General features: G+C 60.4%; 42 protein-coding genes and 3 pseudogenes (1 of these 45 only partly in view). 15 read left to right on the forward strand and 30 right to left on the reverse strand.

Annotated features, from left to right (window positions below):
• The 3 genes from ACEPAJ_RS03025 to ACEPAJ_RS03035 all read right to left on the reverse strand — a co-directional run.
• Window positions 1-1,611: the 5' portion of a PAS domain S-box protein gene (locus ACEPAJ_RS03025; RefSeq protein WP_425913484.1), read on the reverse strand. The gene continues 183 nt to the left of window position 1, outside the view; only the first 1,611 of its 1,794 coding nucleotides appear in the window; it begins with the start codon at window positions 1,609-1,611; its stop codon lies off the left edge, out of view.
• Window positions 1,612-1,812: 201 nt separating this feature from the next.
• Window positions 1,813-2,829, reverse strand: coding sequence for a zinc-binding alcohol dehydrogenase family protein (locus tag ACEPAJ_RS03030; RefSeq protein ID WP_425913486.1), 1,017 nt, complete (start codon window positions 2,827-2,829; stop codon window positions 1,813-1,815).
• Window positions 2,830-2,839: 10 nt separating this feature from the next.
• Window positions 2,840-3,133: a putative quinol monooxygenase gene (locus tag ACEPAJ_RS03035; RefSeq protein WP_425913487.1), complete on the reverse strand. Its 294-nt coding sequence runs from the start codon at window positions 3,131-3,133 to the stop codon at window positions 2,840-2,842.
• A gap of 103 nt (window positions 3,134-3,236) precedes the next feature.
• On the opposite strand from ACEPAJ_RS03035, the gene ACEPAJ_RS03040 reads away from it, so the two are divergent.
• The 8 genes from ACEPAJ_RS03040 (at window position 3,237) to ACEPAJ_RS03075 (ending at window position 10,332) form a co-directional block, all read left to right on the forward strand.
• Window positions 3,237-4,154, forward strand: a complete 918-nt coding sequence (locus ACEPAJ_RS03040) for a LysR family transcriptional regulator (protein ID WP_425913488.1) — start codon at window positions 3,237-3,239, stop codon at window positions 4,152-4,154.
• Window positions 4,155-4,236: 82 nt separating this feature from the next.
• Complete coding sequence (locus ACEPAJ_RS03045; protein ID WP_425913489.1) at window positions 4,237-4,623, forward strand: DUF2946 domain-containing protein; 387 nt, start codon at window positions 4,237-4,239, stop codon at window positions 4,621-4,623.
• An 87-nt stretch (window positions 4,624-4,710) separates the two neighbouring features.
• Window positions 4,711-6,084, forward strand: a complete 1,374-nt coding sequence (locus ACEPAJ_RS03050; RefSeq protein WP_425913490.1) for a PepSY-associated TM helix domain-containing protein — start codon at window positions 4,711-4,713, stop codon at window positions 6,082-6,084.
• Between the two features lie 94 nt (window positions 6,085-6,178).
• A complete protein-coding gene (locus ACEPAJ_RS03055) occupies window positions 6,179-6,661 on the forward strand; it encodes a copper chaperone PCu(A)C (protein WP_425913491.1) in 483 nt (160 codons plus the stop codon).
• A 107-nt stretch (window positions 6,662-6,768) separates the two neighbouring features.
• Window positions 6,769-7,140, forward strand: a complete 372-nt coding sequence (locus ACEPAJ_RS03060) for a DUF2946 domain-containing protein (RefSeq protein WP_425913492.1) — start codon at window positions 6,769-6,771, stop codon at window positions 7,138-7,140.
• Between the two features lie 82 nt (window positions 7,141-7,222).
• Entirely contained in the window at window positions 7,223-9,334 is a 2,112-nt protein-coding gene (locus tag ACEPAJ_RS03065; protein ID WP_425913494.1) for a TonB-dependent copper receptor, read from the forward strand.
• Window positions 9,335-9,532: 198 nt separating this feature from the next.
• Window positions 9,533-9,799: a PepSY domain-containing protein gene (locus ACEPAJ_RS03070; protein WP_274086329.1), complete on the forward strand. Its 267-nt coding sequence runs from the start codon at window positions 9,533-9,535 to the stop codon at window positions 9,797-9,799.
• A complete protein-coding gene (locus ACEPAJ_RS03075; RefSeq protein WP_425913495.1) occupies window positions 9,799-10,332 on the forward strand; it encodes a cytochrome b/b6 domain-containing protein in 534 nt (177 codons plus the stop codon). Before ACEPAJ_RS03070 ends, ACEPAJ_RS03075 begins: the two co-directional genes overlap by 1 nt.
• 75 nt (window positions 10,333-10,407) lie before the next feature.
• On the opposite strand, the gene ACEPAJ_RS03080 is transcribed toward ACEPAJ_RS03075, so the two are convergent.
• From ACEPAJ_RS03080 to ACEPAJ_RS03125, 10 genes are all read right to left on the reverse strand, one after another.
• Window positions 10,408-11,355, reverse strand: coding sequence for an adenosine deaminase (locus ACEPAJ_RS03080; RefSeq protein ID WP_425913497.1), 948 nt, complete (start codon window positions 11,353-11,355; stop codon window positions 10,408-10,410).
• A gap of 323 nt (window positions 11,356-11,678) precedes the next feature.
• Window positions 11,679-12,668 carry a 2-oxoglutarate and iron-dependent oxygenase domain-containing protein gene (locus ACEPAJ_RS03085; RefSeq protein ID WP_425913498.1) on the reverse strand — a complete coding sequence of 330 codons (990 nt, stop codon included), beginning with the start codon at window positions 12,666-12,668 and terminating at the stop codon, window positions 11,679-11,681.
• A 292-nt stretch (window positions 12,669-12,960) separates the two neighbouring features.
• Window positions 12,961-14,046: a BMP family ABC transporter substrate-binding protein gene (locus ACEPAJ_RS03090; RefSeq protein WP_425913499.1), complete on the reverse strand. Its 1,086-nt coding sequence runs from the start codon at window positions 14,044-14,046 to the stop codon at window positions 12,961-12,963.
• Between the two features lie 195 nt (window positions 14,047-14,241).
• A complete protein-coding gene (locus ACEPAJ_RS03095; RefSeq protein WP_425913500.1) occupies window positions 14,242-15,168 on the reverse strand; it encodes an ABC transporter permease in 927 nt (308 codons plus the stop codon).
• Window positions 15,169-15,291: 123 nt separating this feature from the next.
• A complete protein-coding gene (locus tag ACEPAJ_RS03100) occupies window positions 15,292-16,389 on the reverse strand; it encodes an ABC transporter permease (RefSeq protein ID WP_425913501.1) in 1,098 nt (365 codons plus the stop codon).
• Between the two features lie 11 nt (window positions 16,390-16,400).
• A complete protein-coding gene (locus ACEPAJ_RS03105) occupies window positions 16,401-17,975 on the reverse strand; it encodes an ABC transporter ATP-binding protein (protein WP_425913503.1) in 1,575 nt (524 codons plus the stop codon).
• A 288-nt stretch (window positions 17,976-18,263) separates the two neighbouring features.
• A complete protein-coding gene (locus tag ACEPAJ_RS03110; RefSeq protein WP_425913504.1) occupies window positions 18,264-18,722 on the reverse strand; it encodes an REP-associated tyrosine transposase in 459 nt (152 codons plus the stop codon).
• A gap of 178 nt (window positions 18,723-18,900) precedes the next feature.
• Window positions 18,901-19,485: an IMPACT family protein gene (locus ACEPAJ_RS03115; protein ID WP_425913505.1), complete on the reverse strand. Its 585-nt coding sequence runs from the start codon at window positions 19,483-19,485 to the stop codon at window positions 18,901-18,903.
• Entirely contained in the window at window positions 19,485-20,156 is a 672-nt protein-coding gene (locus ACEPAJ_RS03120) for a TetR/AcrR family transcriptional regulator (RefSeq protein WP_274086319.1), read from the reverse strand. Before ACEPAJ_RS03120 ends, ACEPAJ_RS03115 begins: the two co-directional genes overlap by 1 nt.
• Before the next feature lie 144 nt (window positions 20,157-20,300).
• Window positions 20,301-21,218 carry a LysR family transcriptional regulator gene (locus ACEPAJ_RS03125; protein WP_322950315.1) on the reverse strand — a complete coding sequence of 306 codons (918 nt, stop codon included), beginning with the start codon at window positions 21,216-21,218 and terminating at the stop codon, window positions 20,301-20,303.
• Window positions 21,219-21,364: 146 nt separating this feature from the next.
• Here ACEPAJ_RS03125 and ACEPAJ_RS03130 point away from each other — a divergent pair, with 146 nt between their 5' ends.
• The 3 genes and pseudogenes from ACEPAJ_RS03130 to ACEPAJ_RS03140 all read left to right on the forward strand — a co-directional run bounded on the left by ACEPAJ_RS03130 (window position 21,365) and on the right by ACEPAJ_RS03140 (window position 25,381).
• Complete coding sequence (locus tag ACEPAJ_RS03130) at window positions 21,365-22,711, forward strand: aspartate aminotransferase family protein (protein ID WP_274086317.1); 1,347 nt, start codon at window positions 21,365-21,367, stop codon at window positions 22,709-22,711.
• A gap of 177 nt (window positions 22,712-22,888) precedes the next feature.
• A pseudogene (locus ACEPAJ_RS03135) lies at window positions 22,889-24,351 on the forward strand (CoA-acylating methylmalonate-semialdehyde dehydrogenase).
• Window positions 24,352-24,610: 259 nt separating this feature from the next.
• Window positions 24,611-25,381 (forward strand): gamma-glutamyl-gamma-aminobutyrate hydrolase family protein, encoded by a 771-nt coding sequence (locus ACEPAJ_RS03140; protein WP_425913506.1) that lies wholly within the window; start codon window positions 24,611-24,613, stop codon window positions 25,379-25,381.
• 102 nt (window positions 25,382-25,483) lie between these two features.
• On the opposite strand, the gene ACEPAJ_RS03145 is transcribed toward ACEPAJ_RS03140, so the two are convergent.
• Window positions 25,484-26,566, reverse strand: coding sequence for a type I restriction endonuclease (locus ACEPAJ_RS03145; protein ID WP_425913508.1), 1,083 nt, complete (start codon window positions 26,564-26,566; stop codon window positions 25,484-25,486).
• Window positions 26,567-26,647: 81 nt separating this feature from the next.
• Window positions 26,648-27,196 (reverse strand): annotated as a pseudogene (locus ACEPAJ_RS03150) (REP-associated tyrosine transposase).
• Window positions 27,197-27,506: 310 nt separating this feature from the next.
• Between ACEPAJ_RS03150 and ACEPAJ_RS03155 the strand changes: the two are divergent.
• On the forward strand, window positions 27,507-27,710 hold the full coding sequence (locus ACEPAJ_RS03155) for a hypothetical protein (protein ID WP_425913553.1): 204 nt from the start codon (window positions 27,507-27,509) through the stop codon (window positions 27,708-27,710).
• 183 nt (window positions 27,711-27,893) lie between these two features.
• Here the strand turns inward: ACEPAJ_RS03155 and ACEPAJ_RS03160 are convergent, their stop codons facing one another.
• The 4 genes from ACEPAJ_RS03160 to ACEPAJ_RS03175 form a co-directional block, all read right to left on the reverse strand.
• Complete coding sequence (locus tag ACEPAJ_RS03160) at window positions 27,894-28,469, reverse strand: HD domain-containing protein (RefSeq protein ID WP_425913509.1); 576 nt, start codon at window positions 28,467-28,469, stop codon at window positions 27,894-27,896.
• Window positions 28,470-28,787: 318 nt separating this feature from the next.
• A complete protein-coding gene (locus ACEPAJ_RS03165) occupies window positions 28,788-29,006 on the reverse strand; it encodes a hypothetical protein (protein WP_425913510.1) in 219 nt (72 codons plus the stop codon).
• A gap of 149 nt (window positions 29,007-29,155) precedes the next feature.
• Window positions 29,156-29,737 (reverse strand): DUF1415 domain-containing protein, encoded by a 582-nt coding sequence (locus ACEPAJ_RS03170; RefSeq protein WP_425913511.1) that lies wholly within the window; start codon window positions 29,735-29,737, stop codon window positions 29,156-29,158.
• Window positions 29,738-29,820: 83 nt separating this feature from the next.
• The gene (locus ACEPAJ_RS03175; RefSeq protein ID WP_425913513.1) at window positions 29,821-30,546 is read right to left on the reverse strand and encodes an endonuclease; all 726 of its coding nucleotides are present in this window, start codon (window positions 30,544-30,546) and stop codon (window positions 29,821-29,823) included.
• A gap of 296 nt (window positions 30,547-30,842) precedes the next feature.
• Between ACEPAJ_RS03175 and ACEPAJ_RS03180 the strand changes: the two genes are divergently transcribed.
• On the forward strand, window positions 30,843-31,586 hold the full coding sequence (locus ACEPAJ_RS03180; protein ID WP_425913515.1) for a hypothetical protein: 744 nt from the start codon (window positions 30,843-30,845) through the stop codon (window positions 31,584-31,586).
• Between the two features lie 32 nt (window positions 31,587-31,618).
• Here ACEPAJ_RS03180 and ACEPAJ_RS03185 read toward each other — a convergent pair whose 3' ends face one another.
• The 6 genes from ACEPAJ_RS03185 to ACEPAJ_RS03210 all read right to left on the reverse strand — a co-directional run bounded on the left by ACEPAJ_RS03185 (window position 31,619) and on the right by ACEPAJ_RS03210 (window position 35,120).
• The gene (locus ACEPAJ_RS03185) at window positions 31,619-31,810 is read right to left on the reverse strand and encodes a hypothetical protein (RefSeq protein ID WP_425913517.1); all 192 of its coding nucleotides are present in this window, start codon (window positions 31,808-31,810) and stop codon (window positions 31,619-31,621) included.
• A 30-nt stretch (window positions 31,811-31,840) separates the two neighbouring features.
• The gene (locus tag ACEPAJ_RS03190) at window positions 31,841-32,563 is read right to left on the reverse strand and encodes a substrate-binding periplasmic protein (RefSeq protein ID WP_425913518.1); all 723 of its coding nucleotides are present in this window, start codon (window positions 32,561-32,563) and stop codon (window positions 31,841-31,843) included.
• Between the two features lie 152 nt (window positions 32,564-32,715).
• Window positions 32,716-33,057: a zinc ribbon domain-containing protein YjdM gene (locus tag ACEPAJ_RS03195; protein ID WP_425913520.1), complete on the reverse strand. Its 342-nt coding sequence runs from the start codon at window positions 33,055-33,057 to the stop codon at window positions 32,716-32,718.
• 66 nt (window positions 33,058-33,123) lie between these two features.
• Entirely contained in the window at window positions 33,124-33,618 is a 495-nt protein-coding gene (locus ACEPAJ_RS03200) for an LEA type 2 family protein (RefSeq protein ID WP_425913522.1), read from the reverse strand.
• Window positions 33,619-33,767: 149 nt separating this feature from the next.
• A complete protein-coding gene (locus ACEPAJ_RS03205; protein WP_425913524.1) occupies window positions 33,768-34,562 on the reverse strand; it encodes an outer membrane protein OmpK in 795 nt (264 codons plus the stop codon).
• Between the two features lie 276 nt (window positions 34,563-34,838).
• The gene (locus tag ACEPAJ_RS03210; RefSeq protein WP_274086302.1) at window positions 34,839-35,120 is read right to left on the reverse strand and encodes a hypothetical protein; all 282 of its coding nucleotides are present in this window, start codon (window positions 35,118-35,120) and stop codon (window positions 34,839-34,841) included.
• Between the two features lie 489 nt (window positions 35,121-35,609).
• On the opposite strand from ACEPAJ_RS03210, the pseudogene putA reads away from it, so the two are divergent.
• A pseudogene (putA, locus tag ACEPAJ_RS03215) lies at window positions 35,610-39,550 on the forward strand (trifunctional transcriptional regulator/proline dehydrogenase/L-glutamate gamma-semialdehyde dehydrogenase).
• A 456-nt stretch (window positions 39,551-40,006) separates the two neighbouring features.
• Here the strand turns inward: putA and ACEPAJ_RS03220 are convergent.
• A complete protein-coding gene (locus ACEPAJ_RS03220) occupies window positions 40,007-41,974 on the reverse strand; it encodes an alkyl/aryl-sulfatase (protein WP_425913526.1) in 1,968 nt (655 codons plus the stop codon).
• A gap of 92 nt (window positions 41,975-42,066) precedes the next feature.
• On the opposite strand from ACEPAJ_RS03220, the gene ACEPAJ_RS03225 reads away from it, so the two are divergent.
• Window positions 42,067-43,014 carry a LysR family transcriptional regulator gene (locus tag ACEPAJ_RS03225; protein WP_425913527.1) on the forward strand — a complete coding sequence of 316 codons (948 nt, stop codon included), beginning with the start codon at window positions 42,067-42,069 and terminating at the stop codon, window positions 43,012-43,014.
• Window positions 43,015-43,075: 61 nt separating this feature from the next.
• Here the strand turns inward: ACEPAJ_RS03225 and ACEPAJ_RS03230 are convergent, their stop codons facing one another.
• The 4 genes from ACEPAJ_RS03230 to ACEPAJ_RS03245 all read right to left on the reverse strand — a co-directional run.
• On the reverse strand, window positions 43,076-43,669 hold the full coding sequence (locus ACEPAJ_RS03230) for a DUF4157 domain-containing protein (RefSeq protein WP_425913552.1): 594 nt from the start codon (window positions 43,667-43,669) through the stop codon (window positions 43,076-43,078).
• Window positions 43,670-43,828: 159 nt separating this feature from the next.
• A complete protein-coding gene (gene phnE / locus ACEPAJ_RS03235) occupies window positions 43,829-44,596 on the reverse strand; it encodes a phosphonate ABC transporter, permease protein PhnE (protein ID WP_425913528.1) in 768 nt (255 codons plus the stop codon).
• Window positions 44,593-45,420, reverse strand: a complete 828-nt coding sequence (locus ACEPAJ_RS03240; protein WP_425913529.1) for a PhnE/PtxC family ABC transporter permease — start codon at window positions 45,418-45,420, stop codon at window positions 44,593-44,595. The genes phnE and ACEPAJ_RS03240 overlap by 4 nt, the downstream gene beginning before the upstream one ends.
• The coding region (locus ACEPAJ_RS03245; RefSeq protein WP_425913530.1) for a phosphonate ABC transporter ATP-binding protein at window positions 45,414-46,178 on the reverse strand (765 nt) is incomplete at its 5' end. The genes ACEPAJ_RS03240 and ACEPAJ_RS03245, both read right to left, overlap by 7 nt.

Raw genomic sequence — 46,178 nt, forward strand, 5'->3', positions numbered from 1 at the left:
CACTGCGACGGCCCGGTAATCGCGCCAGTAGGGGTGCTGGTTGAGGTCTTCGGCAATGACTAGTTCACCACTCACGGCGGCGTGTCCGCATGAGCCCACTTCCAGCCCCGCCTTAATCCCTTCGATGGCTTGGCAATACGCTTTCGGCAGGCTGGGTGCTGCGCCAACGTGGAGGCGCTGTTGCTCATCGAGCAGCATGATCGATACACGCATTTGTGGTTGCAGGTTTTCCAGGCGCTGGGTGATGCCCGCGAGAATACTGTGCAGCGGGTGCAACCCCAGCAGCTCATCGAGTACTGCATTGCGCGCCTGTTGCAGTTGCTGAGTCTGATGGCGCTCATGGACGTCACGCAGGCTGCCGTGTAGGCCTTGCTCCAGCTCACTGAAATTGAACTGCAACTCAACCCGGCGAGCCGGGCCGCTGCGGGTCAGTAGCTGACATTCCAGGCGCAGATTATCCAGTTTGCCGCCGAGTAACTCATGCAGCCTATGGCTGAGCGGGGGCTGGCCCAACTCGGGCATAAAGTGCTGCAGCGGGCTGCCAAGGCTTTCGTGAATGGGGTAGCCGCTGATTTGCTCCCAAGCGGGGTTGAGAAAAGTCAGCTGAGCGGCGGCATCAGTGATGAAAATCGCATCGCCTAGGTGCTCGACCAGCGAGCGGTAGCGGTGGTCACTGGCTTGCAGTTCGCTGTCGGTCTTCTTATGTTCGGTGAGGTCGATGTCAACGCAGTACAGCTCGAGTTGATCAAGGCTGTTGCGCAGCATTAAGTGGCTGGAATAGACCCATACCAGGCTGCCGTCTTTGCGTTGTAGCTGCACCTCTGCCGCAGGAATCTGTGGCCCGCCGAGTTGCCATAGGTTAATCGCGCTGGCCACCTTGCTACGCGCCGGTGGCGGTACGATCAGCTCTTCCAAACGACGGCCCATTACCTCATGCACGGCATAGCCGTAGAGCTGGCTACTGGCCTGGTTCCAGTAAATCACGCGGCGTTCACGGTCGTAGCCTTGCACCGCAATGCGAGGCGTTTGCTCGAACAATTGGCGAAAGCGTTGCTCGCTTTCTCGCAGGGCGCTTTCGTCGCGTTTCTGCAGGCTGATGTCCTGAAGGGTGCCCAAGATTCGGCTGTGTTCGTCGACCTCCCCGCGCAGCATCAGCCACGTGGTTTGCGACTGTTGTGGTTTTAACAGCCGGGCGCTGACGAGCATCGGGCTGTGGTCATCGATCAAGGCCTGCAAGGCGCGTTTTACGTGAGTGCGTTCGGCTGGGTGCAGGCAGTTGAGTAGTTGTTCAAGGCTGCATGTGTGGTCGTCGTGGTCACGACCGAGCAGGTTCCGCGCCTCTTCACTGAGCTGGAAGTCATGGCTGTATTCCCAGCTGCCGAGTGAGGCACTGCGTTGAGTCCGTTTTAGCAGGCGGCTGCTCTGGGTGAGGGCATCAAGCAGAAGACGCTGCGCGCGCCGATCACGGTAGCTGACAAAAAAGATCAGGCTCGTGCTGAGCATGACAAACAACACGCTTTTAACAATGTTCAGGCTGCCCAATAGCTCGCTGCTGCTAATAAATTTTGGCAGCAGATAATTGCTGCCGAAAATCCACAGGGAGCTGAACAATAAATATACGCCGGCTAGGCGCAGAGGGCCTTTCAGATCGGGTCGCATCCCTTGCCGCCAGTGCGTTAGCCAGGTTAGTAATCGGATGGTTTTTTGCCAGCGCTGCGCGCGAGGCCGTCACCTGATTCTAGCTGAGACTCAGTGAAATGTCGGACGCTATAAAGGCTGACCGGCTCGCACGTACCGCGAGCCGGGCTCTTCCTAGAACCCTTCGAGAACAATCTTGCCCTTGGCCGTGCCGCTTTCTAGCAGAGTATGGGCGCGGCGCAGATTGGCCGCGTTGATGCTGCCGAAGTGTTCGCCGAGGGTAGTGTGCAGGGTGCCGGCATCCACCAGTTCGGCAACCCGTTGCAGCAGGCGATGTTGTTCGATCATGTCCGCCGTCTCAAACAGCGAACGGGTAAACATCAGCTCCCAATGTAGCGACAGGCTTTTGCGCTTGAGCTGCATGATGTCCAGTGGCTGCTCGGGGTCATCGATCAGCGCCAGACGGCCTTGCGGGGCGAGGGCTTCGACCAGTTGCGCATAGTGCTGATCGGTCTGGGTCAGGCTGGCCACATGGGTGACCTGATTGATACCGATGCGTTTCAGCTCTTCACTCAGCGGCTGGCGATGGTCGATCACGTGGTGTGCGCCCAGATCGCGAACCCAGGCTTGGGTCTCGGGGCGGGAGGCGGTGGCGATCACCGTCAGGCCAGTGAGTTGACGTGCCAGCTGCACCAGGATCGAACCCACGCCGCCGGCTGCACCGACGATCAGCAGGCTCTGGCCCAAGTCTGCGCTGCCTTGGCTGACCTGCAGGCGTTCAAACAACAACTCCCAGGCAGTGATTGCGGTCAGTGGCAGTGCGGCGGCTTCGGCAAACGCCAGCTTTGCTGGCATACGCCCGACGATGCGCTCATCCACCACATGTAGCTCGCTATTGGCCCCGGCGCGGTTGATCGCCCCAGCGTAATACACCTGGTCACCAGGCTGGAACAGGCTGACATCGCTGCCCACGGCCTTGACGATACCGCTGGCGTCCCAGCCCAGCACCTTGGCAGCGCCGTCTTCAGGGGCGACGTTGCGGCGGATCTTGGTGTCTACCGGGTTGACCGAAATGGCCTTGACCTCGACCAGCAGGTCGCGCGGGCCGGGCGTCGGCGCAGGCAGTTCGACATCCTGCAGGGCGTCGGCGTGGTCGGCGGGCAGAGACTGGTAATAGGCGACAGCTTTCATAGAGCGCTCCTTAGAGAATGCGTTGCATCAGTTGATGATCGACCTGTTCCAGCAGGCTGCCGCAGGTTTCGCCGAAGTGCAGAAAGTGTGCGGTCTGCTGGTGCGCGCTCAGGGCGGCGGCGTCCTGCCACTGCTCAATCATGATGAAACGGTTGGGCAGCTCCTGATGGCGGTGCAGGTTGTATTGCAGGCAACCTGCTTCGGCCTGGCTGGGCGGCACCAATTGGCGCAGGCCTGCTTCAACAGCCTCGGCCTGGCCGGGGCGGGCAGTGATGGTGGCAATCAGGGTCAGTGGCGTGGTCATGGTGGACTCCGGTTAAGTGCTGGCCATGCTCGGTTATTTGATTGACGAGAAAAACAGCCTGCTACTAGAGTCTCTTTCAATATTTTTTTGATAATGAGCTGCCATGCTGCGTTTTGATGATCTGCAGTTGTTTGTCACCACCGCTGATCTGGGCAATCTCTCGGCGGCAGCGCGACGCCTGGATATTTCCCCGGCAGTGGCCAGCGCCGCGCTCAAGCGTCTGGAACAGCAACTGGAGGCGCGCCTGTTCAGCCGCTCCACCCGCAGCCTGCGGCTGACGCCCGAAGGTGAGTTATTTCTCGGCCATGCGCGGTTGGCCCTGCAGAGCCTGGATAACGGCCGCCAGCAGTTGGCTGGCAGCAAGGTCGGCATCAGTGGGCCGTTGCAGCTGTCTGCGCCATCGGACTTCGGCCGCAATACGCTGTTGCCCTGGCTGGATGAGTTTCAGCAGGCGCATCCTCAGGTGCAATTGCGTCTGCTGCTGGGTGATCGTGTGGCGGATCTGTTTCGCGAGCCGGTGGACATTGCCCTGCGCTATGGCGCACCAGAGGATTCCAGCCTGGTCGCCTTACCCGTTGCCGCCGCGAACCGCCGTGTACTCTGCGCCGCACCGCAGTACCTGCAGCTGCATGGCGCGCCGCAATCGGTGGAGGACCTGGCCGAGCACAACTGTCTGCTTTATATGCTCGGCGGGCGGCTACATGACCGCTGGCGTTTCAGTGACGGCAAGCGCGAGCAGGGCATTAGCGTCAAAGGCGACCGGGTCAGTGATGATGCCGATGTGGTGCGGCGTTGGGCGGTCAGTGGTGCCGGGCTGGTGTACAAATCCTGGCTGGATGTGGCCGGCGACGTGCGTGCTGGTCGACTCCAGGTACTGCTGCCCGAGCTGCGCGGCGAGCCAACACCGCTCAACCTGATCTGCGCGCACCGTGCGCAACTGAGCAAGCCGGTGTTGCTGCTGCGGGAGTTCGTGCAGCTAAGGTGTACAGCGTTGTTGGCGGATGCCCCGTGGCCGAACTAAGATTGCCGTCAGCGCGCTGCGGCAATCCATCGCAGTGCGGCTGTGTCACATGCGCCCCAGAGCAATGCTAGAGTCGCGCCCCATGAAAATGACCCGTACTGACCGTCGCCTGCTGGCCTGGATGCTGTATTTCAGCGTTCTGTTCAGTGCGTTCGCCTGCAGTATTGGTCACGGGCAGATGGCCGGACTTCAGCTCAGTGGATTGAGCAGCCAGTACTGCTCTTTTGAGGGCAACTTCGGTGCCGGTGCCGATCTGCAAGGCTCCGGTGTGGTGGCGCCCAATTCGGCAACCGGCTCCGGTTGCTCCCTGAGTTCCACCTTCAGCGCGATCATCCTGGCAGCGTTTTTCGGTTTGCTAGGTTTGCTGGCACCCAGCCGCGCACCACTGCTGACGTTCTTCTTTACCCCGCGACCTGTTCGCTATCTCTGGCCTTCGGCCAACCCCCGCGCTTCTCCGTTAACTCTGTAGCGACCGGGCATCACGTCCCGGCTGTCGTCGTTGTGCTGCATGTTGCCTCATGCAGTAACGCTATTGATGAGCTATCGGAGTTGATCCATGAGCCAACGTGCTCCTTCTTTTTATAACCTGGCCTGGCGCTGGCATTTCTATGCCGGGCTGTTCGTGATCCCATTTCTGATCCTGCTGTCGGTCACCGGGATCATCTACCTGTTCAAGCCGCAGCTGGATCAGCTGATGTATGCCGAGCTGCTGCAGGTGACGCCTGCCGAGCAAGCGATCTCGGCCGATCAGCAACTGGCACTGGTGCGCCAGGCGTATCCCGAGGCCAGTATCAGTCAGTACCTGCCGCCGCTGAACACCGAGCGTAGCGCGCAGTTTGTGCTGGAGGTCGATGGCCAGAGCCTCAATGTGTTTGTTGACCCTTACAGCGCCAGAATTCTCGGCAGCCAGGATGCGCAGCTCAACTTGCAGGCCATCGCCCGTCAGCTACATGGCGACCTGATGATCGGCGCCCTGGGCGACCGCCTGATTGAATTGGCCGCCGGTTGGGGCATCGTGTTGGTGCTCTCCGGTCTGTACCTGTGGTGGCCGCGCGGGCGTTCTGGGGCGGGTGTGTTGTGGCCACGCCTGAGTGCCCGTGGGCGGCTACTGTGGCGTGATCTGCATGCGGTCACCGGGTTCTGGGGTTCGCTGCTGCTGTTGTTCATGCTGCTCACCGGGATGACCTGGACCGGCTTCTGGGGCGCGCAGTTTGCCGGCGCCTGGAACCACTTCCCGGCGGCGATGTGGGACGACGTACCGCAGTCCGGCAAGCTTACCGGCAGCCTTAACAACAGCAGCCAGCAGACCGTTGCCTGGGCAGTGGAAACCACGCCGCTGCCGGCTTCTGATCCACATGCCGCGCATAACGGCCATGCTGCCTATGAGGCACCAACCGCCCCGGCCAATCTGCTGCAGTACGTGGTCGATACCGCTTTCGAGCGCGGCGTGCAACCGGGTTACAGCATCACTCTGCCGAAAGGTGAGACTGGGGTGTACAGCATCGCGCTATTTGCCGCTGACCCACGTAACGACGCCACCCTGCACATCGATCAATACAGCGGTGCGGTGCTCGCCGATGTGCGCTGGAAGGATTACGGCGTGGTGGCCAAAACCGTGGAAACTGGGGTGATGTTGCATGAGGGCAAGCTGTTCGGCCTGGCCAACCAGTTGCTGATGCTTGCGGTCTGCCTGCTGGTGCTGCTGAGTGCGATCAGCGGCCTGATCATGTGGTGGCAGCGCCGCCCGAGCGGCAAGTTTGGCGTACCGCCGCTGCGCCACGACCTGCCGCGCTGGAAAACCGCGATTGTCATCATGGCCCTGCTCGGCGCCGCCTTCCCGCTGGTGGGCGCGTCCTTGTTGCTGATCTGCGCGCTGGATTGGTTGCTGTTGTCACGTATAGCGGGCTTGCGCTCACTGACCAGCGACTGAGTGACTGGATGAACGCAGGCCTGATGTGCCTGCGTTATACACGTACCCCATGTATTGCATGCTTGAACTGTTAGCCCACTAATGGAGACACACCATGTTGTTGAAAAAGACCCTGCTGATTGCCGCTTTGCTGAGCCCGAGCCTGTTTGCCAATGCCCACGAATACAAGATCGGTGAGTTGCACATCGCCCACCCCTGGTCGCGGGAAATGCCACCTGTAGCCCCTACGGCGGCGGCTTATTTTGTGGTGCACAACAAGGGCGCCGAGGCAGATCGTCTGCTCAGTGTCAGCACCCCGCACGCCGGTAAGGCTGAGTTACATGAGCACATGCATGCCGACGGTGTGATGAAAATGCAGCAGGTGCAAAACGTGGTGATTCCTGCCGGTGGCGAGGTGAAGTTCGAACCTATGGGTTACCACGTGATGATGTTCAACCTGCAGCAGCAGGCCAAGGACGGCGAGCGTTTCCCGTTGACCCTGACCTTCGAGAAGGCCGGCCAGTTAGACGTAGAAGTGGCGGTGCACAAGGATGCTCCAGAAAGTGAGCAGGCCCCCGCTGAAGGGCACGCGCATTAAGCGCCACCACCCGCTGAGCGGCACGGCTGTGTGCATGCCACGGCGTTCCCAGGGCAGCGTTGCAGCCGCGCAGCAGGGCGGTTGTGTGCCAGCGTTGAGTGGTCGTGATGCCCGGTAGTCGCGCCCAGTCAGGCCAATACCGCGCCGCGTGCCTGGCCTTATTCGCCATGCTGTTGCTCAGTGTCGGGCCGTTGTGGTCACAGCTCAGTCAGCCTGCCGAACCGGCTTGGCTGACTGAGCTGGCCTGTGGCGAGCACAGCGGCAGCGCTGAGCACTCGCTGAGTCATGAGGCCGCGTGGGCCAAGTGCGGCTATTGCACCTTGCTGCTGCACAGTCCAGCCACCGGTTGCGTCAGTCCATCGCTGGCGTTGGCCGCGATCACCCCAGCGGACCCATCTATTGCGCCGGTGCGCAGTGGGGTTGCCGGCTCGGCCGTCTTCCCAGGCTCGCGCAGCCGCGCCCCGCCTATTTATTCCTGATCGTCATTGCCCTTGTTATGTCTGTCACCGCTGTTGAGCGGCGGTGAGCAAACCCTGGTTTTGTCTCGATTTTGGAATAAACATGTCGACTCGTTCGCTGTTGATCACTGCTGCACCGTTTCGTTTGGCACCGCTTTGCGTCGGTTTACTGCTGGCCGCCCAGGCGCATGCCGCGCAAACCACCGAGCCATCATTGCTGCAGTTGCCGCCATTGGTGGTCACGGGCGTGGCCCAGCAGTCGCCGGTCACTGTGGTTACCGACCCCAAGCAGCCGCGTCAGCCGGTGCCCGCTGCCGATGGTGCGGATTACCTGAAAACCATTCCCGGCTTTAACGCCATCCGCAGTGGCGGCGCCAATGGCGACCCGTTGTTTCGTGGCATGTTCGGCTCGCGTTTGAACATCCTCAGTGACGGCGGCGTGCTGCTCGGTGCCTGCCCCAATCGGATGGATGCACCAACCTCCTACCTGTCGCCGGAGAACTTTGACCGTCTGACGGTAATCAAGGGGCCACAATCGGTGCTCTGGGGCCCGGGTGCCTCGGCGGCGACGATTCTCTTTGAACGTGACACGCCGCGCTTTGAAACCCTCGGCGGACGTGTGGGTGGCAGCGTATTAGCCGGCTCCAATGGCCGTTTTGATCGTCGTCTTGATGCCACGGCTGGCGGCAGCCAGGGCTATGTTCGCGCGCTCGGCAACAGCGCCCAGGCCGATGATTACCAGGACGGTAATGGCGATACCGTGCCCTCGCGTTGGCAGAAATGGAACAGTGACGTGCTGCTCGGCTGGACGCCGAATGACGACACCTTGATCGAACTCAGTGCCGGTCGTGGCGATGGTGAGGCGCGTTATGCCGGGCGTGGCATGGATGGCAGCCAGTTCCTGCGTGAAAGCCTTGGCCTGCGCGTGCGCCTGGAGAATCTCGGCGAGGTGTTCCAAGGCCTGGAAGGGCAGGTGTATTACAACTACGCCGACCACGTGATGGACAACTTCAGCCTACGCAGCCCTAACCCGCAAGATGCCATGGCGATGATGCGCAACCCCATGGCCAGTAATGTTGACCGCCGCACTCTTGGTGGTCGCCTGGTGGGGACTTGGAACTGGCAAGCCGTCGAACTCAAGGCCGGTGTTGACGCGCAGCGCAACGAGCATCGCAAGCGCGCCTCCAGCTTCAACATGATGACCCAGACGTACACCGACTACGACCAATTCAACTGGGACAAAGATGCCGAGTTCCACAACTACGGTTTGTTCGGCGAGTTGACCTGGCAGGTCAGCGAGCGCGAGCGCTGGGTGACTGGCGCTCGCCTGGATCGCGCCTCGGTCAAGGATTACCGACAGAGATTGGGCAGCGGCATGACTGACCGTGCCAACCCCACGGCCGATGAAACCCGCAGTGATACGCTGCCCAGTGGCTTTGTGCGCTACGAGCAGGACCTGCAACGCCTGCCGGCCACCTGGTATGCCGGCCTCGGTCACACCCAGCGCTTCCCTGACTATTGGGAGTTGTTCTCCGCCAGCGCCGGCCCCATTGGTTTTGTGCAACCGATGGAAAGCCTGGAACCGGAGAAAACCACCCAGCTGGATATCGGCATCAACTACCGCGGTGCCAAACTCGAAGCCTGGGCCTCTGCCTACGCCGGCCAAGTACGTGATTACATCCTGTTCAGCTACGGCCCTGGGATGATGCCGGGGCATGTACGTTCGCAAGCCAGCAATATCGACGCGCGCATCATGGGCGGCGAGTTGGGCATGAGTTATCGCCTGGACAGCAACTGGAAAACCGATGCCAGCCTGGCCTATGCCTGGGGCAAGAACAGCTCCGATGATCGCCCGCTGGGGCAAACGCCGCCGCTGGAAGCACGGTTTGGTTTGGCTTATGAGCGCAGTGATTGGAGCGCTGGCGCGCTATGGCGCGTGGTCGCGGCGCAGAACCGGGTGGATGAGGGCAAGGGTAACGTGGTCGGCAAAGACTTCGATAAAAGCAGTGGTTTTGCCGTGTTCTCGCTCAATGCCGCCTACCGCCTGACGCCCGAGGTCAAGCTCAGCGCTGGCGTGGATAACCTGTTCGACAAGGCGTACAGCGAGCACCTGAACCTGGCCGGTAATGCCGGGTTCGGTTTTTCTGCGGATGACCCGCAAGCCTTCAACGAACCAGGCCGCACGCTGTGGACCAAGGTGGACTTCAGCTTCTGATCTTGATGTGCGCGCCGCCTGGCAACAGGCGGCTCCGCTTAGTTGTGCGAACCGCACGGCCGTTCTGTCTTGTACAGCGTGGTCCGTGCGGTTTTTTCTGCGCCAGGGAAAAGATTTGCAGGGCTTAAGCAGGTTTTAAGCTTCGCCGAGCAGTGTATGCACGCAGACGTTAATCCACTCTCTCGAAAGGAACATCTCATGCGCAAATTACTCCTGCTGTCCCTGGTGCTTGCCAGCCCGCTGACCTTCGCTGCGACCCAGTGCACCACCGCTGACAAAGCGCAGTGGCAGGATCAGGACGCGTTCCAGGCAGACCTCAAAGGCCAGGGTTACGAGATCAAGAAATTCAAAGTGACCAGCGGCAATTGCTACGAAATCTACGGCTTTAACAAAGACGGCGAAAAGGTCGAAATCTACTTTGATCCGGTCACCGGCAAAGTCATCAAAGGTGGTGTTGAAGGCTAATGAACACACCGCCCCTACGCCTGTGGGATCCCGTGGTCAGGCTGTTTCACTGGTCCCTGGCGGGCGCTTTCCTGGCGAATTACTTCTTCACCGAAGAGGGCGAAAACTGGCACCGCTGGTTAGGTTATTACGCTGTAGCCTGGCTGGCGATTCGTTTGCTGTGGGGTTTTGTGGGCTCACCGGCGGCGCGCTGGGCGGATTTTTGGCCGACTCGGGCGCGTTTGACCGAACACCTAAAGGCGCTCGTTAGCGGGCGTGACTACCACCGCATGGGGCATTCGCCTCTGGGTGGTCTGGTGATGATCGGCATGATGCTGTTGATGTTCGGCCTGGGCGTGACCGGCTTTCTGATGGAGGAGGTCGATTACTTCTGGGGTGCCGATCTACCGCTGCAAATTCATGAGTTCTGTGCCAATGCGCTGATGGCCCTGGTGGGCCTGCACATCGCGGCGGCGCTGTTTGAAAGCTATCGGCTGAAGGAAAATCTGCCGTTGTCGATGGTGACGGGCAAGCGCTGCAAGCTTGATCCGTGAGTTACCGAATATGCTCGGCAGTAGCGTATAAAAAATAGCCCGGCGAATGCCGGGCTATTTTTTGCTGTACGTGCCTTAAACCAGGCGCGCATCCAGGCTGTTCTGCGCCAGGCGCTTGGCCTGTTCTTGAGTCATGCCCAGGCTTTCATGAAGAGCTGCGAAGTTCTCGGTGACGTAACCGCCGAAGTAGGCCGGGTCGTCCGAGTTCACCGTGACCTTCACTCCGCGTTCGAGCATCTGCAGGATGTTGTGTTGGCGCATGTCGTCGAACACGCAGAGTTTAGTGTTGGACAGCGGGCACACGGTCAGCGGGATCTGCTCATCGATGATGCGCTGCATCAGCCGCTCATCCTCAATGGCGCGTACACCGTGGTCGATGCGCTGAATTTTCAGCAGGTCCAGGGCTTCCCAGATGTACTCGGGTGGGCCTTCTTCGCCGGCGTGAGCCACGGTCAGGTAACCCTCGCTGCGCGCTTTGTCGAATACCCGCTGGAACTTGCTCGGCGGATGGCCCATCTCCGAGCTGTCCAGCCCCACGGCGATAAACGCATCGCGGAACGGCCTGGCTTGCTCAAGGGTTTTAAACGCTTCTTCCTCGGACAGGTGACGCAGAAAGCTCAAGATCAAGCCGTGGCTGATGCCCAGTTGTTTCTCACCATCCACCAGCGCCTGCTTGATCCCGCGTAGCACCACTTCAAAGGGAATGCCTCGGTCGGTGTGGGTCTGCGGGTCGAAGAACGGCTCGGTGTGGATAACGTTCTGTTCCTTGCACTTGAGCAGGTAGGCCCAGGTCAGGTCATAGAAATCCTGCTCGCTGCGCAGTACGTTGGCGCCCGCGTAGTAGAGGTCGAGAAACTCTTGCAGGTTGTTGAAGGCGTAGGCACTGCGCAGCGCTTCGACGTCATTCCAAGGCAGGGCGATTTTGTTGCGCTCGGCCAGGGCAAACAGCAGCTCGGGTTCTAGTGAACCTTCCAAGTGCAGATGCAATTCGGCTTTGGGCAGGGCGTTGAGCCAGTCGTACATGGTCATATCTCGTTATCAGGCGTTATCGTTGGCAAGTTTAACCGCTTGGTCAGATTTCGCCGAATTGAAAGGCTATGCAGATGTTGGATTCTCTGTAGGGTGAACAACGCTTTTTATGTCCACCGAGCGGTCGTTATGGTGCCGCAGGTGGTGGATGATAAAAGCGTTATCCACCCTACTTCGCAGCCGACCCCAGCTAAACTTGAGCCTGTTTTCCCGCCGATACGCATAGGTGTCGGCAACGTAGGGTGGACATCGCTTTTTATGTCCACGAGCGGTCTTCATGGTGCCGCAGGTGGTGGATGATAAAAGCGTTATCCACCCTACCTTCCGGCAGACCCCAGCTGAACTTTAGTCTGTTCTTCGCGCCGATACGCATAAGTGTCGGCAAAGCGCGACAGCAGGTACTCGGCGCTGGTGACGGACGGGTATTTCGGCGGGTTGGCGGCGTCCGAGCAGTTGGGCAGGCAGCTGATTTCGGTATCCGGGTGCGGCTCGGCGAAGAACGGCATGGAGTAGCGGTCGACGCCCAGCGGGCTAATCACGCGATGTGGAGTTGAGGTGTAACGGTCGTTGCTCCAACGCGCGAGCATGTCGCCGATATTCACCACAAAGCTGCCGGCAATCGGTGGCGCGTCGATCCACTGGCCGTCACGGTGGCGCACCTGCAAACCGCCGGCGTCATCCTGGTAGAGCAGGGTAATGCAGCCGTAATCAGTGTGTTCCCCGGCGCCTTGCTGCTCAGTGCTGCTGGCCGTGTGGCGCGGCGGGTAATGGATCATGCGCAGTACGCTGATCGGCTCATGAAAGCGTGTGTCGAAAAAGTCGCGGTCGATATCCAGGGCCATGGTCATGGCGCGCAGCAGGGTGTTGGCCAGCGCTTGCATATCGCTGTAGTGCTGCTCCATCAGCTCTTCCCAGCCGGGCAGCTGTGGGTGACGGTTAGATCCGCGCAGCGGTTTGCCGGCCAGTACCTCAGGGTGCTCGGCGGGCATATGGAAACCCATGTCGAAGGTTTCCTTCAAATCGCTCGGTTTGCTTGGGTCCAACTGTTCGGTGGCAATCGCGCCATAACCGCGATGGTGAGCGGTCTGGGTGATGTCGATCTTGAGCTTTTCTAAGGCCGGCAGGGCGAAGAGCGTCTTGGCGGCAGTCAGCAGCTCGTTGATACGCGCCGGGCTGATGGGGTGCCCGGTGATGTAGAAAAAGCCCCATTCGCGGCAAGCGCGGTCGATCTGTTCGGCCACAGTAGGCCAAGCGGATTCGTCGCTGCTGTAAAGGGGGGCAATGTCGATGATCGGTAGGGTGTGCATAGAGGCTCCGGGTGGGGCGTGCTGCGAGTCTTCTCGTACTAAGGAGCCTGTCGAACTCAACACTGTTCTGCTGCGGAAAATTCGGATCTGGCCATTTTTGCCGCTTTCCCTCGTTAAATAGCGCGCTATTCGCCTCGGTAAAACCGCAAAACTGTCTCAAGCCGAGCTTTCCCTCGCGACGAACGGTTGAGCACGGCAGGCTCCAGGCAGCGAAAAAGGACGATGCCCAGTAAGGCATCGTCCTTCTGATGCGGTTCTGCTGAGAGGCAGGGACGGCATCGGTGTGTGAATGTTACTTCGGCAGTTCAGCCTTTACGTTTTCCACGTAGTAGTTCATCGAGGCCAGTTCGGCGTTAGTCGCCGCAACACCAGCCGGAATCTTTTCTACGCCGCTCTGATCCTTGATCGGCCCGGTGAACGGGTGGAAGGCACCGCTCTTGATGTCCGCAATGATCTGCTCGGCTTCGGCCTTCACGTCAGCCGGTACCAGATCGCTGATCGGCAGGCGAATGGTGTCTTCAGCCAGACCACCCCAGAAATCCTGAGGCTTCCAGGTGCCGTCGATGACCGCCTGAGTGGATTTTACGTAGTGCGGGCCCCAGTCGTTGACGATCGAGGTGAGCACAGCTTTTGGCCCGAAGTGAGCCATGTCCGAGGCGTAACCTACCGAGTAAACGCCACGACGTTCGGCCGTCTGGATCGGTGCTGGGCTATCGGTGTGCTGGAACACCACATCCACGCCTTGGTCGATCAGTGCGTTAGCCGCGTCAGATTCCTTGCCCGGATCGAACCAGGAGTTGACCCACACCACTTTGATTTCGCTGCCTGGGTTGTACTTGTCCAGTGCCAGCTGAATGGCGTTGATATCGCGGAGCACTTCCGGGATTGGGAAGGAGGCGACATAGCCGATTTTCTTGGTTTTGGTCATCTTTGCCGCGAGGAAACCACCGACGTAACGGCCTTCATAAGAGCGCGACAGGTAGGTGCCGACGTTCTTGTCCTGCTTGTAGCCGGTGGCGTGCTCGAAGGTGACCTTCGGGAACTGCTTGGCCACTTTCAGCGTTGGGTTCATGTAGCCGAAGGAGGTGGTGAAGATCAGGTCATAACCGCCTTTGGCCATGTTGCGGATAACCCGCTCGGCGTCTGCGCCTTCTGGCACGTTTTCCACGTAGCTGGTTTCGACCTTGTCGCCCAGCTCTTTGATCACCGCCTGGCGGCCTTGCTCATGCTGGTAAGTCCAGCCGTGGTCGCCAATTGGGCCGATGTACACAAAGCCAACCTTCAGTGGTTCAGCGGCGGATGCACCCAGGGTGGCGCTGAAACCTAGGGCGGCGACAAGGGCGCGCAGCAGCGGTTTTTTGCTCTTCTTCTTCTGCATGGTCAATGAAACTCCAGTGTGTGTTGGGGTGGCCGATTAAACAGCTACAGGTTGGATTGCAAAAAGCTGACCAACTGGACAATTAGCGCGTAATGCCGCGCTATTACGCAGAACCCGCCGGAGCGGGGTTCTGCGGTGGTGCTGTGCTGGTGCGTAAGGTGCAGGTCGTGCTGCCTGCTGGTGCGTAGGCGTGGGTCAGTGCCCTGGCTGCCAGGGTTTGCCCAGCGAGACAGGGGCGAACAGGCGGGTTTTGATCGCATCGCGCGAGAGCAGTACCAGCACCAGAATCGTCGCTACATACGGCAGCATCGCCAGCAGGTTGGACGGGATCGACAGGCCGATACCTTGGGCGACCAAATGGATGATGCTGGCCAGGCCGAACAGGTAGGCGCCGAGCAGCACACGAAATACCCGCCAGCTGGCGAATACCACCAGCGCGAGGGCGATCCAGCCGCGTCCGGCGGTCATGTTTTCTGCCCACATTGGCGTATAAGCCAACGATAGATAACCGCCCGCCAGTCCAGCCATGGCGCCGCCGAACAGCACAGCCAGGGTGCGCACGCGCAGCACCGGCAGGCCCATGGCACTGGCGGCATCGGGGTTTTCGCCAACGGCCTGGATGATCAAGCCGATGCGGCTTTTCAGCAGAACCCAGGCCACCAGGCCGAATAGAGCGAAGGACAGGTACACCAGCACGTCCTGGTCGAACAGCATGCGCCCGATTAGCGGAATTTCGCTGAGCAGCGGGATGGCGATGGGTTCGAAACCTGTCAGCGGTTTACCCACCCACGCCGCGCCAACAAAGGTCGACAGGCCGACGCCAAAAATGGTCAAGGCCAGCCCGGTGGCCACCTGGTTGGCGTTAAAGCCCAAGGCCACAGCGGCGAACAGCATCGACAGCAACATGCCCGCCGCCATCGCCAGCAGCACACCGAGCCACAGGTTGCCGGTGCTTAGGGCAACGATAAAGCCGATCACCGCGCCAAACAGCATCATGCCTTCCTGGCCGAGGTTAAGTACGCCGCTCTTCTCGCACACCAGTTCGCCTAAGGCGACCAGCAGCAGCGGTGTACCGGTGCGCACCATGGCGTAGAAAATATTGCTCAACAGGTCGAGATCCATCGGGAATTCCTATGCGTATAGCTTTTGTAGGAGCGAGGGGGACGCCCAGTTCTTGCTCGCGATCAGTGTCGCCGCGAATCGCGAGCAAGCGGTACGCCCCCGGCCGCTCCTACAGGTTCGTTGTCAGGCCAGTGCTTCTACGTTGGCTTTGCGCTGCGCCCACTTCAATTTCAGCCGTGGCCGATAAAGGATCAGCACATCGCAGGCGAGCAGGAAGAACAGCATCATTCCCTGGAACAGCTGGGTGATCGCTTGAGGCAGGTTCATGGTCATCTGCGCGTTCTCGCCGCCCAGATACAACAGCGCCATCAGCAAGCTGGCGAATACAATGCCGAGCGGGTTGAGGCGGCCGAGAAAGGCCACGGTAATGGCCGCATAGCCATAACCGGGCGAAACCTGTGGCACCAGTTGGCCAATCGGCCCAGCCACTTCGCCAACACCCGCCAGCCCGGCCAGGCCGCCGCTGACCAGCAGGGCGAACCACACCAGGCGCTTTTCACGAAAGCCAACAAAGCCGGCGGCGCGGCGGTCGAGGCCGAGCACCTTGATCTGGAAGCCAAGAAAGCTTTTCTGCAGCAGCACCCATACCGCCACCAGCGCCAGCAGGGCGAAATACAAACCGGCGTGCAGGCGGCCGTCTTCGCTCACAAGCGGCAGGCGGCTGGCATCGCCGAACATCGCTGACTCGGGGAAGTTGAAACCGGCCGGGTCTTTCAACGGGCCATGCACGAAGAACAGCAGCAGGTTCAGCGCGATGTAGTTGAGCATGATGCTGGTGAGGATTTCGTTGGCATTGAACTGAGTGCGCAGCCAGGCGGTCAGGCCGCCCCAGGCCGCGCCGGCGGCTATGCCGGCGAGCACCACCCAAACCAGCGCCCAGCGGCTGTCCCAGTCGATAATCTGAATCGCCATGGCGCTGCCGGCCAGCGCGCCGAGCAGCAGCTGGCCTTCCGCGCCGATATTCCAGATGCGCGCCTGGTAGGCCACAGCTAGGCCTAGGGCGCAGAGCAGAATCGGCAGCGCTTTGACCAACAGTTCCGATACCCCGTACCAGTCGGTCAGTGGTGCAACCAGCAGGGTATGTAGCGTTTCCAGCGGGTCATGGCCGAGCAGGGCGAATAACAGCGCGCCGCTGCACAGAGTCAGCACCGCGGCGAGCAGCGGCGATAGCCAGAGCATGGCGCGCGATTGCTGGCCACGCGGTTCGAGGGATAACAGCATGGAAAACTCCGTCAGCTCAGGCTGGCAGCAGGCGCTGCGAGCAGGCTTGTGATAGGGGGCAGCACAGCGAATTCGCCGGCCATCCAGCGGCCGACTTCTACTGCTTCAGTTTCTGCGGTGGCGGCCAGGGGCGAGAGCTTGCCGCTGCACAGCGCGCCGATGCGGTCGCTGATCTGGAACAGCTCGTCGAGGTCTTCGGAGATCACCAGAATCGCCGCGCCGGCATCGCGCAGGGCAATCAGCGCGCGATGAATCGCCGCCGCCGCGCCGACATCCACGCCCCAGGTTGGGTGCGCCGCCACCAGCAGTTTCGGGTTCTGCAGAATCTCGCGGCCGAGGATAAATTTCTGCAGATTGCCGCCGGACAGACTACGCGCCGGTGCATCGGCATCTGGGGTTTTCACCGCAAAGCGCTGGATGATCTGGTCAGCCAGGGCGCGCACCTTGCTGCGCTGAATCAGCCCCTTACTCAGCAGGCCTTGCTGAAAGGCGGTGAGCAGGGCGTTGTCGGCCAGGCTCATATCCGGCACCGCGCCGTGGCCCAGGCGCTCGGCGGGGACAAAGGCCAGGCCCAGTTTGCGCCGCGCGTCCGGGTACAGGTCGGCAATCGGTTGCGTATCCAGGCTGATGCGTTCGCGCTCGCTGCGCGACAGGCGGGTTTCGCCGCTAAGCAGGGCCAGCAGTTCGTCCTGACCGTTACCCGCAACGCCGGCAATCCCGACGATCTCGCCGCTGCGCACGTCCAGACGGATATGGCTGAGGGTGCAGCCGAACGGGTCGGCGTTGTGCCAGCTGAGATCATCCACGCGCAGGCGCGGCAGGCCGCCCTCAGCTTTCGGGTAACTGCTTTCCAGGCCTTCGGCGTCGCCGACCATCAGCCGCGCCAGCTCTAAGTCTGAGCACTCGGCCGGTACGCAATGCCCAGATACGCGGCCACCGCGTAGCACCGTGGCGCTCTGGCACAGGGCGCGTACTTCGCCGAGTTTGTGGCTGATAAACAGAATGCTGCAGCCCTCGGCAGCCAAGCGGCGCAGGGTGACGAACAGCTCGTCGGCCTCCTGCGGGGTGAGCACCGAGGTCGGCTCATCGAGGATCAAAAGTTTGATGTCCTGCATCAGGCAGCGCACGATTTCCACCCGCTGCCGTTCGCCAATGGACAGGCTGTGCACCAACCGCCCCGGCTCCAGGGCCATGCCGTAGCGCTGTGACACCTCGCGGATTTTCGGCTCCAGCTGCTTCGGCGTGCCGGCTGCTGCGCCCATCGCCAGGGCGATGTTCTCGGCCACCGTTAGGGTCTCGAACAGCGAGAAATGCTGAAACACCATGCCCACGCCGAGGCTGCGGGCCATGGCCGGGTCGCGCATCTTCAGCGGCTCGCCGTGCCAGCGAATCTCGCCGCTGCTGGGCTGAGTCACGCCGTAGATGATTTTCATCAGGGTGCTTTTACCCGCACCGTTTTCGCCAAGCAGCGCATGAATTTCCCCAGGCGCGATACTCAAATCGATACGGTCGTTGGCCAGGCAGCCGGGGTAGCGCTTGCTGATACCGCTTAGCTGCAAGCGTGGAGCAGAAGGTGAACTGGACATGGGCAGTGGCTCAGGAATGACAACTGACCTGGCTAAAGCAAAAAGCTGGCCAGTGAGTCAGAAAAGCCGCTGCGCCGTGCTAGCCAATGCCTCGCCGTAACCCCATGCCTACAGAAGGCTCCAGCTTGGTGCGCCGTCTTGAGGGTTGGTTCGTTTTGGCGCATCGCGGGCAATAACTGGGCGCCCCCCCGCTCCTACAAGTGAGCGTGTGTGATTAGAGATTTTCGTAACGCTGCTGTCTCTGTAGGAGCGGGCTTGCCCGCGATAAATCCTGAGACCGGCGCACACTCACAGCCACACCGCATCCCATAACGGGTAATCGCCAATGCGCTTCACCAGGCCGGCACGTAGTGGATTGGCGACTATATAACGAGCCGCCGAATGCAGATCTTCATCCCGACGCAGCGCACGGTCGTGATAACCCGGCTGCCAAATTGGGCCGTGTGTGCCGAGGTGCTTATTGATCTGCCGTGCGCTGTTGCTTTTGATCCGGCGCATCAGTTCATCCAGAGAGCCTGTCTGCAGCTGGATAAGCCAGTGCAGGTGATCGGGCATCACCACCCAGGCCATAGACGTGACCTGGTGTTGCTCATGGGCTGCGCGTAGTTCAGTGATCAGCAAGCGGGCCAGTTTGAAATCGCTGAATAGCGAACGGCGCTGCAGTAGGGTGCTGGTTAGCAGGTAAATGCGGTCCGGCTCTGAATAGCGGCCTCGCCGCAGGTTGCAACCATGGGGTTTTGTAGGCATTCCATTGCCTCTCGTGGTGTATTGGATATTGATCGCGGGCAAGCCCGCTCCTACAAAATAGTGCAAAAACTTCCATCTCGGTCACACCGCAACCCCTGTAGGAGTGGGCTTGCCCGCGATAATTCGTGAAATAGGCAGCAAGCTCACAGCCACAATGAGGAAGCGTAGTGCAGTGAGTCTACTGCGCCTGCAACTCAACCCGCCCACGGCTGATATCCGCCAGCAGCCGTTGCAGCTCGGCAACCCTTGGTGCAGGTACAGCCAGGAGCAGTTCGGCGCCAGTGGCGTCGTAGCTTTCGCTTTCCAGCAGGCAGTCGAGGTCGCTGAATCGCGCTTTGAGCAGCGGCAGTTCGGCGAACAGGCAGTGGCAGCGGTAGTGCTCACGGGCGACCAGCTCAACGCGTGGCGCCGTTTGCAGGCATTTGTTGGCGCTGCCGCCGTAGGCGCGGGCCAGGCCGCCGGTGCCGAGCTGGATGCCACCGTACCAGCGGATCACCAGCACCGCGACCTGGTCCATGTCCTGCGCTTCAATGGCCGCGAGTATCGGCCGCCCAGCCGTACCGCCGGGCTCACCGTCGTCACTGAAACGGTACTGCTGGCCGACCTTCCAGGCCCAGCAGTTATGGCTGGCGCTGGGGTCGCTGTGCGTGGTGATAAACGCCTGCGCCTCGGCCGCGCTGGTGACGGGCGAGGCGAGGGCTAGAAAGCGGCTTTTGCGAATCTCCTCGCGGTACTCGCAAGGGCTAATCAGAGTGAACGGCATCAGGCGTCTTTGGCGGGAGGGGTCAGGCCGCAGCCCTTGAGGATGATAGTGATCAACTGCTCGGTCGCCTCTTCATAATCGGCTTTTACCAGGCGCGAGCGCCCGGTCACACGGCAAATCTGCGAGGCAAAGTCGGCGTAGTGTTGGGTGCCGCTCCAAATCAGAAAAATCAGGTGCGCGGGGTCAACCGGGTCCATCTTGCCGGCGGCGCTCCAGGCGGCGAAGACCGCCGCGCGGCCACGAAACCAGGCCTGGTAGTCTTGGTCGAGCATCTGCGACAGGTGCTCGCCACCGCTGATCACTTCCATGGCATAGATGCGCGAGGCTTTCGGGTGGCGGCGCGAGAATTCCATCTTGGCGCGGATATAACGCGCAATGGCGGCAGCGGGATCATCCTCGACGCTGACGGTGTTGAAGCTGTTGTCCCACAACTCGAGGATGTTCACCAACACCGCCTGATAAAGGCCCAGCTTGTTGCTGAAGTAGTAATGCAGGTTGGCCTTCGGCAGCCCGACGCTCTGCGCGATGGTGTTCATGCTGGTGCCTTTGAAGCCGTGCTTGGCGAACTCGTCTTCGGCAGCCTTGATGATTGCCTGTTCATTTTTCTGCCGAATACGCCCGGCCGGTTTGGCGTTCGGGTCGGCAATGTGCGCAAGTACTTCAACAGTCATGGGCGGTTCCGCAGTGGTCAGTTTGTCGGACGACAGCACTGATACCCCAGCGCCGCCGAGTAGACAAGCGCAAGGGCTGGAAAAAGCGCCTTCGCCTCTGTTTGGGCGGGGGCTGCACTGTTGTTGTGCGGGCTGTGGCCTGCCTTAGGCTTCGGCCAGCGCCTCCAGAAAACTCTCCAGCACCAAGTGCGGGCGGCGGCCTTTGCGGGTGACCGAGGCCAGGCTGACGTCGTAGAAGCGGCTGTCGGGCTTGAGTACGCGCAGCCGGCCTTGCTGCACCCAGGCTTGGGCGTAGTGGTCGGGCAGGTAGCCGATGTAGCGCCCGGTGAGAATCAGAAACGCCATGCCTTCGCGGTCCGAGGCGCTGGCGGTGCAATTAAGCACTTGGTAGTGATTCTGCACTTCGGGCGGTAAGCGGAAGGTCGGCGCAATGGCTTCCTGATCGTTCAGCCGTGCGTCTTCAAGCTGCCGATCATCGACATAAAACAGCGGGTGGCCGACGGCGCAGTAGAGCAGCGAGCGCTCGTCGTACAGCGTCTGGTACTCCAGGCCAGACAGCGCGCCCACTTGCGGCACTACGCCAATGTGCAAGCGGCCGTCGAGTACGCCTTGTTCGACCTCGCTTGGCGGGGTCATGCGGATATGAATGCGCACATCCGGCCCCTGGGTTTTCAGCTGCGCCAGGGCATTGGTGATGCGCATGTGCGGCACCGTCACCAGGTTGTCGGTCAGGCCGATATTCAGCTCACCGCGCAGGTGCTGGTGCAGGCCGTTGACCTCGGTACGAAAACTTTCCAGCGCCGCCAGCAGTTGCTGGGTGCTCTGATACACCTCGCGGCCTTCCTCGGTCAGGGCAAAACCGGCGCGCCCGCGTTGGCACAGACGCAGGCCGAGGCGTTGTTCAAGGTCGCTCATCTGCTGGCTGATCGCCGAGCGGCCGATGCCCAGGGCGCTTTCTGCCGCGGAAAAACCGCCGCACTCCACCACGCTGCGAAACAGCTTGAGCAGACGAATATCAAAATCACTGACCTGGGCCAGCGGATCGGGGCGGCGGGTGCTCATGGGTAGCGGCTCATTGTTTAGTGGAAAGTTAACTAAAGATAAGAAGAGTCGTGTTTTCCTGACTCTAAGCCCGTGGCACCTTTGCTGGCAACAGATTCGCTTTACCCAGCCCCTAGAACGCTCAGCCGCCTATACGCGAGGCCACCATGACCATGTTGCAGACCGAAGTCCCGTCCCTGGCCAGTCAGCTCAAACTGGATGCGCATTGGATGCCGTTTTCGGCTAACCGCAACTTCAAGCGTGACCCGCGCCTGATCGTCGGTGCCGACGGTAACCACTTTATCGACGACAAGGGCCGGCGCATCTTCGACAGCCTGTCCGGGCTGTGGACATGTGGCGCTGGGCATAACCGCAAGGAAATTCAGGAAGCCGTGGCCAAGCAACTGGGCACCCTCGATTACGCGCCGGGCTTCCAGTACGGCCACCCGCTGTCCTATCAGCTGGCTGAGAAAATCACCGAGCTGACACCCGCCGGCCTCGATCACGTGTTCTACACCGACTCAGGCTCCGAGTGCGCCGACACCTCGGTGAAGATGGCGCGCGCCTACTGGCGTCTGAAAGGCCAACCGAGCAAAACCAAATTTATCGGCCGTGCCCGTGGCTACCACGGCGTAAACATCGCCGGCACCTCGCTGGGCGGCATCGGCGGTAACCGCAAAATGTTCGGCCAGATGATGGATGCCGATCACCTGCCGCACACCCTGCAGTCGCACCTGGCCTTCACCAAGGGCATGGCCGAGACCGGTGGCGTTGAGTTGGCCAACGAACTGCTGAAACTGATCGAACTGCACGACGCTTCCAACATTGCCGCGGTGATCGTTGAACCTATGTCCGGTTCCGCCGGTGTGATTGTGCCGCCAGTCGGCTACCTGCAGCGCCTGCGCGAAATCTGCACCCAGCACAACATCCTGCTGATTTTCGACGAAGTGATCACCGCTTACGGCCGCATGGGTAAATGGACTGGCGCCGAATTCTTCGGCGTGACCCCGGACATCATGAACACCGCCAAACAGGTCACCAACGGCGCGATTCCGCTGGGCGCGGTGATTGCTTCCAGCGAGATCTACAACACCTTTATGAACCAGGCGATCCCCGAGCACATGGTCGAGTTCGGCCACGGCTACACCTACTCGGGCCACCCGGTTGCCTGCGCCGCCGGCCTGGCTACCCTAGAGCTGCTCAAACGCGACAACCTGATCGAGCAATCCGCTGCCCTGGCACCGATTTTTGAAGAGAAGCTGCACAGCCTCAAAGGCAGCAAGAACGTCGTCGACATCCGCAACTGTGGCCTGGCTGGTGCGATTCAGATTACCCCGCGCGATGGCGACCCGGTGATCCGCCCATTCGAGGCCGGCATCAAACTGTGGAACGCCGGCTTCTACGTGCGCTTCGGCGGCGACACCTTGCAGTTCGGGCCAACCTTCAACACCACGCCTGAGCAGCTGGACTCCGTGTTCAACGCCGTCGGCGATGTGCTGAACACTCTCGACTAATTCCTGTGGGAGGGGCTTTAGCCGCGACTGCGCAATGTCGCGGCTAAAGCGGGGTGCCGCCCAGCGGATCGCCGCACGGCTCCTCCCAAGACAGAACACTCTGGCGACCAAGGCCGCCCCAAAGAATTTGCTAATGGAGTTTTTATGACCACCGTAACCCACCTGATCCACGGCGAAATGATCGCCGGTACTGGCCGTAGCGCTGACGTGTTCAACCCGTCCACCGGTGAAGTCAGCAAGCAGGTTGCCCTGGCCGACCGCGCCACCATGCAACTGGCCATCGACTCGGCCAAGAGCGCCTTCCCAGCCTGGCGCAACACCCGCCGGCCAAGCGCGCCCAGGTGATGTTCCGCTTCAAGCAACTGCTCGAGCAGCACGAAGCGACTATCTCCAAGCTGATCAGCGAAGAGCACGGCAAGACCCTGGAAGACGCCGCCGGTGAACTCAAGCGCGGCATCGAAAACGTCGAGTTTGCCTGCGCCGCCCCGGAAATTCTCAAGGGCGAGTACAGCCGCAACGTCGGCCCGAACATCGACGCCTGGAGCGACATGCAGCCAATCGGCGTCGTGGCCGGCATCACCCCGTTCAACTTCCCGGCCATGGTGCCGCTGTGGATGTACCCGCTGGCCATCGTCTGCGGTAACTGCTTCATCTTGAAGCCGTCCGAGCGCGACCCAAGCTCCACCCTGTATATCGCTCAACTGCTGCAAGAGGCCGGCCTGCCGAAAGGCGTGCTCAACGTGGTGCACGGCGACAAGGAAGCAGTCGACGCGCTGATCGAAGCGCCGGAAGTCAAAGCCCTGAGCTTTGTCGGCTCCACGCCGATTGCCGAATACATCTACAGCGAAGGCACCAAGCGCGGTAAGCGCGTGCAGGCCCTGGGCGGCGCGAAGAACCACGCCGTACTGATGCCCGATGCCGACCTGGACAACGCCGTCAGCGCACTGATGGGCGCGGCCTACGGTTCTTGCGGCGAGCGCTGCATGGCCATCTCGGTAGCCGTATGCGTGGGCGACCAGATCGCCGATGCACTGGTCGAGAAGATCGTGCCGCAAATCAAAGCGCTGAAAATCGGTGCCGGCACCTCCTGCGGTCTGGACATGGGCCCGCTGGTTACTGGCGCAGCGCGTGACAAGGTCAAAGGTTATATCGACGCCGGCGTGGCCCAGGGCGCAAGCCTGGTGGTCGACGGTCGCGACCTGGTGGTTGCCGGCAACGAGAACGGCTTCTTCGTCGGCGGCACCCTGTTCGACAAGGTGACCCCGGAGATGACCATCTACACCGACGAAATCTTCGGCCCAGTGCTGTGCATCGTCCGCGTCGGCAGCCTGGAACAAGCCATGCAGCTGATCAACGATCACGAATACGGCAACGGCACTTGCATCTTCACCCGCGACGGTGAAGCCGCCCGCCTGTTCTGCGACGAAATCGAAGTCGGCATGGTCGGCGTCAACGTACCGCTGCCGGTCCCTGTGGCTTACCACAGCTTCGGCGGCTGGAAGCGCTCGCTGTTCGGCGACCTGCACGCCTACGGCCCAGACGGTGTGCGCTTCTACACCCGCAAAAAAGCCATCACCCAACGTTGGCCGCAACGCGCTTCGCACGAAGCGGCTCAGTTTGCCTTCCCGAGCAATGGCTAAGTAACACCCAGGGGGCTGATCGCAGGATCAGCCCCCTTTTTTCAGTTTCCGTAGGATGGGTTGAGCGCAGCGATACCCATCAAGCAACAACCGCTTTACGCAACAAACCAGCCGCGCGGGCGCGGCGTTGGTGCAGTGACCACCGGTTACGGCACCCCTTGGGTGAGCGGGTTCAGGGTTTCCTGGCCCGTAAGCCCGCTCTCCCAAGGGCAGCCCACTTCAATTATTAATGAAGAGGACTCCCAAAATGACAAAACCCATGATTGGCCTTCCCCTGTGTCGTTGGCAGCTGACCAGCCGTGATATCGGCTGGTTTCACCTAGTGGGCGAGAAGTACATCCACGCCGTCACTGGCTTCGGTGCCTTCCCGCTGATGATCCCGGCCTTCGGCGATGACCTGGACATGGATACCGTGCTGGATAGCGTCAGCGGCATTATGTTCGGCGGCTCGCTTTCAAACGTGCACCCCAGCTTCTATGGCGACGAGCATCCCGGCCTAGGCCTGGCCGACAAACCCCGCGATGAAACCGTACTGCGCCTTATGCGCACCTGCCTGGAGCGCGGCATTCCCTTCCTCGGCATCTGCCGAGGCGTGCAGGAACTCAACGTACTGTTCGGCGGCACCCTGCACCGTGAGGTGCATGAGGTTGAAGGGCGGCTTGATCACCGTGAAGTGAAAGACGTGCCGGACGACGTGGCTTACGGCCCGATTCACAACGTAACCCTGACCGAGGGTGGCGTGCTGCATACGCTGTTCGGCGAACGGCAGGTCAAGGTCAACTCGTTGCATGGTCAGGGTATTGATCGACTGGGCGAGGGCTTGCAGGTTGAAGCCGTGGCCGAGGATGGGCAGATCGAGGCGGTCAGCGTGATCGGCGCCAAGGCGTTTGCCGTTGGCGTGCAGTGGCATCCAGAGTATCGCTATTGGGAGAAGGCCGATTACAACGCACTGCTGGAGGCGTTTCATCAGGCGGCGCGGGAGTATCAGGTGAAGAAGCTTGAGCGTCGCAGCGAGGCGGCGGTGGCTTAACCGCTAAGTTGGTATTTGAAAACAAAAGGCCCGTCGATTGACGGGCCTTTTGTTTTGGTATTGATGGGTATCGCTGCGCTCAACCCATCCTACGACGCCGTTCTAATAGAAACTGATGGTTGTCTTTAGCTGATCAGCAAAGTCATAAATTTCATCAAGCGAACTGATCGGGTGGCGAGTTTCGTTTTTTTCTTGATCAAATATGCCGATGTATTTTTGTAGACGATTGAAGTGTAAACGGCAAATTGGCTTGCGATTGTTGTCATCCAGCAAAATGCCGAAGTAACTCTGCGTGTCGCGCTGAATTATCCGTTTGGCATCTACAACGGATCGGACAATTGCTTTTACTATGTGATAACCCTCTAGCTCTTCTATGGTCGTCATGATTTTGTCTTCAGCAGACTCGTCAGGCTTTTCGTTTTCCACATCAGCGGGAGTCGTCGTGACGGTGGCGTAGCTCGGTTGAATTGCACCGCTCATCGCAGATTTAAGTCGATCATTTATTTGGTCATTCAAAAACTGTGCGACTGCCTTTCTGGTTAGTTCAGAAAATTGCTCACGTACTTTTTGCGTGATCATTCCTTCATAAACGCGAGATGCGAAAAATTTAACGAAATCGTCATCCGGTTTGGTGAATTGGAGGGCAATTTCTTTCTTGATTTGACTTACATACTTCAGCTCGCCAGCTGCGTTTACTATCGACTCGACATCGAAGGCTGATTTTGTAAGTTTTACAAGCTCAGGCACTGCGTGTTCATCTATGTCTAATAGATCGAGTTCGAGAAAGGGCTTTTGGTCCATCTTGTTTGGAGCGTCAAGGTCCGTGAAGAATTTATAAATTTGACCATTGGTTAAGATTGAAATTCGCGCGTTTGTTACGTGGAAGTAACGGAATAGTTGTGAAGCATGATTGACGTTTAGTGGTTCGCCAATTTTCTTGCATTCTATTAATATTTGAATTTCACCATCTTTTAAGATGGCGTAGTCAATTTTCTCACCCTTCTTTGTTCCGATATCGCAGACGAACTCAGGGGTAACTTCTCTTGGGTCAAAGACATCATAGCCAAGAATGGTGTTTATAAATGGCATGACAAATGCATTTTTTGTTGCTTCTTCAGTTTTAATGGCACTTGCTTGCTGACGAATTTTTGCAGAAAGGCTGTTCAGTTTCTCGAGAAATTCCATTTTTAGCTCCTTGCTATTGATGCGTTCTTGTTACCTGATTCCGTAGGATGGGTTGAGCGTAGCGATACCCATCAATAATGGCTATCTGAAATCATTGCTGCTGCGCTCGCCAACTGCCTCATCTATATCTTCACTGCCTGCCCAATCCTCCGGTATTACCCCAGCCCGCACATACCGATGAAACGACGACCACGGCCAATCGGCTACGCGCTGCACATGGCCATGCTTGCGCGGGTTGTGGTGGATGTAATCGATATGACGGTTGAAATCGGCCTGGTCGCGGATGCGATGTTCCCAATAACGGCGCTGCCAAATACCGCGTTCGTCTTTGCGCTGGCGGCTGGCAGGGATACGTTCACCCTAGGGTAGGGCACGGGAGAATCCGGTTTTGATCAGCCGCCAGCGCAAGGCGTAATCGGCGTCTCCAGGTGGCAGGGTGCACAGGGCATGCAGGTGGTCGGGAAGAATCACGATGGCGTCGATGCGCCACGGGTGTTGACGCATCACCTTGCGGAAGCTGGCACGCAGCAAGTCGATCTGTTCGGTCAATAACGCTTGGCTGCGGTCAGCCAGGTTAAGGGTGAAGAACCAGCTGGCACCGGGCGTATGGTCACGGCGGTAGTTGGTCATGGCTGCAGTCCTTTGCAGTGGGAGGTTGGCTGAGTGTAGTCGTGCGGATTGCGGGTGATTGGGTGATGGGTATCGCTACGCTCAACCCATCCTACGGGTGTATTGCTTGGCGATTGGTGTGTGTCCGCTGCCTGTGCGGTGATTTTGATATCGGTTCCACCGTAAGGGTGAAAAGCGCAATCCCGATCAATAGGGCCGCAGCGTCTTACATTCCTGTATCCGCTGTGGCCTGCGATTTTTCGAGCTTGTTTTGCGTGATGGCCGGATGATGTTAGATTCGCCGGCCAAATAATTAGGCAGGAGCCTTTTAGTGAATAAGATCAAGGTGTTGGGTCTATTGCTGAGCATCAGCAGTTTGGCTGGTTGCGTGGTGCATAGCACCTACAGCAAGACCGTCACGGTGACCAAGGATGCAGACGGGCGAGTGCAGAGTATTGTTGAGTCGGAAACGGTGACTCAGCCGGCGCAGGGTTATCCGCTGAAGTTGCAGCTGGTCAAGGGCGTGCAGCCTTGAGCTGAATGCCAGCTGAAACAAAAAAGGCCAGTCTAGTGACTGGCCTTTTGCATTATCCGCGTGTGGTCAGCGCCGCGGTGTTGCGCATCCTCAAGTTGCTGCCCGTAGGCAGGATGACGTTTTTAATCCGCCATTTCACAACACCGCCACCGCGCAGTTAGATCTACTCAATGCGCCGCGGTCTTATTGGGTGACCGCCATATAAAGCGACTGCTTGGGCTGCGCGAATACCCTGCGCAGCATCGGCGCAAAAAACTCCAGCGGCAGCATTTCACCTTCCGGGTCGAAGGCGGCGGCGTCGTAGCGGGCGCAGAACTCGATGGTGGCTTGGTACTGCGGGTGGTCTTTGAATTGCTCGCGCAGGTGGCGATCCATGCCCAGGTGATGGAAGAAGTAGTAGCCCTGGAACACGCCATGTTTTTCCACCATCCAGTGGTTCTCCGCGCTGACGAAGGGCTTGAGCATGGCGGCGGCGATGTCTGGGTGGTTGTAGCTGCCGAGGGTATCGCCGATGTCGTGGAGCAGGGCGCACACCACGTATTCCTCATCACGACCGTCGCGGTAGGCGAGGGTGGCTGTCTGCAGTGAGTGGCTTAGGCGGTCAATCGGGAAGCCGCCGAAGTCGCCATCAAGCAGTTTCAGGTGAGCCATGATGCGCTCCGGCAGCTTGGCGGCGTGCGCGAGAAAGTCCTGGGCGATGATCTGCCAGTCTTCGGCGGTGCCGTCTTGCATGTGGGTGAACTGGGCGTGGGCATTCATCAGGTTGTCTCCTCTGCGGGCTGCGCGATCACGCCCCAGTAGGGCTGTGATCAGTCCTTAGCACTCTATGCGCCCGGGTGCTGGCAAACAGTGGCGTGCAGTGCCAGGTTGCTGTCCTTGGTGGCCATGTGTGCAGGCTGATGCGTATAAAAAAGCCCCGCATTGGCGGGGCTTTTTCGTTTACCGGCGATAGCCGTGGAGATGCTCGTTTCTGTGACCCCGGCGTGGCTGGTGCCAGTGCTTATGGTGCGGTCGTTGCTGCACGTAATACACCGGCGCCGGGTGGTAGTAGACCGGGCGGCGCTCGTAGTAAACCTGTTACGGCGGGTAGTAAGCCGGCGGAGGTGGGTAGTAGGCGGGTGGCGGCGGGCTATAAGCCTGCACCGGACGGCTTTGGCTGACGATAACGCCGCCAATCACGGCGCCGGCGATTACGCCCGCAATGGCGGCGTCGCGGTTGGACGCCTGTGCGGGCGCTTGGCCAACGAGCGCCAGGCAGGCCAGCAGGCCTGTGATTAAGGGGATGCGTGACAGCATGGTCGAAACTCCTCTGCAAACCGGGTTTCCCGGCATGTTGTTTCGACACTGCTGTGTGGCTGGCATTGCAGGCGGCAGTGTAAAGCCTGTGTAAACGTGGCTACAGGCCGCGTTTGCGCATTGGCTTTAGCTGACTGGCGGCTTGTGGTTTAGCTGTTTTGCGCATCGTCGCGGCATTGCGCCTGCAGGGCGGCCCAGCCGTCGCTGCCGAGTTGTTCCAGAGTGTCGATATTGGCGTCGAAGATGGCTTCCGGGTCGGGGAAGGCTGCGACGGCGCGGTCGATGCTGGCTTCGCGGAGGATGTGCAGGGTCGGGTAGGGCGCGCGGTTGGTGGCGTTGCTGACATCGTTGACGTGGGTGTCGGCAAATTGGAACTGCGGGTGGAAGCTGGCCACTTGCAGGATGCCGCTGTAGCCGAGCTCTTCCACGGTGTCATCGACCACGGCAAGAAAGTCGTTGAAGTCGAGAAAGTCGGTGAGCGCGGCAGGGTGGATCAGCAGGGTGGTGTCGGTTTCGCTCGGCGCGACGTTAGCCAGTGCGTGCAGTTCGTCAATTAAGGCGCTGAGCAGCGCTTCTGGCTCGGTGCTGGCGCACACCACGTAGCGCACTTGCCCTTTGACTTGCACGGCTTTGGCGAAGGGGCAGAGGTTTAGGCCAATCACGGCGCGGTCGACCCAGGCGCGGGTTTCGGCGATGGCGTGGGCGGCGCTCGGGATGACGGGGTTAGGCATAGAAGACGACTCGGGCTGGCAGGGTGGGGTTGAGTTTAGCGGCAATAGCGCACCGAGGGTTTGCGGTGCGCTCGCGTTGCGGCTTAACCACTGTTGCGTTGTGGGTTGCCGGCGCGGCGCAGCGGGCTGCAACTGCGCGGGTCAACAGCGCCGACGTAGGGGTTGCCGTAGCCCATCACGCAGCCCACTTGCTGGTTGCGCCAGCGCTCCCATTCGCTAATCGGGTATTGGTGGTTCCAGGCTTCGTAGGTGCGGCGGTCGAGTTTCGACAGGCGCAGTTTGTAGTGGTCAGCCATATACAAATAGATGCGCGCCGCTGCGCCACGGGCATGCACGGGTGGCATGGCGGTCTTGGCCTTGAAGTTGACCACCATCGGGCAGGCGCCGTATTGCTGTGGTTTTTCACTGAGCATGCCGAGGGCGTAGTTGGAGCGGTCGCCATTAACCTCGCCAATGCTCGGTACCAGGTTGTGCAAGTCGGCTTCGGCAGCCTTGAAGGTGGCGTCGTTACGCGCGCAGTTTTTGCGCCCGCCGTTTTGCCAGCATTGGCGCTGATGGCCAATTACCCAGGCGGGCACCACATGTTCCCATTCCAGGCGCTGGGCGCGGCGCAATTGTTTGCGCGGGCTGTAGCCGCAGCTGTCGAGGTCCACGCGGTTGCCGTTGTACGCGCAGTTGCAATAGAAGGTCTTGGGTTGTTCGGCATACAGGCGCCAGGCAATTTTCTTGGCGGCGCTGAAGGTTTTGGGTGCCTCGGCGAAGGTGGGCAGGGCAATGAGTAGGCAGAGCAGGGCAAGCAGGCGTGGCATGGGGGACTCGGCAGCAAAAAAGCTGCGGATCATACCGGTTAAAACGCTCTGCGACGGGGCTTTTAGCGGGCCAATGATCAGCGGTCCGCAACCTTTGATGCTGAGCCGGGTCTGTTAGCACGCAACCTGAACTTGCGCAGCTAGGTGTTTGATTGTGCTGTAAGTCATGCCTTTGGGCAGAAAAGCGGATCAATCTGGATTTTGTTGCTAGCGTTACCCCATCACACCCCAGTGGATGACCTCCTCTGATGAGTCCCGTGCAGCGTTTACCAAGGCAGGAAAAACGCGCCCATGCTATGCCCGTTCTGGGTCTATCGCGGCGGGGGAGTTGGGTGTCTGGGTTGCTGCTTTTCAGCGTGCTGGCGCTCAGTGGTTGCTCTACACGGCAGGACCATCAGAGCATTATCAGCAATCAAAGCCCGATCAAACCTTCCGAGTTTTTCCAGAGTCATGCAGACCGCATGGCAACTCTGGGCATGCGCAATAACCTCAACAGCCTTTACCGTTTGATGGACAAGCTGTACCTGCGCAACCCGCGCGAGTGGCGCAAAACCGGCTTGGCTGATGCGCAAACCGCGAAGCGTGCCGTGCACCGCGCGATTGAGCAGGACCAGCCGCTGCCGCAGTTAGGCGGGCGGACTGATATTGCCGCGCTGAGCTATGCCTTGAGCGCCGAGTATCAGGGGGATCGCGTTGGGGCTTTTATCTACGCCCTGGCGAGTATGCTGATTACCGCCCATGGCGGGCGCACCGAGTACTACATGAGCGATACGCTCGATCCGCAGTTCATCCACAATGCGGCGCGTAACATTGAGAAGGCCAGCTGGATGCTTGCGCAACGCACGGATGCCGGCGGTACGCCGTGGTTGCTGTCCAACGAGATTTCCGCCGAGGGGCGCAACCTCAGCTATGCGGTAGAGTTCGGCAAGATCGTGGCGCGCTTGGATCTGCTCACCGATGTGCTGGATGAGCGCTACCGGCGCATGGGCGTGAGTTATGCCCAGGGGTTGCTATTTATGAACTTCCTGCCGGTGCAGTAAACCGCCCCTTCCCGTTGTTAATAACCGCTCTCTTAATAGCTTTCTTCGAGGCGCTTCTGGCCCTGTGCGTTGGCGGCCTCAATCTGCTGCTTGAGTTGCTCTGTTTGCTGTTGCAGCTGCTTCGCTTGCTCGGCTTGCAGGCTGGCGGTGGCGGCGGTTTCGCCGATGCCGCAGGCGCTCAACAGCAGCGTGGTCGATAGCAGGGTGAGGGTCAGGCCGCGCATAAAAACTCCGAGGTTTGATTGGCGGGCAGTTTATTGCCAGCGTTGGTAGAGGGTATCCAGTACGCCAGCATCGCGTAAACGCGCCAGCGCTGCTGCGAACGTGTCGGCACGGTCGCGATCGCCTTTGCTGAAGGCCACATAGCGCGGCATTTCCACTAGGGGCTTGGCGAGGATGCGCACGCTTTGTTCGGCGCGTTGTTCGCGGACGAAGTACATCAGTTGGACACGGTCGCCGACAATGATGTCGATGCGTCCGGCCAGCAGCATAGACACCAGCTGGCGGGGGTTCTGCGCGCTGCTGTCACGCCGCAGGTCGGCCTTGTCGAAGTCCGCTTGGTAGGCATAGCCGCGCACCTGGCCGATAACGTAGGGCGACAGGTCATCCAGGCTGCGCCAGTCCGCAATGGCGGTTTTTTCTGTGGTCATAAACACGGTGGAGCCGGTGCGAATTGGCCCGACCAGCTCGTACTGCTGCATCCGCTCGGGGGTGCCGACAAACTGGAAGGCCATGGTCACGTCGTTACGTTCGAGCATGCGTTTGACCCGCTGCCACGGGTACAGGCGCAGGCTGTAAGGGATTTTGGCTTCGTGCATCACCGCTTCCACCAGCTCGACATCCAGCCCGCGTGGCTGGTCATCGTCGAGGGTGACAAAGCTGTAGGGGGCAAACTGTTCGTCGCCGGCCACCTTCCACTCTTCGGCCTGTAACCCCCAGGGTATTAACAGCAGCAGACACAGCGCGGCATTACGCATGACGTCCTCCGGGCGTGGGCCTTATCGAGCGGTGTGCTCGTAAGTGATGCTAGCTAATCGCATGCAGGGCTGCACGCTAGGCGGGGCGTAATTGTGTGCATAAAAAACCCCAGCACTTAGGCCGGGGCTTGGCGAGACCGTCAGTGCGCTGATCAGACTTTGCGCACGAACTCGGACTTCAGCTTCATGGCGCCAATGCCATCGATCTTGCAGTCGATGTCGTGGTCGCCGTCGCACAGGCGGATGCCTTTGACCTTGGTGCCCACTTTGACCACAAGGGAGGAGCCTTTGACTTTCAGGTCCTTGATCACGGTGATGGTGTCGCCATCCTGCAGCACGTTGCCGACCGAATCCTTGATCACCTTGGTGTCATCTGCCGCTTCGCTGGCGGCGTTGGCCGACCATTCGTGGGCGCACTCGGGGCAGATCAGCTGGGTGCCGTCTTCATAGGTGTATTCGGAGTTGCATTTGGGGCAGGGCGGCAACGTGCTCACGGCGGGGTCCTTACTGGGGGAATAAGAAAAGGCCGCATAGTGTATAGGGTTTTGTCGCCCCTGGTTTTACAGGCGGCTGCTGGCGGCTGGAAGCTGCGGCCAATTAAGTATGCCGCGGTCCTCGAAACGCCGGGTGCCAAACAGGCCGCCGGCGAGCTTGCCGCTCAGCTCGTAGGGCAGACCCTTGCCGTCCTGATAGCCGGCCACACCCCAGGCTTGGCGCAGCGCGGCGTAGGCGGAGAGGCTGACTGGAATGTGCAGGATGCTCTCGCCATAACGTGGTACCTGACCGCTTTGGTCGCTGACACCATTGAGCAGCGGTTGCTGGTTGACCTTCAGTTGCAGGGCGACGCCATTGAAATCAATCGGCCTGTCGTTGGGGTTTTGCACACGTAGCTTGATCGCAAAACGCATTTCCAGGCCTTCACCCGCCAAGGGTTCGATGCCAACCAGCTGAATCTGTAACGGGTCGCGAGGGGCCAGGGTGCTGCAAGCGCTCAGCGTGACGAGCAGGCTGACGAGTAGGGCGTAGGCGAGGGAGCGGGGCAGGGCGATGGGCATATTGGGGTTCCACTGCTGAGTAATCACAGAGTAGAAGACCCTGAGATCTGTGCGATTACGCCGCAGTGCGAAAAATAAGCGCGATGCCGTGTGCTGCGAGGGATGCCCGCCAGCCTGCAGTGGCAGTGCTGGCGGGGTTCAGCGGGGTATCAGAAGTGCATTTTGACCAGCAGGCTGGCGGTGTTCTGATCGGTGCCTTTAAGAATGGTGTCACCGAGGTAGCTGTTGTCGTCGATGCCGTATTTGTCTTTCCAGTAGTCGTACTCGATACCGACGTACAGCTGCTTCTCGCCCCAGCTCATGGCTTTGCCCAGGTCGTATTTGATCTGTGGGTTGAAGTGCAGGTTGGCATGGTAGTCCTTGTCGTTATCCACGACCCAGTCCATAAAGCCGTCGATGACGATGTCGGATTTGCCGACTGGGATGGTGTAGCTCCACACCGGGGTGATCTGCCAGACGTTATCGCCGTCGCGCTTGCCGTCCGTGGTGCGGTTGTAGAAGTTCAGCGAGAAGTAGTCGAAGCCGGGGATCGCCAGATCAAAACCCGGGCCGATCAGGTAGGAATCGACATCGTCTTCGCCGAATTCATAAGTGGTGGCCAGCAGCACATCCTTGATCGGGCCAAACTCCAGCTTGGTGTTGAACAGCTTGCCGAACGACAGGCGCGGGGAGAACTCACCGTAGAAGGTATGACCGTCGCCGGCACCATTGGTGGCGTCGGTGTTGTATTTGATGGTGTCGACGAAGAAGAACAGGTCACCGACGCTCCAGCCGCTGGCGTGCTCGAAGGTGATGGTCTGCTGGATTTCCGGGTCTACTTTGTAATTCTGGCCATATAGATAGCTCAGACTGTTGTTCTGCCACTGCAGCAGATCACCCGCTACTGCCTGGCCGCCTGCCAGCAGCCCGCCGGCCAGGGCCAGAGAAGAAAGAGTACGGTTCATCGAGTGGTGCTCCCCAAAGTGCTGAATTGTCGTTATTAAACCTGTCTGAATGGTCAGGCTAGCTGGTCCTAGAGCAAGAACAAGGCCACATTCCATATTTGCTCACAGGTCCACCATGCTGAGCCTTCGGCAGCAGCTTGGGCGCGCACTTTAGTGAGTTTGCGAAGGATGTAAAGGTTGTGCATGCACTATTAACTGACCGGGCGGACAGTTTCAGCCTTATGTTGGTGCGTCCGCGGGTGGCGCCCGTTGGGCGCGGGCTTAACCGCCCGCCAGTTAGCGTTCCGAGGCTTCCAGGCTTTGTAGCTCGACTTGCTCCAGGCTGTTGCCGGATTCGACTGGAGTGCCCGCCAGTTGGCCAATCAGTTGCCATTGCTGGTCCAGTTCGCTGCTGATCGCCAGCATGCGCTCAATCATCTTGCGGGCGCTGTCGTGTACGGCGCTGTCCTGTGCCTTCAGCAGCTCAAATGACATCGCCGTGGTGGCGGCCGTCAGGTGGGTGAGCGTCCGTGTGGACAGGCTGAGCAGTTCGGTCAATTGCGCTTCCTTGGCAGTCATAAGCATCTCCTTGTTAATGCCGTCCCGAGCTTAGCCTGAGATACGTGTCGCCGGCTATTTATGCTGTCGTTGCGGCGGTTCTGCCAGGCCCCGCGAATGGCCCAATATCCTGGTTGTCTATGCTTTATGGGCGGTTGCACTGATCGGCGTAAGCATTCTGTCGGTTGAGCAGCGTGAGTGTTGCGACTGTGCTTTGCTCAATTCAGTGCGTATAAGTGTTGGGTGCAACCTTTTTATGGTTTTAGGTTGTACCTGTCGTCGGAAGATTAATGCTTTTTTTAAACAGCTGTTTAACCCCGCCGCTGCGGATTTTCCCTGTAGGCAGCCTCAGGTTTCAGGCTTGCACTCTATGTGGTTGGGTTTCAGGTGACTGGTGAGCTTTCAGGCGTGCACTTTAGTTGGGTTGCGCCTAGTTGCACCTTTAGCCTCGAGAGGTTTAATCTCGCGCCAGTTTTTTTGCCGTGCTCCAGCCCATAACAGGATAAACCAATGGCCACCACTACCCTTGGCGTAAAGCTCGATGATGCAACCCGTGATCGCCTCAAGCAGGCTGCGCAGTCAATTGACCGCACGCCGCACTGGTTGATCAAACAGGCAATCTTTAATTACCTGGAGCAGATTGAGGGTGGTCTGACCCCCGCTGAGCATTCGGGCCTGGCGGCCGTCGCCGGTGAGGAGTCGGTTGAGACCCTGACTGAGCAGGGTTTGCAGGTGTTCCTCGATTTTGCCGAAAGCATCCTCCCGCAATCGGTGCTGCGTGCCGCGATTACCGGGGCTTATCGCCGTCCGGAAACCGAGGCCGTGCCGATGCTGCTGGAGCAGGCGCGTCTGCCCAAGGACATGGCTGAGGCCAGCAACAAGCTGGCCATGAGCATTGCCGAGAAGCTGCGCAGCCAGAAGAATGCCGGTGGCCGTCAGGGCCTGGTGCAGGGTTTGCTGCAGGAATTCTCGCTGTCGTCGCAGGAAGGTGTGGCGCTGATGTGCCTGGCCGAAGCGCTGCTGCGTATTCCCGACAAGGCCACGCGTGACGCGCTGATCCGCGACAAGATTAGCAACGGCAATTGGAGCCAGCACCTGGGCAACAGCCCGTCGATGTTCGTCAACGCCGCCTCCTGGGGCTTGTTGATCACTGGTAAATTGGTCTCCACGCACAACGAAGCCGGCATGGTCTCCTCGCTCAATCGCATTATCGGCAAAGGCGGCGAGCCGCTGATTCGCAAGGGCGTGGACATGTCCATGCGCCTGATGGGCGAGCAGTTTGTCACCGGCGAAACCATCGCCGAAGCCCTCGCCAATGCCACCACTATGGAAAGCAAAGGCTTCCGTTATTCCTACGACATGCTCGGCGAAGCTGCGCTGACCGACGAAGACGCCAAGCGCTACCTGGCGTCTTACGAACAGGCGATTCATGCCATCGGCAAGGCCTCCCACGGCCGTGGCATTTATGAAGGCCCAGGCATTTCGATCAAGTTGTCGGCGCTGCACCCGCGCTACAGCCGCGCGCAGTACGACCGCGTAATGGACGAGCTGTACCCAATCCTGTTGGGCTTGACCAAGCTGGCCAAGCAGTACGACATCGGCCTGAACATCGACGCCGAAGAAGCGGATCGCCTGGAAATCTCCCTCGATCTGCTCGAACGTCTATGCTTCGACCCGGCCCTGACTGGCTGGAACGGCATCGGCTTTGTCATCCAGGCCTACCAGAAGCGCTGCCCGTATGTGATCGATTACGTCATCGATCTGGCTAAGCGCAGCCGTCACCGCCTGATGATCCGCCTGGTAAAAGGCGCGTACTGGGACAGCGAGATCAAGCGCGCCCAAGTCGAAGGCCTGGAAGGCTACCCGGTGTACACGCGCAAGACTTACACCGACGTTTCTTACATCGCCTGTGCGCGCAAGCTGCTGGCCGTGCCGGAAGCGATCTACCCGCAGTTCGCCACCCACAATGCCCATTCGTTGTCGGCGATCTATCAATTGGCTGGGCAGAACTACTACCCGGGCCAATACGAATTCCAGTGCCTGCACGGCATGGGTGAGCCGCTCTATGAGCAAGTGGTGGGCAAGGTTGCCGATGGCAAGCTGAACCGTCCGTGCCGTATTTACGCGCCAGTGGGCAGCCATGAAACCCTGCTGGCTTACCTGGTGCGTCGCCTGTTGGAAAACGGCGCGAACACCTCGTTCGTTAACCGCATCGCCGACCACAGCATCTCGATCAAAGAGCTGGTGCTTGACCCGGTGCAGCAGATTGAGCAGATGGCCGCGCAGGAAGGTGGCCTCGGCCTGCCGCACCCGCGCATCGCCCTGCCGCGTGCCCTTTATGGCGATGCTCGGTTGAACTCTGAAGGCATCGACCTGGCCAACGAGCACCGTCTGGGCTCGCTGTCCTCGGCACTGTTGAGCAGCACTAATAACGCTTACAAGGCCATGCCACTGCTTGGCTGCGACACGCCTGAGCTGGGTGAGGCGCAGCCGGTGCGCAACCCGGCGGATCATCGTGACATCGTCGGTCACGTGCATGAGGCCAGCGAGCAGGATGTGCAAAATGCCGTGCTCTGCGCGGTATCCAGTGGGCAGATCTGGCAGTCGACTCTGCCGGCCGAGCGCGCCGCCGTACTCGATCGCGCCGCCGACCAGATGGAAGCGGAAATCCAGCAACTGATGGGCCTGCTGGTGCGTGAGTCGGGCAAGACCTTTGCCAACGCCATCGCCGAAGTGCGCGAGGCGGTGGACTTCCTGCGTTACTACGCCGCGCAGGCGCGTAACCACTTCAGCAATGACAGCCACCGCCCGCTGGGCCCAGTGGTGTGCATCAGCCCGTGGAACTTCCCGCTGGCGATTTTCAGTGGTCAGGTTGCTGCTGCGTTGGCCGCCGGTAACACCGTGCTGGCCAAGCCGGCTGAGCAAACCCCGCTGATCGCTGCGCAAGCCGTGCGCATTCTGCTGGAGGCCGGCGTGCCTGCTGGTGCCGTGCAGCTGCTGCCGGGCCGTGGTGAAACAGTGGGTGCCGGTTTGATTGGCAACGAGCGCGTGCGTGGGGTGATGTTCACCGGTTCCACCGAAGTGGCCGGGATTATCCAGCGCAACCTCGCCGGTCGTCTGGATGCCCAGGGTCGCACCATCCCGCTGATCGCCGAAACCGGCGGCCTTAACAGCATGATCGTCGACTCCTCGGCGCTCACCGAGCAGGTGGTGGTCGATGTGGTGGCCTCGGCCTTCGACAGCGCCGGCCAGCGTTGCTCGGCCCTGCGCGTACTGTGCGTGCAGGACGATGTGGCGGATCGGGTGATCAACATGCTCAAGGGCGCTATGGCTGAATACAGCCTGGGCAACCCGGAGCGCCTGAGCACCGACATTGGCCCGGTGATTGATGCCGAAGCCAAAGATAATATCGACCAGCACATCGCGAAAATGCGTGAGAAGGGTCGCAAGATCTTCCAGGCGGCCCGCGCCACTGGCGATGACCTCAGCCGCGGTACTTTCGTCACGCCGACGCTGATCGAGCTGGACAGCTTCGACGAGATGACCCGTGAGATCTTCGGCCCTGTGCTGCACGTGGTGCGTTATGCCCGTGCGGACCTTGGCAAGCTGCTGCAGCAGATCAACGACAGCGGTTATGGCCTGACCTTGGGTGTGCACACGCGTATCGATGAAACCATCGCCCAGGTGGTTAACAGCGCCAAAGTCGGCAACCTCTACGTCAACCGCAACATGGTTGGCGCAGTCGTCGGCGTGCAGCCGTTCGGTGGTGAAGGCCTCTCTGGCACTGGCCCGAAAGCCGGTGGCCCGCTGTACATGTACCGCTTGCTGGCAACCCGTCCGCAGGACGCCGTGGCCAAGCAGTTGCAGCAGGAAAGTGGCGAGATTACCCGTCCAGCCGAGCAGACCAAGGTGATTCAGGCGCTGCAGGAATGGGCCGCCAAGCACGAGCCGAGCCTGTCGGCGCTGAGCGCGCAGTATGTTGAGTTGGCGCAGAGCGGCACCGTGCAGATGCTCACCGGCCCAACCGGTGAGCGCAACAGCTACAGCCTGCTGCCACGTGAGCATGTGCTGTGCCTGGCGGATGAGCGCAGCGACTTGCTGGCGCAACTGGCGGCGGCGTTGTCTGTGGTTGCCAGGTGCTGTGGCAGGAAAGCACCCTGACTCAGGAGCTGTTCACCACGCTGCCCAAGGCGGTGCAACAGCGCATCACTGTGCTCAACCAGTGGAGCAGCAGCGAAACCGTGTTCGACGCGATCCTGCACCATGGTGACTCCGACCAGCTGCGCGAAGTCTGTCAGTTGGCCGCTCAGCGTCCTGGCGCGATTATCGGTGTGCATGGCTTGCATAAAGGCGAGACTGACATCCCGCTGGAGCGCCTGTTGATCGAGCACGCCCTGAGCATCAACACTGCAGCGGCGGGCGGTAACGCCAGCCTGATGACCATCGGTTAAGTCGCTGCCGCTGTGAGTAGCGGCGCGGTTGGCCGCTGCTCACAGCACCGAGCATTAAACCCGGCAGGTTCGCCTGCCGGGGGTAGTACGCAGTACCGGCTTACCGCCACCCCCAGGGACTTTGCCCAAGTACCTGATGCTGCACGCGGCACCTGCCGTCACGCAGCGCCCTTCGTACACCCGGTAACGGGGGCTACCCGCCCGTACGAGGCGTTTCTTCCTCTCTGGCATTTCGATGCGATGCACCGGCCTACCAGGCTGGTGCGGGAGCGGCGCTACCCGCGCCGTTCCAATCGATCGCCTGTCACTATCTCTAGTAAATATCTGTGGGCTAATGTCCGGTGTAGTGGGCGTGAGTGTTTGCAGCTGTGCATGGCGTATATCTGCTGCACAGGCCAAACAGCGCAGCGGTATTGGCTGCACTGCCGACCTATTTAGCGGCAAGCACTTGATTGCTTACTGACGGGTGACGATAGGGAAGCGTCCATCTGGCTTGTCTAGCAGGCTAAAGAAGCGTCCCAGTGCCAGCGCACTGCCGTCGATCGACACCTGATCAGAGCTGAGTAAGGCCCCGACACCGGCCTGGCCGGCGATCATTTGCAAGAAAAAGTCTTGGCTTAGGTTGAGGCTGGCGTCAGCTTCGGCGACTTCGTCTTCAGCCATGCGACGGTGGTGTAGCACGGCGTTCTCGATCCACAGGTGAAAGCGCACATCGCTGTCGGTGAAGTTGAGGTTAACCCGCAGCGTACTGTCGGCGGCCGCTACGCCATCCAACTTGGTCGCCATCACTTCCAGAAAACGTTCGGGTGCCGTGTGCTTGAGCATGTCGAGCATCATTACTGGGGTGAAACCGGATTCCGGCAGACCATGGCGCAGCTCATAGGCACCGCTCAGGTAAACGTTACGCCACGATGCTGACTCGGCCTGATAGCCCAGTTGCTCAAAGCTCCGTGCTTGCAGGTCGCGGGCAGCTGCATGCTCAGGGTTGGCATACAGCAGGTGCTTACCCAGTTCGGCCGCCCAGCGATAGTCACCCTCGGCATAGGCCTGTTCGGCGCTCGCCAGCAACTGCTCGCTGCCCCCGGCCAGTGCTACGTACTTGGCCGCCGCCGCCACCGGTGGTAACGGGTCGAGGTTGGCTGGGTTGGCGTCATACCAGCCCAGGTAGAACTGATAGATACCGCGTACGTTGTGTTTAAGCGTGCCGTAGTAGCCATGCACGTGCAGGTGTTGGTCGAGGCTTGGCGGCAGGCGTAATTGCTCGGCGATCTCCGGTGCGGTGAGCCCGGCGTTCATCAAACGTACGGTTTGGTCGTGCAGATAGCGGTAGACATCACGCTGCGCAGTGAGAAACGCCTGAATGTTGTTTTGCCCCCACACCGGCCAGTGGTGCTGGTTGAACAGCACTTGCGCCTCGGCGGCGTGCGTACGGCTGGCGTCAATGTAGTTGGCCCATTGCAGGGTATCGCGCACCTTGGCACCGCGCAGGGTGTAAAGGTTGTGCAGGGTTTGTGAGAGCAGCTCAGCGCCGCCAAAGGCGTTCAGCTCTGGCAGGCTGAAGGTCATCTCTGCCGGCGCTTCCGCTCCGGGAGTGTTGTAGAAGACAAAGCGTACGCCATCGACGCTCAGCGCTTGTTCGCTGGCGCTGATCAGTTGGGTCGGCGGCAGAATGCCCATATGGCCGAACGCCACCGCCTTGCCCAAGCCGTTATCCACCATGCCCTCGGCATTGCGTGGCAGGCGCTTGCCATACATAAATGTGGCGCGCCGGGCCATGGCGACGCCCATCATCAGGTTTTCGCTGGTGGCCTCCTGCATAAAACCGGCCGGCGCAATCACCGGTACTTGCCGAGCCTTGGCGTCTTCGGCACTGAGCACGCCGAGGGCGCCGCCAAAGTGATCAACATGGCTGTGGCTGAATATCATTGCGCTGATCTGACGCTTGCCCAGATGTTGAGCAACAAAGTCCATGGCGAAGGCGGCGGTTTCTCGGCTGGTCAGCGGGTCGATAACAATCCAGCCGCTGTCGCCCTCGATCAGGGTCATATTGGCCAGGTCGAAGCCGCGCAGTTGGTAGATTTTTTCGCTGACTTTGAACAAGCCAATCTGGTTATTTAGCAGGGCCTGCCGCCATAGGCTCGGGTTGACGGTCGCAGGCGCTTCGTCCTGGATAAAGGCGAAGCTGTCAAAGTCCCAGATTAGCTGGCCGTCGGCATCGCGCACCTGGCCCTGTGGTGCGGCAATTAATCCCCGGTGCGCCTGGGCCAGCCCCTCGGTTTGGCTCAGGTCGTATTGCTCAGCCACCTTGGCCTGGGCTGCTTGTGTGCTGGGTGTAGCGGCGCTGGTGCTGGGCGCGGGGCTGTCGCTGCAGGCGCTGAGTAACAATAGGGTGCTGGGTAATAACCAGCGCAAGGGCAGATTCATTGGCGTTCTCCGCGAGGTGAGTAGCCAGAGAATGGGGCGTGGCATACCATGCGTCCAATGCAGCTAAAGCATCTTTTCAATGCGTATAAGACATGAATATAGAGCTCCGTCACCTGCGTCATGCCCTTGCCCTCGCCGAACATGGCAATTTTGCCCGCGCTGCAGAGGCGCTTCATCTCTCTCAGCCGGCGCTATCACGCAGCTTACAAGCGCTGGAAGCGCAAGTTGGCGAGCACCTGTTTGATCGCAGTCACCGTGAAGTGACCCCTACGGCGATGGGCGAGTTGCTGTTGCAGCATGCCCGTAAATTGCTGTTGTACGCGCAAGACCTCAAGCATGACCTGCAACTGGCGCGCGGTTTGGAGCAGGGGGAGTTACGCATAGGGGTTGGCCCGTTTGCCGGCGCAGCCCTAGTCGCCCCGGTGCTGGCCACATTGAGCCGGGCCCATCCTGGCGTGCATTTGGAGGTGATATTGGCGCCCTGGCAAGAACTGCCCGCGCGCTTGCAACGCCGCGAAATCGACCTGATGGTGGTTGATTTACACGAGGTTGAAGACGACCCCTGCTATGCCGTGCAAGCCCTCGGTGAGCACCACACGTTGTCGGTGTGCCGCGCTGGCCATCCATTGCTAGAACAGGCCGCACCTGGTTTTGAAGCGCTGTTGCAGTATCCGCTGGCTGGGCCAAACCTGCCTGAAGCCATTCGCGAGGAGCTGCTCAAACGCCTGCCCAGTGCGTTACAGAACACCTGGCGGGCGCAGTGGAAACTGGCGATCACCTGCGACAGCTCAGCCATGCTTAAGCATCTTTTACTGGGCTGTGAGGCACTGGCGATGTTGCCGTGGTTTATGGTGGAAGACGAGTTGCAGCGCGGCGACTTGCAGGCATTGCGCAGCCTTGCTCCGGGCCTGAGCGGGCGCTTCGGGGTTGCTCGTCTGCACGGCCGGCGCTTATCGCTGGCGGCGCAGTGCTTTATCGAGGCGCTGCTGGCGCATGACGTCGCCGTGCGTCAGCGGCAGGCGGCGTGGCTAGCTCACTAGGCTGCGTTTAACCTTGCCTTGGCGGTTTTGTCGGCGGCATGGCAGATGTTTCAGCCGCTAGTCATGGGGCCGTTGCGCTCTGGCTCAGCTGATTGCGCAGCGCCCGGTCGACCTTAATTTGCAGCTGGTAAGCCGGCGTTTCGATGGCGTCATGGTCGCGGGTGTAGCGGCGGGTAAATTCGCGCACGCCCCACTGCTGGTATTGCTGCACATGCAACAGCTCATGGGCCCAGAGCGCGACATTCTGCTGCGCGTCCTCAGTGTTGCGGAAGACGATGATGTCGATCAGCGTCACCGCCTGCACGTCGGGGTTTTGCAGCAGGGCATTGCCGGCGTTGAGTGTCTCGTCGCCGCCGACCTTAAAGCGCGCCGAGTCGAGCACCGCGAGATCGAAATAGGCTTCTAGTTGTGCGCGGATATGCAGCGGCACAGGCTCGGTTCCGTCGGCTACCGCGCGTTCACGCGCTTGCCGCAACCCTTGTTCAAGACCGGAGGCGGCGAGCTGGGTGGCGTCTTCGTAGAGGCCGTCGATGTCGGCTTGGCTGAGCGGGGCACAGAAGCACACCACTGCACACACTTGTTGCTGCCCGCTGGGGCAGGCCAGCACCGAGGCCTTGAGCCCGAGCCCGCCGACTAATAAGGCGATCCAGCGCAGGGGGTGACGCAAAAACACAGCAGGCAATGAGGTCTCCCTGGAACAATAAGATCGCAGCTGGATGGGGTTGTCTGCGTCGGTGTTGGACAGTGGCCGTTGCGCTTGGTTGCAGCGGCGCTCAGGTCGCTCAGCGCCGCGTAATCTCCCCGCGGGGTGTGGCTACGCCCTTACCCAGCGTTGGCGGGTCCAGCCACTTAGGGCGTCGACGCCAAATACCAGCACTAACATCGCCAGGATTACCGTACTGGCCTGTGCTTCCTGGAACAGGCTGAGGCTGACGTAGAGCATTTGCCCCAGGCCGCCGGCCCCGACGAAGCCGAGCACGCTGGCCATACGGATATTGTTTTCCCAGCGGTACAGGCAGTAGGCCAACAGTTGCGGCCACAGGTTGGGCAGGGTGCCGTAGCAGAACGCCGCGACCTGGCCGCCGCCTTGTAGACGAATCGCCTCGGCCGGTGCGGTCGGGGTGTTTTCCAATGCCTCGGCAAATAAGCGGCCGAGTACCCCGGCGGTGTGCAGGGCCAGGGCCAAGGTACCGGCATTCGGGCCGAGGCCGGCGGCCAGCACCATCAGCGCCGCCCAAACCAGCTCGGGAATTGCGCGCAGGGCGTTTAGCAGCAAGCGGGCCGTACTCTGCAGTGGCCAGCCGAAACGTCCGGCCGCCGGCAAGGCCAGCAGCAGGCCGAATACCGCTGCCAGTAAGGTGCCGACGGCTGACATCGCCAAGGTTTCCAGTGCGCCGCGGCTGATGGCAGTCAGGTGCTCTGCGCTCAGGTCTGGGCTGAGAAAGCGCTGCACGTAGCCAACCATCAGCGTCAGGCTGTCGCCACTGATCAGCGTGCCGAGGTCGATACCCAGGTAGGCGAATGAGGCGTACACCGCCACGCCAATGACCGCTAACAGCAGCAGATTGATCAGCCGGTTCATGCCAACCTCCGGCGCAATAAGCGGCTGAGTTGGTCGGCCAGCAGCACCAGCAATAGGAAGGTCAGCAGCATGCTGGCCACTTCGCCGCCGGCGAACATACGCATCGACAGGTCGATCTGCTGGCCGAGGCCGCCCGCGCCGACAAAGCCCATGACTACCGAGGCGCGGATCGCGCACTCCCAGCGGTACACCGTGTAGGAGGTCAGTTCCGCCGCGGCATTTGGCAGGATGCCGTAGACAAATGCCGCCAAGCGGCCACTGCCGGACTGCAGCAGGGCGTGCATCGGGCGCTGGTCGACTGATTCGAAGATTTCCGCGTAAACCTTGCCGAGCATGCCGCTGTAGGTGATGGCGATGGCCAGCACGCCAGCTGTAGGGCCGAGGCCGACGGCGCGCACGAACAAGAGCGCCCAGACAATTTCCGGCACGCTACGCAAGAAGATCAGCAGCCCGCGTACTGGCCAGCGCAGCAATTGCGCCAGCGCTTTAGGTCGACCGCCGCGGGAAGCCGCCGAGAGCGACAGGGCACGACTGGCCAGCAGGCTCGCCGGAATCGCCAACAGCAGCGCCAGGGCCATGCCGGCAGTGGCAATGGCCAGTGTTTGCAAGGTGGCTTGCAGCAGGAGATCGAGAAATTCCGCGTCATGCGCTGGTGGCCAGAACGCGGCGACGAAACGGCCCATCTCGCTTTGGCTGTCGGCTTGCAGCAGCACGCCCAGATCCAGCTCGCTGAGCTGGATGCCGGGCCACAGCAGAGCCAGTGCCAGCAGGCTTAGCAGCAGACGGGGCAGGGCGGCCGGGTCACGGCTTGCGCGTGTCAGCATCGGGGGATCTGCACGCTCAAAGTCACGCTGGGCGCAGGCGGCGACAGCAGTTGTTCGTTGGCATACAGCGCATCGAGCTGCGCCTGGTCGACTTCAGCGGCCGGGCGGTCGAACAAAATCTGCCCGTCGCGCAGGCCGATCACGCGCGGAAAATGCGCCAGGGCCAGCTCCACCGCGTGCAGGCTGGCGATCAGGGTGACGCCGCTGGCTTCGGCATGCCGACACAGCACACTCAGCGTATGCGCGGCGAGCACCGGGTCCATCGCGGACACGGGCTCATCGGCCAGCAGCAGCTCGGGCGCCTGGTACAACGCGCGGGCGATACCCACGCGCTGCAACTGGCCGCCGGACAGCTGCTGGCATTGGGCGAACAGTTTGTCGGCCAAATCCAGCTTGGCCAGCTCACGCTGTGCCCCGGCTATATCCAGCGGATGGAGCAGGTTGAGCAGGCTTTTGGCCAAGCTCCACTGGCCGAGTTTGCCGGCTAGCACCGCTGTTACCACGCGTTGCCGCGCCGGTAGCGGCGGGGCCTGATGCACCAGGCCAATCCGCGCACGCAGGCGCTGGCGCTGGCGACCAGAGAGCTGCCAAGGTTGGGCACCGAGCACGTGCAGCTCGCCGCTGCTGGGTTGCAGGGCAGTGGCGAGCACATTGAGCAGGCTGGACTTGCCGGCCCCCGAGGGGCCGATGATTGCCACGCGTTCGCCCTGGGCAATGTGCAGATCGACATTGCGCAGGGCGTTGACGCCGTTAACGTG

This window comes from Pseudomonas sp. GWSMS-1 (assembly GCF_049847425.1).
Classification (GTDB): Bacteria; Pseudomonadota; Gammaproteobacteria; order Pseudomonadales; family Pseudomonadaceae; genus Aquipseudomonas.

Excerpts from the sequence above, each read along its gene's own strand:
- ACEPAJ_RS03030 (WP_425913486.1), bottom strand. The coding sequence starts at position 2,829 with ATGAAAGCTGTCGCCTATTACCAGTCTCTGCCCGCCGACCACGCCGAC.
- ACEPAJ_RS03035 (WP_425913487.1), bottom strand. The coding sequence starts at position 3,133 with ATGACCACGCCACTGACCCTGATTGCCACCATCACTGCCCGCCCCGGC.
- ACEPAJ_RS03040 (WP_425913488.1), top strand. The coding sequence starts at position 3,237 with ATGCTGCGTTTTGATGATCTGCAGTTGTTTGTCACCACCGCTGATCTG.
- ACEPAJ_RS03045 (WP_425913489.1), top strand. The coding sequence starts at position 4,237 with ATGAAAATGACCCGTACTGACCGTCGCCTGCTGGCCTGGATGCTGTAT.
- ACEPAJ_RS03050 (WP_425913490.1), top strand. The coding sequence starts at position 4,711 with ATGAGCCAACGTGCTCCTTCTTTTTATAACCTGGCCTGGCGCTGGCAT.
- ACEPAJ_RS03055 (WP_425913491.1), top strand. The coding sequence starts at position 6,179 with ATGTTGTTGAAAAAGACCCTGCTGATTGCCGCTTTGCTGAGCCCGAGC.
- ACEPAJ_RS03060 (WP_425913492.1), top strand. The coding sequence starts at position 6,769 with ATGCCCGGTAGTCGCGCCCAGTCAGGCCAATACCGCGCCGCGTGCCTG.
- ACEPAJ_RS03065 (WP_425913494.1), top strand. The coding sequence starts at position 7,223 with ATGTCGACTCGTTCGCTGTTGATCACTGCTGCACCGTTTCGTTTGGCA.
- ACEPAJ_RS03070 (WP_274086329.1), top strand. The coding sequence starts at position 9,533 with ATGCGCAAATTACTCCTGCTGTCCCTGGTGCTTGCCAGCCCGCTGACC.
- ACEPAJ_RS03075 (WP_425913495.1), top strand. The coding sequence starts at position 9,799 with ATGAACACACCGCCCCTACGCCTGTGGGATCCCGTGGTCAGGCTGTTT.
- ACEPAJ_RS03080 (WP_425913497.1), bottom strand. The coding sequence starts at position 11,355 with ATGTACGACTGGCTCAACGCCCTGCCCAAAGCCGAATTGCATCTGCAC.
- ACEPAJ_RS03085 (WP_425913498.1), bottom strand. The coding sequence starts at position 12,668 with ATGCACACCCTACCGATCATCGACATTGCCCCCCTTTACAGCAGCGAC.
- ACEPAJ_RS03090 (WP_425913499.1), bottom strand. The coding sequence starts at position 14,046 with ATGCAGAAGAAGAAGAGCAAAAAACCGCTGCTGCGCGCCCTTGTCGCC.
- ACEPAJ_RS03095 (WP_425913500.1), bottom strand. The coding sequence starts at position 15,168 with ATGGATCTCGACCTGTTGAGCAATATTTTCTACGCCATGGTGCGCACC.
- ACEPAJ_RS03100 (WP_425913501.1), bottom strand. The coding sequence starts at position 16,389 with ATGCTGTTATCCCTCGAACCGCGTGGCCAGCAATCGCGCGCCATGCTC.
- ACEPAJ_RS03105 (WP_425913503.1), bottom strand. The coding sequence starts at position 17,975 with ATGTCCAGTTCACCTTCTGCTCCACGCTTGCAGCTAAGCGGTATCAGC.
- ACEPAJ_RS03110 (WP_425913504.1), bottom strand. The coding sequence starts at position 18,722 with ATGCCTACAAAACCCCATGGTTGCAACCTGCGGCGAGGCCGCTATTCA.
- ACEPAJ_RS03115 (WP_425913505.1), bottom strand. The coding sequence starts at position 19,485 with ATGCCGTTCACTCTGATTAGCCCTTGCGAGTACCGCGAGGAGATTCGC.
- ACEPAJ_RS03120 (WP_274086319.1), bottom strand. The coding sequence starts at position 20,156 with ATGACTGTTGAAGTACTTGCGCACATTGCCGACCCGAACGCCAAACCG.
- ACEPAJ_RS03125 (WP_322950315.1), bottom strand. The coding sequence starts at position 21,218 with ATGAGCACCCGCCGCCCCGATCCGCTGGCCCAGGTCAGTGATTTTGAT.
- ACEPAJ_RS03130 (WP_274086317.1), top strand. The coding sequence starts at position 21,365 with ATGACCATGTTGCAGACCGAAGTCCCGTCCCTGGCCAGTCAGCTCAAA.
- ACEPAJ_RS03140 (WP_425913506.1), top strand. The coding sequence starts at position 24,611 with ATGATTGGCCTTCCCCTGTGTCGTTGGCAGCTGACCAGCCGTGATATC.
- ACEPAJ_RS03145 (WP_425913508.1), bottom strand. The coding sequence starts at position 26,566 with ATGGAATTTCTCGAGAAACTGAACAGCCTTTCTGCAAAAATTCGTCAG.
- ACEPAJ_RS03160 (WP_425913509.1), bottom strand. The coding sequence starts at position 28,469 with ATGAATGCCCACGCCCAGTTCACCCACATGCAAGACGGCACCGCCGAA.
- ACEPAJ_RS03165 (WP_425913510.1), bottom strand. The coding sequence starts at position 29,006 with ATGCTGTCACGCATCCCCTTAATCACAGGCCTGCTGGCCTGCCTGGCG.
- ACEPAJ_RS03170 (WP_425913511.1), bottom strand. The coding sequence starts at position 29,737 with ATGCCTAACCCCGTCATCCCGAGCGCCGCCCACGCCATCGCCGAAACC.
- ACEPAJ_RS03175 (WP_425913513.1), bottom strand. The coding sequence starts at position 30,546 with ATGCCACGCCTGCTTGCCCTGCTCTGCCTACTCATTGCCCTGCCCACC.
- ACEPAJ_RS03180 (WP_425913515.1), top strand. The coding sequence starts at position 30,843 with ATGCCCGTTCTGGGTCTATCGCGGCGGGGGAGTTGGGTGTCTGGGTTG.
- ACEPAJ_RS03185 (WP_425913517.1), bottom strand. The coding sequence starts at position 31,810 with ATGCGCGGCCTGACCCTCACCCTGCTATCGACCACGCTGCTGTTGAGC.
- ACEPAJ_RS03190 (WP_425913518.1), bottom strand. The coding sequence starts at position 32,563 with ATGCGTAATGCCGCGCTGTGTCTGCTGCTGTTAATACCCTGGGGGTTA.
- ACEPAJ_RS03200 (WP_425913522.1), bottom strand. The coding sequence starts at position 33,618 with ATGCCCATCGCCCTGCCCCGCTCCCTCGCCTACGCCCTACTCGTCAGC.
- ACEPAJ_RS03205 (WP_425913524.1), bottom strand. The coding sequence starts at position 34,562 with ATGAACCGTACTCTTTCTTCTCTGGCCCTGGCCGGCGGGCTGCTGGCA.
- ACEPAJ_RS03210 (WP_274086302.1), bottom strand. The coding sequence starts at position 35,120 with ATGACTGCCAAGGAAGCGCAATTGACCGAACTGCTCAGCCTGTCCACA.
- ACEPAJ_RS03220 (WP_425913526.1), bottom strand. The coding sequence starts at position 41,974 with ATGAATCTGCCCTTGCGCTGGTTATTACCCAGCACCCTATTGTTACTC.
- ACEPAJ_RS03225 (WP_425913527.1), top strand. The coding sequence starts at position 42,067 with ATGAATATAGAGCTCCGTCACCTGCGTCATGCCCTTGCCCTCGCCGAA.
- phnE (WP_425913528.1), bottom strand. The coding sequence starts at position 44,596 with ATGAACCGGCTGATCAATCTGCTGCTGTTAGCGGTCATTGGCGTGGCG.
- ACEPAJ_RS03240 (WP_425913529.1), bottom strand. The coding sequence starts at position 45,420 with ATGCTGACACGCGCAAGCCGTGACCCGGCCGCCCTGCCCCGTCTGCTG.